This is a genomic window from Pelorhabdus rhamnosifermentans (assembly GCF_018835585.1).
GTDB lineage: Bacteria > Bacillota > Negativicutes > UMGS1260 > UMGS1260 > Pelorhabdus > Pelorhabdus rhamnosifermentans.
This window is the reverse complement of the sequence record NZ_JAHGVE010000024.1, coordinates 1-57,671: the sequence shown is the minus strand read 5'-3', so window position 1 is coordinate 57,671 and position 57,671 is coordinate 1. Positions and strand designations below refer to the sequence as shown.

Genomic DNA, 57,671 nt, shown 5'->3' with positions numbered 1-57,671 from the left:
TGAACGTATATCTATTGAGGGACTATCTTGTGTATTTATTTTAAATATTCTTATATCCGTAATATTACTATTTGTAATCGTAGTAGTCCCAGCAGCAACGGCAATATTAGCTAACGAAAAGCCTCCACTCGGTAATGTAGGTGCAACGGGCGTAACTGCTGCTGTACCTTGCAAATAAGATACAACGCCAGTAGTTGATACATAAATTAAGTCTATACGTGGATTAGTAGCATCGGCAGTATTAACAGGTTGTGAACTAACAGCGGCAGGCGTAAAATGCGAGCCGGTAGGCATATGAATAGGAACAGAGGTTACTATTTGTACTGTCATATTAGGCGTAGATTGTGCTAACACCTGTAGGCCATCACCAATTAGCCCGTAACCTGTTGATTCTTCTAAAGCAATCCCGCCGCTGCTAGATATAAAACTAGTAATTTTAGATGTTAAATCATTAATATCAGTATCGTTTGCAACATATCCGGCGGCTACCATCGCATTAGCAAAAGCAGTAGCCATTGTGGAAGTTTGATAATAAAGTTTATTATGTATATCAGGAGGTGCTATTCCTGGCATTACGCCCCCTGCGCGATAAATACTATCTGCATATGTTGTATCATCTGCGATTAATTGCTTGCTTGGATCGAATTGTAAAAAATTTGTGCTACCTGACATGAAATTCCTCCTATAAAATAAAATATGATACCTGTTATAAGACAAGTATCATTTGAATATCTCCATATTTGTTTTGTTACTTTAATTGCTCTTAAATTTACTCACATAAAAATTTTAGGTTTTTAACTGGGATACCATTAAAATAGCTTTCTGTAAGCCGTTCTAAGCAGTAATGCTTGCCCTTGTGGATTGCCAATTCTCGGTTTCTTCTCATCATAGCCGCCTATTCGCTGTCTAGTGAGTTACTATCTGATTGGCAAACCTTCTTCCTGTGCCATTTTTAATGCGCTCCTATAAATAAGCGACATATCAATTTGATTTTCATTTATCCCCAAAGTCTTGTGCATTCCTATTAGGTGCAGGGTTATTTAACAATTCTACCAACGTATTAACTTGCTCATTATTTTTTACAATATCGCCTGACAAACAACTTTGCTTTTTGCCAAGCGTAATTCTTACGGGAATTGCCTTAAATTCAGATTCTTCCCACTGCAAAGTTAACATTGAGACAACGCCATTACTTAATTTATTAACTTTGTCTTGAAGCCGTTTTATTAATTGCTCTATCCTCACGTTTCACTTTCCTCCAATCGTTCATCTACAATTCGTTCTAATTCTTCAAATTTTGCCTGCAAATCTTCCAATTCAATTACTTTAAATGATAATTCTAAGACCGTTTTTGCGGCTGTCACTCTAGCAGAATCTTTGCTTTCATTGTCTTGCATAACATTCTTTAAAGTATCAACCGCTATAGTAGTTGCCTGTTGTAATTTTGATATTGCCTGCCCAACCGCCTGTCTCTTTGCTTCCTTGTAACGTTTTGCAAATTCAGGCATTTGTAGCCACCGCCAAAGCGTAGTTTCTCCTATACCCGCTTGTTTGGCTGCCTCTGCAATACTTGAAGTCGTTAATAGTGCAATTATAGCCAGTTCATGCTTTTGAGTGAATTTTTCGCCGTGTCCTTGCATCTGCCACCACCTGCCGTTTATATTAATACGGCTTTATCTCACACGCCGTCCTATTCGCTGTCTGTTGGACTTTATTAGTCCGTAAAATTACAATGCAATGGTTTGCCATTAATAACTGTGTTGTAGGCATCAACCAAACAAGCTATACGTTCATCATTCGCGAAATCCTGCGAGTATTTACCATCCTTGGGACACATATAACAAACACTATCCTTATCGGTGTAAAGTTCGAATTGGCTCAAGTCTTCTTCTAGTTCCTCGCCAATATCTTCTAAGATGGACTTAACTTCCGCAAGTAGTGCCGCTGCAAATGCTTTTTGCCGATTATCCAAGAAGTCATACTGCCTTTTTTCTTCAAAATTAGGGCACTGGGCAACGCCATCATAGACCGCAATAGTCACACAATCTAGATTTTTATTGCAAGATCCCTCATTATTAAATCTGCAAATATCGGCATGACATACATAATTTTTTTTGTTTTTCAAAATAACACACATCCTTTAGTTTCGTTTGACGGCTTATCTCATACCGCTTCTATTCACTGTCAAACCTTCAGCACTTAGCTGAACCCTATCCCTTTCGACACATTGATTTTTCAACTCTGCTCAAACCTTTACCACGCTTTAAGGCCTGCATCCATAAGCTAGAATTGTTTTTGAGCAAGCTCAGTATTTCGTTTTCATATAGGACAATCAGCATCCGAGACCGACGAATTATTATTTGCTCCATGCTATCATCCCTGCCAAAATTACAGCGGCAATAAGCTGTCCTGCATTACAAATATGAAATATTCTCATACTGCTATCTCTCCTTTCAAAAATTCTCGACAATGGTAAAACAATGTGTAATAGATGAAGTTTCCAGCACATGCAGCAGGAATGAAATTCATATCTAATCCATATCGTGCTTCATAGGTTTTTAATGTCGCAATAAATGACTTAGGCTCATATTGTGTTCGGTATCTATGACCGACAATATCAGAATAGCCATTTTCATTCTCAATCATTAGGTACAGCTTTGTTTTGCCAGCCCGTAGTAATTCACTCTCAAACCTTGTCCGGTCTTTTGTCAGATTGCCGGACAATTCTTCAATACTGGCCTTACGCTCAATCACAATAGAATCTGTAAAATAAATATCCCGCTGAATCCCTATTTGTGGGGACGCGGGAAGTAAACAAGAGTAATCACCATACTCAAGCTTTCGGCTTAAATATCGAATCTTTTTCTTATCAAAATAGGTAATAATATGGCCATTTTCCTGCTCGCGGGTATCAATTAGAATGACCATACTTTGCAGTAGGCTCTTTAATTCACTGTTTGTATAATGGTACTTCACGCATTCACCTCCTTTGTTTGTAGGCTACCTCTGAATAGCTTCATTGCCTTAATCAAAGGTACGGCAGTCTGTTGCCCATCAGCTACAATCAAGTGACATATATCGAAAAACTCTTTTGCCGACAGGGTAAAATCATCAGGGTACTTTTGCTGTACCTGTTGCTTGGCTTTATCATCAGGACACAACCATAACGGTCCATCCCAAATCTCTGCATATTCAGGCCTGCATTCAATTAAAACAGCTTGCCCTAATGTTTTATCATGTGCCTGTTGAATTGCTGTTTGCGCGTCCATTCTGTTGGCTTGTAAATAACTTATAACCTCATCCTTGCAGATTTTTAATTCATCCAACAAAAAAGCAGCCCCTTTATCTGGTGGCTGCCTACTGCGATATTTTAGTTTGCCCTTATCGGACAAATATACATCAATTCCGATTCGTTCTAAATCACGAAGTGGTTTCATTCTATCGTTCCTTCATAATATTTTGTTTCTCCAAATGTGGGGGAGTTGTTCCCAGTATTCCCAGTATTCCCGTAAGCCCTTATAGAATCTGGTTTCGTGCCACTGGGTACGTCACTGGGTACACTGGGTATTCTACTGGGAATGCAATTGTTAGTTTCTATACCCAGACTCGTTCCCAGACTAATAACCCCTTGATTTTCCTGTGTTTTCTGGGCACACTGGGTATTCTGGGTATAATTCACTACCTTTTGGAAGTAGATATGGTTAGAGTTTGATTTTGAGTTATACTCGGATTTATACATGATTCCAGCATCTGCAAAATTACTCTTATAATGCTTCAGTCGTTTCGCAAGGGCTACCGCCGACCTTGGCCATGTTTTACTATTGGTATCTATCCTTTCACGAAATGCAACGTTCCCTAGTTCTTTTAGCAAGTCAGCAGCAGAACCGTTCCAAACGGCTCGACTGTTCATAAAAATGATAACTGCATTGGCTACAGGACTATTACGAATCGCTTCATCATTAGCACGTCCGATATTGCGATAATAAGCCATTAAAAATTCATCACCTGACCACTCGCCCATTGATTCAGCAATTGCATATCCCCATTGACAAAAATCTGCCATTCTAGGCAACTTATCTAGCTTAACTGTCGGATAAATTGTCATCGCTCTAACAAGAATATCGAACATCCCACCTAATATAAGGGGTCTTACTTCCTCAAACGCTTTCCAGAATTGCCGTTCTGTTTGTCTGTGGTCCCCATCAATACGTTCCAATTCAAAAGGAATCGACCTGTCCAATAAGTCCGGTTTTGTTGCCACCGTGTTTATTCCATTCAGAGTTACACAACGCAGAAAAGATAATATAACTTCGTCATCATCCGTATAAAGCTTGCGTTTACTAATTCCTCCACCCGTTGCTGCACAACATAAAACATCTGACTGCCATTCATTAAGATTGCTCAAATTATCGAAAGCAGGCATATAGTTTTTATACAGTGTTAACGGCAATTCTTTTTGATCATGTGGCATGGTTAATAGTTCCTTCGCCGCAGGGTCAATTAGTCGCCGAAGTATCCTCAACATAGTTGACTTGCTTGCACCCTTTTCTCCCGACAACGGAACAATTATTTTAGGAACATCCGGAATCAAGCAAGAGACAAGATACACGGCTAATAAATTGAACTCGTTATCATTTTTTAGATTAACGAATTTTCTAAGTAAATGAATATCACCATTCCTTGACGGCTTAACCTGCTCTGCCGTATTGGCAAATCTCCTAAACAGAATAGGTGATTTCATAATCTCCCAACCATCAGGACTGATTTTAACGGCTTCCCATAAGTCGTTAGCTAGGTCATACCAGAAAATACCCTCGCATTCGGCACATCGTAAAGACAACTTAATCATGATACCGTCAAATAGCGACTTAGCTTCCGCAACATTCAAAGCCTGATTAATAGCATCCGAATTACACCCTCTGCCCGTCAAATAATAAAACTGACCGACTAGCCACCGTTTAAAAAGCGTTGAACGGACGGGCCAAACCTCCACATGATTATGAACCTTAAATTTAACGTATGGTTCTTTCAATTCATCATGAAACAGTTGACACTCATTAACGATCCCTAGTAATATGTCTGATTGGCTAGGTTTCTTTGAATCTTCTTCCCCTGCATCTGCTTGCTGTACTTTCCTACATCCGTATTCGTCATATTCTGGATCTGATTTTTTAGCCATCAAATAACCCTCGATCTTCCGCTAACCATAATCCGTGTTGCTCTTTCAATCGCTCCCCTGATTCCAGCAGAGCGAGAATATGTTCTGCGATCTCACGAACAAAGAAAGCATCCGACATTAAAGAAAGGTTTCTATCCGTTGGTACACCTTTGACTATTTTTTCAGCAGCATAAGTTTTGTGAAGTAACTGAACCATTCGAATCCAACAAGCTTTTAATTGTTGCTGAAATCGCTGCTCCTTTTTTCTATCTTGCTTACGCCGTCTTATGGTATCGGCATCAGGAGTAAAACCGTACTCTTTACGAAGTTCGGCATAACTTTTTCCAGTAGCCATTTGAAGTAAATCAAAACTGTCACCGTACTTGCCACTGGAAAAATCATAATATCTATCTTGATCAATATAAATAATCATTGACGGGGTTCTTTCTTGTTGAAATATTGATAAGCAACATCCACGTCGACCTCTTGTTTTAGGAATAATTCCATAATAATCGCTCAATACGTCTAAAATTGGCGGTTTTTCTCCGTTTGTGGTATAATTATTGTAACAAATCGTATATATCACCTCATTTATGCTGCTATCGCCGAATAGCGGCATTTTTATTTGTCTTAATTAATCTGCCGTAGCTTGCCATATTCAACTGGCTTTTCCTTCTGGTCGCCGCTTTCACGCTCATGTAACCATTTTTCGACTGACTCTGTTTGAAAAAATACCCTTCGGCCTATACGGATGCAAGGCATCCCTTCTTGCTTATACCAATGAAAGACTGTCCAATCAGTAACAATTTTTCCTGTAGAGTCAAGATATTTTGCAAGTTCCGCTTTATTGACAAGTGCCATTATTAGTAGCCCCCTTTGCCAATTTATCTATAGCTACTAAAATTCGCTGCTTTTTCTCTTCTGACAATTCTCTACGTAACCATCTACTGAAAGTTGCATCAGCAATTCCAACCATTTCGGCAATCTTCCATTTAGGAATAAGTGATAACGCTATTTTCACTCTAATATCTTTATTTGCCATTTTAAAACTCCTCCTATAAAAGTGAAACCACCCGTAGATGGCTATTGTGTAACGTATTTCCATTTTGTTGGCAACGGTGATTTTCCATTAAATAAATTAATATCCACTATTGATGGTTTTGTATTGACTTGCTCATTTTCTTTTTCTTCTTTGCGTTTACAAGCTGATATATTGTTCGCTGTGAAGTATATTAATTCACTGTCCCATGAACTTTTGATTTTATCAATGGGTTTATTAATAACATTATCTATTGTGATACAATTTTCTGTTCTGATCTTTACGATCTTCTCCCAAGAGTTACGCCGCCGTTGTTGCCCTTCTTTTTTTCGAGCAACCATCTTTTTTCTGGCGGCGCATGCCGGATTATCAGGCATAATATAATCTCTCCTTTTCATCATCCTCTGAGTGAACAAGAGGAACTTATTCGGTTTTCATCATCAATACCTTGTTGACATCTCTAATCATACAATGATATAATCGTAACAACAAGGAGGCGTATGAAGTTGTGACAAGAAATATTTTACCAGCCCAAGTTAAGCTTATGCCGAAATTCCCAATAACCAAAACTATGCCAAGTGTTAATGATTTTATTATTGACACTTATCAATTACTAAGAGATTTTTTCGGTACTATCAATGAAAACGAAAAGTATTTTGTGACCGTTAGACTTCCTAAGTTGACTGAATCCAGGCACGAATTTTTCATCAACCAGTTTCCAAATTATTGTAAAAAATATGGGAACATTTTTACTATGAAGAATGCTACTAATGAAGAGATTAGTGCATCACTGCTCAAACTTTACACTTTGTTAGTGATTAGACAGACTAAAGACATTCATACACTGTGTAAAAAACTCGCTGATGTATTAAACGATCAAAAAGGAAAAGACTCCATTTATATATCCTTAAGTATGCTTGTTCCCATAGGGAATGAAATAGCTGCTATTCAATTTGCAAATAATACGATCTACAGCACACTAGATATAAATATACACGTTGATATGCCAGATGATTATATAGGGATACGTGTTCATCAAACCGATAAAGATTTACTCTCCAAAGGTAAACTTCGAGCAAAACAAAACTGGTTATCAGAGCAACTATATAAAAATATATCAAAAAAAATAGAGTTAACATCTACCAATTTTATAACAGAAAATGGTTTAACAATCGTACAAAGTACAATAACCGATCCTCTAATGATTTTTGTTTTAGAAATGATATCAAACTCTCAAAAGTTCAATATTTGCAAGTTTTGTGGCGCACTAACCACAGATAGTAGACGCTATTGCAAAAATACAGATTGTAAGCAAAAATGGCACAGTAGCAACCCCATTGGGAAAATTAACAGTGTACTGCGCCAATGGCTGGTAAGAGGAAAGTTTGATGGTGCTGGAAAACAATATGCCCAAACAATAAAAGATAAGGTTTTAGAGTACGGTGAAAAATTAATAGATGAAGGTTATGAACATGAAGAAATTTTGCCATTGCTAAGAAAAGAAAAAGACCGTTTACTAAAAAAGGAAGTGTAAGCTAATGGCGAGTTATGGTAGCGTTCAAAAGACAGGTATACATAGCTGGAAATTAACTGTATCAGGCGGTTTTGACGGTGGCGGCAAAAGAATTCGCCACACAAAGACTGTTCATGTCACCAGTGACAGTCCTGATAAGCAAGAGCAAGAAGCCAGAAAGCAACTTGCGTTATTCCAGCAGGATATTGAAAAAGGTGAATCATCAAACAGCGGTAAAATGACTTTATCCCAGTTTTACGACTATTGGAAAGAAAATTATGCCTTAAAAAACCATGAAATAAAGACATTAGCCTACAATGAAAATCTATTTACCAGAATAAAGCAAGCATTAGGCAAAAAACGCATAGACCAAATTGAACCTAGGCATATACAAGCATTTTTAAAAAATATGGCAGAGCCGGGAATTAGCAAAACAAAAGACAGACTATCTTCCAATACTATAAGAAAACACTTTTCCTTACTACATAGCCTCTTTGCTAAGGCAGTACAGTGGAATATGCTGCCCTATAATCCAGTTGAAAGAGTTGACCCACCAAAAGTAGAGCACAAAGTCAAACAAGTGTATACGCAAGAAGAATTAGGAAATTTCTTGTTAGCTATTGAAAATGAAGACCTTAAATATCAGCTAATGGTACACCTTGCCTTTTCTGGTGGCTTGCGGCGTGAAGAAATATTCGGTCTTAAATGGGAATGCGTAAACTTTGAAGAAAATACCCTTAAAATAGAGTCTGCATCAGTTTACACGCCAAAAAGTGGTATAAAATTAAAAGGAACTAAAAACAAAGCCAGTAACGCCGACATTTCTATACCGCCATATGTCACTGATTTATTAAGGCACCAACAGGTAAAACAGAAAGAAAAGAAATTACTGATTGGTGATAAGTGGCATGAATCAGGCTTAGTCTTCACTACATGGAATGGTACTCCGGCACACCCGGATAGTTTTTATACTTGGATTAAGAGATTCACTATTCGGGAGGGATTGCCATCAATAAGCCCTCACATGTTTAGACACATGACGGCAACATATTTAATTGCAAGTGGCACCGATGTTCGAACTGTATCCGGCAAATTAAGACATGCCCAAACATCAACCACTATGAATATTTACGCTCACCTATTAAAATCAGCCGAAAAGGAAACAGCTAATACTTTAGGAGATTTCGTACAACAGGCAACAGAAAAGGCAAAACAGGCACAAAAAAAGCAGGCCAAATAAAATGGTCTGCTCTTTCTTTGTGTTGGCGAATGTTTGTCTAAATTAATAATGATTTTTAAGTGACTGTCACCAATACTGTCACTAGGTGACATAATAAAAGTCCTCGCATTCCTGCGAAGACTTGAATTTACTGGTGGAGACGAGGGGAATCGAACCCCTGACCTTTTGAATGCGAGCCAAACGCTCTCCCAACTGAGCTACGCCCCCACAACTTATAATTGATTCCAAAATGCATAATCATCTAATGTATCAATATCGACAAATTCATCTCCGTTATCCCAGTATACAGGTACCACACACTCTGGATGACGTTGAATTAAAGTTCGCCCACCCGCATCACCTGTTAAAGACAAGAGTTCTTCTCTCCAGTCAGCACCAAACAATACAGGATGATATCCTCGTCCTTCAAAGTAAGGACGAATAATTATTTGACTACTTTTATAAGTTTGCCAGATATTAATTAATTTGTCAACCAGTTTTCCCGTTAGAAATGGCTGATCCCCAACAACAAAAAGGAAAGCCTCAAGATCTTGAGGCAAATAAGACACCCCACAAGCAATCGAAGATGCTTGTCCTAAATGCCTGTTCTTATTATAAATACTCGAAATATGATACTGAGCGCAAAGGCTTTGCAATGGCTGTTTGGGTTCGCCAATTACAGCAATTTTTTCTTTAACAGGTAATTTTTCAATCAAATTCAGTGCATAACTGAGCAACGGCTTGCCACGAAAAGATAATAGCAATTTCTCTTTTCCCATTCGATTCGCGAATCCTGCAGCAAGAACAATGACACCGATCTTATGATTCACCCACACACTTATCCACCTTTTCAACAGGTTATCCACAAGATTATCCACTTGTGTTTTCCCTTGAATTTCAATACTCAGCAGCATTTATCAACAACCTGTTTCTTACTTTCTCACGCTGTTATCCACAAGGGGATAACTTGTTCGTTTCTACAGCAAGAACCGTAAAAGACGCTTCCTTTCGTCCTAAGATAACGAAGCGTTCAATGGCATAAGCTGACTGACAAACACTGTGACGAAAATAATGCACAAGAAGCTCTTGTTGCATGCCTGTCAAGGTCTCTCCCCCAGTAAAAACCAGAATACGTCTTCCATAAGTTTGGCGAAAGATCCCTTCAGCATGCGTTGCTAAATCCAGTAAATCCGGCATTTCAAGCCTTTCATCCGGCGCTTTGTTAAGCAATTTTGTGACTTGCTCTGCTCGATGTACAATAGCTGAATCCAAGCGATAACCAAGTGCTTTCACATTTAAAACTCCTAGTGTGATGTACGATGTTACAGGTACAACAGGCTCCCAATCAGCAGGTGCTTTGACCCAACACCCTCTTGCACCATCACTTTCTACGAACATTAACAGTTGGGGATAAGTTTGGTAAAGAGCATCAATTTCAGTAGGTAAAATCCCTCTCAACTTACCTATTTCACATGCCGAGGCCCACACACAAATACTCTTTCCATCCCAGTTTTCCACAGAATTATCAACAGATTTATCCACAAGCATTGGTACTTCTAACAGCACCTTCAAGGGACTTATTTGGTCCCTTGACATCTTTGTTGTTGTTGTAATCAAACAAGAACATCCCCGACATTGGGCTTCCTGTGATAAAGCTAAAATCAATGCTGTTTTCCCGCCTGCTCCTACAACTGCAACAATACCTGCGTCTGGTACCTGCAAGACTTCACTTAGCGATAAATTCATCACATTCTCCCTATTTCCCGGAAATAGAAGTTGTAAAGTCACTATGGTCTTTACCATAATTTAAAGCGGCATTTAAAATAACGGCTGTTAAACTTCCTGCCGTAATTCCGCTGTGCATAACGACTTGCGTCCACTCAGGAAATTTATTATAAAAATCCGGCATAGCTAAAGGGATTAAGCCAATGGCTAAACTAACTGCAACAATCATAAGATTTTGTGAATCATTAAAATCTACCTTCGCCAGCGTCCGAATGCCACTTGCAGCTACAACGCCAAACATGACCAAGCCTGCTCCACCTAAAACAGCAGCAGGTACGGAAGCCACGATGGCTGCCATCTTCGGAAATAAACCAAGTACCATAAGAATAACGCCTGACATTGCTACAACAAAACGGCTTTTAACACCTGTTAACCCAATAAGTCCGACATTTTGTGCAAAAGCAGTATAAGGAAAACAGTTTAAAATCCCCCCTAAAATGGTAGAAAGCCCATCAGCTCGCAGTCCTCTTGTTAAATCATCCTGTGAAATTGGTTTGTCAATAATTTCACCGATGGCAATAAAATCACCGGTTGTCTCAACCATTACAACGATCATGACAAGAACCATCGAAAAAATCGCAGTAATATCAAAGGTTGGTAATCCAAAAGCAAAGGGCGTTGTCATCCCCAGCCACTGGGCCTTCATGACACTAGAAAAATTCACAAAACCTAAGGGAATCGCCATGATTGTACCAATAATGAGTCCTAACAACACGGCAATATTTTTTAAGAACCCAGTAAAATAACGATTAAAACATAAAATCATAACAAGTACAATACCAGCAAGTGAAATCTGTGGTGCCGTTGCAAAATCAGGCGAAGATGGATTACCGCCACCAACCCAAAGTACCGCTACTGGCAACAGGGAAATACCAATAATGGATATAATCGACCCTGTAACAACAGGCGGAAAAAAACGAATGAGACGACTAAAATAGGGTGCTACAAGCAAAGTAGCCAACCCACCCACAATAACTGCTCCATAAATCCCTGTTAGACCGTGCACCTTGCCAATCATGATCATGGGAGTAACAGCAGCAAAAGTAACCCCTTGAATCACAGGGATGCGGACACCAAATTTCCAAAATCCCATGGTTTGAATCACGGTTGCCAGTCCACAAGTAAACAAATCGGCATTAATTAAAAAAATCAGTTGATCTACTGGTAAATGTAATGCGCCTGCTAAAATCAAAGGCACAGCAACAGCTCCCGCATACATTGCTAAGACATGTTGAAAGCCATACGTAAACATTTGCCCAAAAGGCAATATTTCATGAACTGGATGACGTTGATCAGACATAATACACTTCTCCTTTTAGATTTATTTTGATATAAAAGACGCCCAAAAGACAAGCAAACCTCATCTTCGAGCGCCATTGCTACAACCATTTCATTACTACAGACAAGACATCACTGCTTTGTTGAACTTTTATATCATACCACACCCGCATTAGTTAAACAATCTTTGAACAGAAACGCCTCATCCTTCAGCTTATAATAAAATTCAAACCCGTTTCTCAATTATTTTTCCATTATAGAGACCAATTTTATTATATTGTTCATCCCAAAAACTCATATCGCGCATAGAATCTAAATATCCTTTAGAATAACCAAATTTCAACCAATCAGATTCTTTCTGAGCAAACAACCGTTCTTTATGGCTGACATTGCGGCAATCAAAAATATCCTCATCTTGGGCATTTAAGAAAATGTCTACCGCCCAACGGTCCAGAACGATTTCAGGTGTTTCCAAATAACGCTGATTAAGATCCTCCAATACGGACTGATAGCGATCAAAACCATCTGTTGCTACTGTAACAACATTATCATTTGGCCCCAAACGTAGATGTTTAGCCAGCTTAATGGCGCCAATAACGTTACAAATACCGGATGGACCAAAAGAACGAGCTAATTCTTCAGCAAAAGCACGCTCAACCCCTAATTTTACTAACGTCTCTAAACCATCATGAAATATTTTCAATCCCTGAATGGTTTCTTCATCTTTAATTAGAATAACAAAATCCGTTGTCAGCACGTTATGAATAAGAGTGCACATTTTGTCGCCAATCCCCTCAATACGATGCTGACCGCACCCTCCATTGGCTAAAGTGGAACATTCATAAGGCTCCAGAGCAGCAATCTTGCATTCAGGAAAAGCAACTTTTATTTGATCGCCTGCTGCGAGTGTTCCCGCTGATCCTGGAGCCGATACAAATCCGGCAATACGACCATTGCCAACACTTTGAACGGCCTCAATAGCACTTATTCCTGTAACATGACGATGAAAGCGATAATTAGGAAAAAGCTCAAATTGAGCCAAAGCCTTATACTCAGGATTTTTCATCATTTCATGCGTTTTTTCCAATGTTAAGATAACATCTGATTCCGACCCCGGTGTCAATTCTAATTGACCGCCATATTTTTCAATGCGTTCATAACGTTCTTTACTCATATTATCCGGCATGATCACGATAGCTCGAAAACCAAGTAACTTCGATATGTAAGCCGTACCAATTCCAAAATTTCCTGTTGAAGGCCCTAAAATAGTATGTTTGCCAGGAATAATTTCGCCATCAACTAGTCCTTCAATTAGAGTACTATAAGCGGGCCCTACTTTATGGGAACCAGAAGGAAAACCACAGCCAAGCAATACAACTATATTGGCTTCAATGCCTGTTAGCGCAGCAGGAAGAACTACTTTACGCGTTTTATTTTTACTGCTTTTCCAAGTAATATTAAATAAATTAATGGGATTCAATTCATCGGTCTTAAGCGCTGACAAAGCAGTTTTTCTAACATCAGGTGCAATTTTTTCCGGATGAAGCATCTCTTCATAAGTAGGTGAAAAAGGAATTTGTGGCATTTTCAAAAACCTCCTCAACAATTTATATTCAATTCATTTAACAATTATTGCTTTAAAGCAGCTGTGACTGCTTCGAGTGTTGGTTCAATTTTCGTCGTTGAACCAGTGGCAATAATAGCACTGTGAATATCTTTTAAGCCATTACCCGTAACAATGAGAACAACAGAATCCGTAGACGAAATAAATCCTAATTTTTTTGCTTTCAAAATACCCGCTACACCGGCAACACCCGCTGGTTCACCAAACACTCCAGCAGTCCGGGCTAAAGTGGTCATGCTACGCAAAATATCTTCGTCTTGAACAGCTACATAAGCGCCGCAGGACTCAAGAACCGCTTGCATTCCTTTATAAAAATTCCGTGGATACCCCACAGCAATAGAGTCAGCAAGTGTATCACCTTCCAGACAGGGCTGTAGGTCCGTTTTATTTTTCCATGCTGTAACAAACGGCTGACAGCCTTCTGCTTGGACGCCTAAAATTTTTGGCACCTTCTGTAACAGCCCAAGTTGATGCATTTCTTTAAATCCTTTCCAAACGCCTGCTATTGTACAACCATCGCCAACAGCCACAACAACCCAATCAGGAATTTTTTCTGCTGGTTGATCAAAAAACTGCTCAGCTATTTCAAGAGATACTGTTTTTTTCCCCTCAATTAGATAAGGGTTAATCGCGCAATTCCTATTATACCAACCAAACTGGCGACTGGCCTCCATACATAGTTCCCATGCTTGATCATAAGTACCTTGCACAGAAAATACCTGAGCTCCGAAAATAAGTAATTGCGCTACTTTAGCTTCTGGTGCCCGCTGAGGTACAAAAATCGTAGCAGGCAAACCTTGTGAAGCAGCAAATCCTGCTAAAGAAGAAGCCGCATTTCCCGTGGAAGCACAAGTAATGCGTTCAGCTTTTTTCTCTTGTGCTTTAATAACACCAATTGAACTGGCCCGATCCTTAAAGGACCCTGTTGGGTTACGCCCTTCGTCTTTTACATAGCATGTCTGTACTCCAAGTGCTGAAGCCAAACGAGGAACCTCATAAAGAGGCGTCCAGCCCACATGTAAATGACTGAGTAATTCCGGCTGCTCAATCGGCAGTAGTGGTAAATAACGCCATAGAGAACGGTTGCTGTCGTTTTGTAACTTTTCTTTCGTAAGTACGCGAGAAATTTTTTCATAATCGTAAAGAACATCAAGAATTCCTTCATGATAACCGCAGTCTGGACAATAATAATCTACTGAGCTACTTAAAAACTCCTTGCTACATTTCACACAACGAAGCCCAATGACATAACTCAAACTTGTTAACCTCCTGCGCAAAAAAACTCGCCTTTAATTAAAATTGAATTGAAAGGTTAATTCAGACATTACACATAGGAAACCTATTCTCCTGCTTATAGTTTGTATTTTTTTCTATAAAATTCCAATTCACTTATACTATAAAAAAAGAGGAATGCCGGAGCATTCCTCTTGTCATAAGCTTTACGATATTATCGTATGGAGGCGTAAACTGTTACGCACCCTAAATCAAACTATTTAATTGTCAAAACCCTAGTTGAGTTTACAACAGAATGACCTCCAAGTGAAAAAATGTCATATAAAACAACATCCTGTCCCATTGGACTCACCCTTCTCACTGGATTTTTACTTCTTTCAGTAAACCTTACCTTAATTCGATTATAAACGACATTCAGACAAAAAACAAGCCCTTTTGGCAATATTTTTAAATTTAATATTCATGAATAATCATTATCCATTATTCATAAATTAACCGATTTTAATCTGTATAATAATTAATTAAGCAGCCTGATAAAAGGATATCACGATCATCCTGCGAAAGATTTTGCATAATTAATTCAATGGCTGTTTTCTTGTCGGAATGAATAATATAAGCTGTCACTGTTTCTTTGCCACTCACAATAGCCTGACGAATCGCTGGAATATACAGCAAATCATCTACATTAATTTTTTCCTTGTCGTCACTGGCAATTGTAAAAGGTATCATTCCCCAATTGATAAGATTGCTGCGATAACGTTTTGTCGCATATTCAACAGCAATATTGGCATCTCCACCAAGTACTCTCTGACAAGAAGCTGCTTGTTCGCGTGCTGAGCCATCGCCCGGTTTTATGGCAAAAATAACGCTGCCTAAACCAGTATGAGTCACAAGCTGCTTTATCTGCTCCTCTGACTGTCCTTCATCTATAATCGGCAAAAATATTTTTGCTAAGTCATCGATAGCCCCACCTTCAGCAATCAGCTGCCGTTTCACTTCTAATTGCTGAATAGCCTTGGCTTTTCCCACATAAGCAGGATCTTTACGGGACAAGGTAAATTCGGCCAGACGCAAAGGATTAGAACGATAAGATGAAGTCTCGCCTGATGGAATCAGTTCATCTGTCGTTGTAACAGGATCATGAATGACTGAAGCAAATTTCAAAAGCAAATTTTCCGGTAAAGCACGAACTTTAGGCCATGAAATAATATTGGGTCCAAAAATAAGCTTTTCATCTGAATTTGCTTTACCAAAACCCTGATAAACACGATTGTCATAAATTTGTTTATTAAATTGATAAGTCTGCTGCGAAGGAGTAAATTCCACATCCGTAGCTGCTGTCAGTTGGCCCCCATTTAGAGCGGTCGCCGCAATCGAACGAGCATCCATTAAAGCTACCGATGCCAATTGTCCATCAACAGGCTTGGAACCTTCACGATTAATAAAGTTACGTGTAGTATGACGAATACTTAAGCCATTATTCGCTGGAACATCACCTGCACCAAAGCAAGGACCGCAGAAAGCTGAACGAATGCTGGCACCTGCAATTGTGAGCTGTTCAATAGAGCCATTATTCATTAATTCCAGAAAAACAGGCTGACTAGAAGGATAAACACTTAAAGAAAAATCACCGACACTCTGCTTACCTAAAATAGCTGTCATCGCCACAATATTTTCAAACGTACCGCCAGCACAACCCGCAACAATACCCTGATCCACTTTCAGCCGCCCATTGACAAGCTTCTCTGTTAAATTTAATTTCAAATGAGGATTCTCTATTTTTTGCTGCCCTTCTAACTCTACTTGGCGCAAAATATCTGCTCCATAATCATTCAGTTCATGCACTGTCCATACATTACTTGGATGGAAGGGAAGTGCAATCATCGACTCGATCTTACTTAAATTCACCTTTACAAGGCCATCATAATAACTCACTTCGCCTGGCTCCAGTTTTTGATAAGCCTCCTTACGCCCATGAATCTTATAGTATTTTTCAACCTGCTCATCTGTACACCAAATGGAAGATAAACAGGTTGTTTCTGTCGTCATAACATCAATACCGTTACGAAAATCAACAGAAAGATTTGAAATACCCGGTCCTACGAACTCCATGACTTTATTTTTGACAATTCCCTCTTTAAATACAGCACGAATAATAGCAAGCGCTACATCTTGAGGTCCCACGCCCAATTTCGGCTTTCCATCTAAATATATGGCGATTACTTCGGGACGAGAGATTTCGTACGTACGCTTTAATAGCTGCTTCACAATTTCCGGACCGCCTTCGCCAATAGCCATTGTTCCCAGTGCTCCATAGCGCGTATGACTGTCAGATCCAAGAATCATCTTACCACAGCCTGCCATCATTTCACGCATATACTGATGGATGACAGCCTGATGAGGTGGAACGAAAATTCCACCGAATTTCTTCGCCGCTGAATAACCGAAAATGTGATCATCTTCATTAATCGTGCCACCGACAGCGCACAAACTATTATGACAATTTGTCAACACATAAGGAACAGGAAACTCCTTCAGTCCACTAGCAAGTGCCGTTTGAATAATTCCCACATAAGTAATATCGTGAGAAGTCAGTGCATCAAACCGTAACTGAAGGTTTTTCATGTCATTAGCTACATTATGAGACTTTAAAATTCCATAAGCCATCGTTGCTGTGCATGCTTTTTCTTGCTCTATTTTGTCCTGAATGAGCGGAGATAACCCCGCCTGAGCCAAATGATGATTCACCTCAGCAATTGAACATTGATCCGCATCTTCGACGAGTACCTTGCCCTTAAGTAAATAAACACCTTTCTTCTTAACTTCCACCATACAAATCACGCTTCCTTCCAATGTATAAAATGAATTTTATCGGTACAATAACAATAACATACAAATAATACACGCAATTACCATACCAGGTGCATTCCGCTTAGCCACTTCCATCGGCGATACACCTGCCAATGTAGCACAAATAATCAATCCACCAGCTATAGGAGACATCGTTCGCCCTAAAGCGCCACCAATAGCTGCCATACTCCCCATATTCATCGCTGACAACCCAAATTGAGCCGCATCGACTGTTACAGCCTTGTTAAAAGCAACAGCTGATGCATCACCTGATCCACACATAATTCCTAATATAAACGGACCAAAAGCCGAACTTATTTTAGCTATGGCTGGATTGAAAATCATGGCATTTGTCAACGCCTTAATTAACCCAATTTCATTCATGCCACCTACAAACACAAGGGAACAAATAATAATACCAAAAACATGCCCGAAAGAATTTCCTACCCCCTGCCAAAACTCCTTTGAAATCTTTGCCGGGCTGACACGCGTCACAACAAAGGCACAAAATACACCAATAATCATGGCATGAGAAATACCGAGTGGTTTAAAAGCCGGAACCATATTTGTACTACCCAAAATCAAAATGACCAACGGAATGATCGGCACAATAGCACGCATTAAATTAATCTTTAACTCTTCATTCACATTTTCGACATTTTTGTCAAATATGCTACAGCCCTTATCTTCCTTACGTAAATAAGCAAAAAATAATAAGCTAAAAGCGCCAATAAGCCCGCAAGCCAATAAAGGCATAAAGTGATTGGCAACAATGTCCATCGGCGATTGTTGCGACACATCGGAAATAATAGCTACCTGTGCATATCCCGGATTAAACATAGCTCCATAAGTTCCCGCATAAATAGCCGCACCAGCAATAGCCGGATGAATTCCTGCCGAAATCATGAGTGGAATTAAAATGGATCCTACTGCAGCGGAACAACCTGCCGAACTTGTAATCGATGTATTGATAAACAAAGTAACAATCGTTGCCCCTGGTATAAGCAAAGGTCCAACTCGCTTTAATCCTTTAGCCAATAAATGAATCAAATGTTTATCACATTCTGTCACTTTCATGACCATGGCAAAACCCATGACAGCAATAATAGATTCAAAAAGCTTGTTTTCTTTCATAGCATGAGAAAAAGCATCAAATCCAGCCATGGGATTCCCGGCGATAGTAGCCATGATTAAACCTGAGCAAAACAAAACCATCCGTGTTTCCACTTGCCTAATCAATAAATAAATTGTAACGACAACAATAATACCACCTAAAATCAATAACACAAGATTTCTCCCCCTTCTTATCAATTATTTTTGCCTGTTAAAACTACTATATCACCTTCATTCTAAATCAAAATTTATAGAATTAATTGATAAATCTTAAACGGTGTACGGTATACCATTTAAGATAAAAAAACTCTTATTAGTAATGACAAACCTTTATGTTAAACCAAAGGTTTGCCATTTTTCTTCGTAACCAATTTGAGCAACTGCTGACGCGCATGCTCGACATGCTGTGAAACTAACTGCTCCATCAAATGAATATCTTCATTCATCATAGCCTGTAATATAGCTCGATGCTCACTAATTGCCTCAGTACGACGGACTTCATTTGAAACATTAAGTTTGCGAAACCGCCGAATTGACTCTTGCAACGTCCGGATAAACTCTTTTAACTGTGGCATCTTACTAGCATTCAAGACAATTTCATCAAATTTTTCCAAACCTTTAATGACTACCTCAACATCGCCTTTTTTTTCTACAAGATCTAACTTATCCAGAATAGACGTCAATGCAGCATATTCCACTGTGGAGAGGTGCGACATAGCAGCTTTAAAAGCTAAAACTTCAAGAACTTGGCGGATAGAATAGATTTCTATAATTTCAGCTAAACCGAGTCCTTTGACTATGGCGCCTTTACGCGGAATATACTCCAATAATCCTTCCATCTCAAGCTTACGGATGGCTTCCCGAAGGGGTGTACGACTTGCCCCAAATTTTTCGGCAAAATCCCGTTCTACAATACGCTCACCCTCCGCAATCTCACCATTAAGGATGGCATGACGAAGATAATCGTAAATAATATCACGTATTGGTTTCATTTTTGCAATTTCAGCAGATACACCATACTCATTCAATGATTTCACCCTTATTTTTAAGATTCTGAACACAGTATACCATATTCAATAAAAAAAAGAAATTTCTATTGCAAAAAAAGAGCCCTCTTAAGAGCTCTTTAAAGGTACTTTTGGACAGCCCTATCCTTATACATGATGCGATAACTGGCGAAAACAATGTCCTTCTCTTCTCATAAACATAAAGAATAGAATAAAAGCAATGATACAATCAATGGTCAAAAATACTGTCTGACAAGTTCCGCCCATTAATTGAAGTAAATCTTTTTCAAATATTACCAGAACAACAAAAGCAGGAATAGCCCCTATGCAACTTAAAACAATAAATTCAAACAACAAACCGAAGAGATTTCCCATGACTAAAGCAAAATTGCTTCTCATTCCTATCCTCTCCCTCTGTTATCTACTTCTAGTATATACCGAATATTAAATTAATTCAACCTTTTAATATAATATTTAATATTTAGTTAATTTTTACCTTTAAAGATATTCTGTAAACTAATAAATGAAACAAAAGGATTTTATAGAAAAATAGCGAAAAAAGAATATAATGTTCATTAGTATAATTAAAATTGAACTATTAGGAGGAAAAATGACTATGTCAACTAATAAGCCAGAAACAAACGAGGCTATTTTAGCTGCCTTTGAAACAGTCCTTCCCTACATGAATAAAATCGTTCGTGATGATATGGCTGTGGGATTAACTGACTTAAAAGAATATTTAGGTTACCACCACGCCGAACAATTTGAACTTGATTTACCTAAAGGTAAACCGATTGCAAGCATCGAAACAATTGAAGATTGTATTCGAACCGGCAAATCAACACATGCCGAGATCCCCCCTGATGTCTATGGAAGAACAATTAAAACCATATTTACTCCCATTTACGGAATAAATAATGAAATTATCGGAACTTTAAGTTCAGGTCTTGATTTAGAGCATAGTATGAACCTCATCAAAAATATCGAAGATCTCTCTTCTTCAACAACTCAAGCTTCTGAAAGTGTTGGACAAGTAGCAAAAAGTGCAAGTGATCTCGCTGCTGCCGGTCAAGAGGCCATTAAACGGGTACAAGAGTTAGTCAAAAAAAATAACGATACAACACAAATTCTTGAATTCATTAAAAATATCGCCGCTCAAACCAATTTATTAGGACTGAATGCAGCCATTGAAGCAGCCCGTGCCGGTGAACATGGCAGGGGATTTGCAGTAGTTGCAGAAGAAGTTCGTAAATTAGCCGATCAATCGCAGGATGCCGTAAAAAAAATTCAATTCACTTTACAAGAAGTCGCTCAGTCTATCTCAGAGATTAATAAATCCATCGAATCGACTGGTGCTATTAGTGAAGAGCAAGCAGCAACAACTCAAGAAATATCTTCTACACTAGAACAAATCAATGCTCATACCAAAGAATTGAGCCAGTACGTTGAACGCTATAAATAAGCATCAAAAACATAGTGCGTAGCAAAAAAAAATCCAGCACACTTCCCTGCGGAAATGTGCTGGATTTTTATTTAATTAAAGGCCCAATAAATTTAAAAGTTTCTGATCGGCTACCCCGCTAACTTTAAGTCCCCTATCATGCTGGAACCGCTTAACAGCCTCTTCTGTATCTTTATTAAAAAAACCATCCGCTCTTCCTTCGAGATAACCCAATTTTTTAAGTCTTACTTGGAGCTGGACTACATCTGCACCAATCGCTTCATATTGAAGTATACGCGGACTGCGAAACCTTTCACCTTCAATTCGTACCGATGTGCCCACAGGTACCCATTCAAAAAGTTCTTCAATATCCTTATTACACAATCGAATACAGCCTTGACTAATAAAATGTCCAATACTCCATGGCCGATTCGTACCGTGAATTCCATATCCTCCCCATGGCACATCAAGCCCTAGAAAACGTGTTCCAAAAATATCACCTGATCGATAGGACTTCCAAATAACAATCCAGTCACCAATCGGCGTTGGCGTACTACTTTTACCAACTGCAATCCGATACTTTTTATACAGATTTCCATCATTGTACAATTTTAGAACGCGATCAGAAATGTTGATGACAATCGATATTTTACCAGTTGGAGCTGACAGGAACTGATCAGAAAGAGAAATCAATTCTTGCTCATCTAAATATTCAAATCCTGCAATACTTAAAATTATACTAATAAGAAAAAGCGACGTAATCGCAAAATATGCTTTACGCCAATTGATTTTTACAGAAAAAAGTTTGATCACATCTGTTCCCCCTGCACAATAACTCGCTACATTATATGTGAGGGAACAAAAAAACATGTTTCATTATTTAGCTGCTGTATTCGCTGCGCTTTTCCTGGCTACTTCGTTAGCAGTTTCGGCTGAAGCTGGAATTGAAGCTGAACTTGAACTTGGAGCTCGGTTAGAAGCAGTATCACTCTGAATATTCATCTTAGCCGTAGTTGACTTGGACTTACTACTCGTTGTTGGAATTGTTGAATTCGTTGACGTTTTAGCAGTCGTGGATATACTCGTTGTATCGCTAGCAGAAGAATGCGACGCTTCCGCTACCTTTGTATCTTTCGGCAAAGCCGCCTCATATTCATTAGCCAACATTTGCGCTGATACCAAATAATCCTCATTGATGGTTATTCCTTGAATCTCAGCAATTTTCTTCCTCATTGCAACAATATCAGGCAACCAATAACTAATCTCATCAATATAAACAGGTCGACCAGAAACCATATCGGTTTGAATGCCTTGCTTATAAGCATCAGTGATGACTTTACTTAAACTCAGCATTTGACTAACTGGCATATCTGTCTGAAAAACAGAATTTGCTTCCTGAATCACACCAGGTAATTTAGTAATGATCGACGGACTCATAATATCGTCTAGCAAAGCTTTAGCAAATTTTTGCTGGCGCTCAATTCGACCAATATCTCCCATTTCATCATGACGAAACCGAACATATTGCAACGCTGTATTGCCATCCATATGCTGTAAACCAGGCTGCAAATCAATAAGACCATCATTATCGACTTCGCCCTCATCATAAGGATCATAATAATACATCCTTTTATCTACATTGATATCCACGCCACCTAAGGCATCAATCACTTTTTTAAACCCATCCATATTAATAGCTACATAATAATCAATAGGAATGCCTAACAACTCTGAGACCGTCTGCTCCGAAAGTTTAGGCCCACCATAAGCATAAGCATGACCAATTTTATTCGGCTCATAACCAGGAATTTTCACCCGACTATCGCGCGGTACCCACAACATAGACACATTTTTGGTATCTGTATCCACAGTAACTACACAAGTAACGTTAGAACGCCCAGGGTCATCTTTCCTTTTATTAATGCCTAACAATAAAATATTAATTTTTTTATGCGTTATGATTTGACTCACAATTGGACTATCCTGACTATGCAATCCTAAAAAAAATGCTCCTGCAATAACAGTTATAAAAGTAACTAACAGAGCTACGATAATAGCTATGCGTTTTATCTTATTTTTTCTCTGTGGAACGATAGGATTTTCTATTTGCGCCGCCAAAAAATACACCCTCTTTTTTCTGATAAAAGCCCCAATTCAGAAACCTATTATTTAATACTACAATAACAGAATATCAACAAAATGGTCAAGGTTTTTACAAATTAACTAAAATTTTGTCATTTTATTTTAACACGTAAAATAAATAAAAAGGGCCGCATTGCTGCGAACCCTTGATTTTTTTGGTGACACACCGGGGAATCGAACCCCGAACCTACTGATTAAGAGTCAGTTGCTCTGCCAGTTGAGCTAGTGAGTCATATATATTGGCTGGGGCACTAGGATTCGAACCTAGGGATGCGGGAGTCAGAGTCCCGTGCCTTACCGCTTGGCGATGCCCCAAAAGTGATTTACTAGAACATTATATTACTTTACAGCTGTTATGTCAATCATATTCTATAATATTTTAACGATAATTTATATATATTGATATGATTATTTAACTGGATACTTAGCCTTCTAGTGACCCGTAAGAATACATAATAAGTATCTCTTTGGTATATTTTATAGACTTAGACAACCTTGTATAGTACTATAGAAAGAAAGGAAAATCATCCTAAATTTCAAATTTATTCAGGAAGGTGTTTAGCATGAATAAAGAATATAAAATGAAATATGGAAAAGATGAATTGTCTTTTTCACTTGATTCTTCTCTAATTGTGGATGAATTAGTCATTAAGAAATTTCCTGAATTGCCTGACCCAGCTGCAGCAATTCGAGAAGCTATCCGCAATCCAATTGATTCTAAACCACTCAACAAAATCGTTAAACCTGGTCAAACAGTCGCTTTTATTGTCAATGACCCCACTCGTGTCGCAAATAGCTACGTCTTTATGCCCATTCTATTAGATGAGCTAAATGCCGTAGGCATACCTGATGAAGATATGCGAATTGTCTTTGCTCTAGGCACGCATCGCCTAATGACGGAGCAGGAAATGATTGAAGCAGTTAGTCCAGCTGTTGCAAAACGAGTAAAAATGTATAACAGCAACTGTAGAAATAAAGAAGACTTTCAATTTTTTGGTACTACATCGCGTGGAACGCCTGTCTATTTTAATAAACTCGTTACTGAAGTCGATCATATCATTTGCACAGGCAATATTGTTCATCACTTTTTCTCTGGGTTTGGCGGTGGCCGTAAAGCCATGCTTCCCGGTGTAGCTTATTATGAAACAGTTCGGAAAAATCATTCTATGATGTTAGACCCAAATGCAGTGATTGGTAAATTAGAAGGTAATCCCATTTATCATGATCAGGTCGAGGGAGCAGAAATGTGCCGCCCCTCATTTCTCCTCAATGTTGTGCTTAATGAAAAAAAGAAATTTTTAAAAGTTTTTGCTGGTGATTATATAAAAGCCCATCAAGTCGCCTGCGAGTTTGTCAATGAGGTATATGGAGCAAGAATTAAGCAGGAAGCCGACCTTGTTATTGCTACCTGTGGCGGCTATCCAAAAGATATTAACGTCTACCAGTTACAAAAGACGATGGATAATGCGTGGTGCGCTGTCAAGCCGGGTGGCATGGTTATCCTCTTAGGTGAATGTATCGAAGGTACAGGATCAGAATTATATGAAAAAACCATGCAAAAATATAAAACTCCCGCTGAAGTAGAAACAGCTATTCGAACTGATTTTCAAATTGGTGCACATAAAGCCTATGCTGTAACACGTTTAATGAATAAGGCGGAATTCGTCCTTGTTTCTTCCCTAGATCCTCAGCTTGCTAAGACACTCCTTTTCACACCCGCCAAAGATATGAATGAAGCATTGCAACTGGCGTTTAAAAAATTAGGCTCTCATCCAAGCATTACACTCATGCCAATGGGAAGCTTCACTGTTCCCCATATGTAATGATTCAAAAAACGCGTATCACCGAAAAGTGATCCGCGTTTTTATTATGTTTATTCTTAATTAAATATCAAGATTTTTTACAGTATGAGCATAATCTTCGATAAATTTCCGACGTGGTTCTACCTTATCTCCCATTAATATCGAAAAAATTTCATCAGCCATCATACCGTCTTCTAATGTTACTTGAAGATTCGTGCGGCCTTCTGGATTCATCGTCGTATCCCATAATTGCTCGGGATTCATTTCGCCAAGACCTTTGTAGCGTTGCACACTAATATTGTCTCGTCCGATTTTACCCAGTAAACGACCCATTTCATCATCACTGTACACATACCAGCTTTCCCGACCCTTTTTGATTAAATATAAAGGAGGCTGAGCAATATATACTCGTCCATTTTCGAGCAGCGGCTTCATATAGCGATAAAAGAAGGTTAAGAGTAATGTTCGAATATGCGCTCCATCCACATCGGCATCTGTCATAATGATAATTTTTCCATAACGACTCTTTTCTAAATCAAATTCTTCACCAATACCATTACCAAAAGCTGTAATCATGGAGCGAATTTCTTCATTATTTAATATCTTATCCAATCGCGCTTTTTCTACATTTAATATTTTACCACGCAATGGCAAAATTGCCTGAAATCTCCTATCACGACCTTGTTTTGCGCTACCACCAGCAGAATCACCCTCAACAAGATAAATTTCTGTTTGCATAGGATCTTTGATGGAACAATCAGCTAATTTTCCTGGTAAAGAACTGATTTCCAATGCGCTTTTGCGACGCGTTAATTCACGCGCTTTCCGTGCTGCTTCACGTGCACGAGACGCCATAATCGTTTTTTCAATGATTTTCTTCGTAATCGCCGGATTTTCCTCAAAAAACTCTGATAAGCCCTCACTAACAATGGAATCCACAATACCGCGAACTTCACTATTCCCTAATTTTGTTTTTGTTTGACCTTCAAATTGCGGATCTTGGACTTTTAAGCTAATGACACCTGTCAAGCCCTCACGAATATCATCACCACTTAAATTTTCATCATTTTCTTTCAACTGATTAAGCTTACGAGCATAATCATTAATCGTACGGGTCAGGGCAATTTTAAATCCACTTAAATGGGTTCCGCCTTCCTGAGTATGAATGTTATTAACAAAGGAAAATAAATTTTCCGTATAACTATCATTATATTGTAGAGCAATTTCAACAATCGTTTTATCTTTACTGCCATTGAGGTAAATCGGCTGCGGCTGCAAAACATCTTTATTCTGATTTAAATGCTCGACAAAAGAAACAATACCACCTTCAAAACAATAACTTTGTCTTACATCCGTTCTTTCGTCAATAATATCAATCGATAAGCCTCGATTAAGATAAGCCAGTTCTCTAAGCCTCTGTCTCAATATGTCAAAATGATATTCTAATTCCTCAAATATTTCACTATCCGGCTTAAATGTAACTTCTGTTCCTGTCTCATCTGTTGTACCAATTTTTCTTAGCTTGCGAGCCGTAGCCCCCCGTTCAAAACGCATATCATAGACAAAACCACCGCGCTTCACCTTCACTTCCAGCCATTCACTCAAAGCATTAACAACAGAAACACCAACACCATGTAAACCGCCTGATACCTTATATCCCTCACCACCAAATTTACCACCGGCATGAAGAACCGTCATAACTACCTCTACTGCAGGTAGTCCAATGGCATGCATATCAACAGGAATACCGCGGCCATTATCTGTCACAGTAATGCTATTATCCGGATGAATAAATACATGTACCGTATCACAATAGCCTGCTAATGATTCATCAATAGCATTATCAACTACTTCATATACTAAATGATGTAATCCCCTTGACGAAGTACTGCCAATATACATACCAGGCCGTTTACGAACAGCTTCCAAGCCTTCTAAAACCTGAATTTGCTTAGCACCATAATGGCCTGATGTGGATGTGACGGCCTCAATTTCATTTTCTGTCAAATGACCGTTAATTGGCGTGTCTTCTAATTTTTTTTCATTTATCATATCTGTATCGTTTGTACTCATAGTTCCCTCCAAATAAATCTTTTACTCTTCTTCCCTATCTTCCTGAGGTTCTGCTTTAATATATCCAGCTCGCTTTTTCAACGTAATTGATGAAATAGCTGATAAATAAACTTTATTATCTGTAACAATAAAGCTTTTTGCATTGCCATCAGAAATATCTTCTACTTTTTTTTCATTGCGTTTCGCTGTAATAAACTTTTGATTAATACCGGATTTTACAGCTGTCATATCCGTAATTGTTACAATATTTTTTAAAGGAATAACATAGTCACTGCCGATATGCAAAAACATTTTTTTTCCTCCTGACTTTACTCATGGTTTTCTCAATTAAATCGTTATTAAGAAATTCAGGTTTCGTCGATGTGAGTAGCATCACTAATGTAGATTCAACAAGAGGCGGGGGTACTGTTTTTTCCATTTCTCTGATCATCTGCAAAATAAGCTGCTGTCGTGCTTTGCGAAATTCAAAAGCTGAGCATTCAATAAAATTTTTACATTCTCGATATTGAAGCCAAGGCGCTTCCTTGAGCACTTTATAAATTTCTCCAATCCGCATCTGACGAGCTTCAATGGAACAAACAGTACAATACGTATCCTGAGGAGGACAAAGAGTACGACATTTTGCACAAGGATGATAATGTTGATCCTTTTTATATTTGGTTAATTTACAATCTTTTACAAGTAGCGAAAATACATGCTGCCTTAATTCTTGCGTCTCAATGGAATCAGTTAATTGACGAATCTGCGCTACTTCTTCTTTTGTAAGCAAAATAGAACGGATTTTCGCTGAAAGTGAAAGCTCAATTTCTCCTTTATCAGAATTTTCTTGTCGTTGAATGGATCCAGTTTGATACTTAATATCTGTAACAACTTTGCTTTGAGCAAAATGGTTCAACTTTTTTATGAGCGATTCTTTCATCATCATCAGGTGATGACACCATACAGAACTATTTACAGCCACAAAAAGTAGTCCATGATTCATTGATATAGGGCGAGTATGACAAGCAATTTCTGCTCCAACAATCTCATGCCAACGATAAAAAATCATTTCCATACGAAATTTATGATGAAGACCTAATTTTTGAAAAGCTTTCGGAATAACAACGGCGATCTTTTCCAAGACAATCACCCAATTTTATCTTATTTTACCCGACCTTGTTCAATAGTATAAACTTTTCCAAAATGATTTTTAGGAAAATCACTTTCATCTGTAGCCGTAATAAATGTTTGAATACGATTTTTGATAAACTCCAGCAAATAACTTCGTCGATTCATATCCAATTCACTCATCACATCATCAAGCAACAAAAAAGGGTATTCGCCTGTTTCGACTTTGATATATTCTAATTCAGCTAGTTTAAGCGACAAAATAGCTGTCCGTTGCTGTCCTTGCGAACCATACGTTTTCGTATCAATAGAATTAATCGTAAAACCAAGGTCATCACGATGAGGGCCCACACTTGTACTACCACGCCAAATATCTTTTTCGTGTGATTCGATGAGTTTGTTTTTCAGCCACTGAGCAATAACCACGCGATCATCGCTTAGTATTGCATCCTCATGACCGTGTTGAATATATGTAACAACTAGTTTTTCAGCACAACCAGTTAATTGCTCATGCATCTCACGAGCAAGTAGAGCTAATTTTTGAATAGTATAAAGACGCTTGTACACAAGATAAGAACCAATTTCAGCCAAGTTCTCATCCCAGGGAATTAGCAAGCTTTCCGATGCTTTTTTTTCCCTGATATTTTTCAGCAGTGTATTACGCTGTAAAACAATGCGATTATAGTGTAATAGCTGTTTATAATAAACAGGACTGATCTGTGATATTTCAATATCTAAAAAACGCCGCCGTTCTGCTGGTGCGCCTTTTAATAAATAGAGATCATCAGGTGAAAAAAGTACAGCATGAAATAATCCTATTAGCTGATTTTGCCTTATAGTATCTTGATCTAATGAAATTTCTTTTTTTTGGCCCCTTCGAAACTGAAGGGTTATTTCATGTTGTGCATCATAAAGGCTTATATCAAGTCTCACCATACATTGCTCTTGGACAAATTGAATGAGCTCTTCATCATGAGCAGAACGATAAGATTTACCTAATATCGCCAGATAAAGAGCTTCAAGTAAATTTGTTTTTCCTTGTGCATTTTTACCAATGAATACATTGATATTGTCTGGAAAGGCTAAGGTGCATTCATCATAATTCCGATAATGCCTTAGTTTAACTTGATCAATTCGCATTTTTTACAACAACCACTTGATAAGAGCCGAGCCCTTTTATTGTAATCTTATCTTTATCTTTTAATTTTTTGCGTTTTTCCGTTACTAGCTGACCATTTAAGGTAATCATCTGATCAGCTAACCAATTTTTTACTTGACCGCCTGTTTCGACGATACCTGCCCATTTCAAAAATTGATCTAATTGAATAGACTCTGTATTTATTTCAATAAGTTCCATAAAATCTCCTGCTTTTTAGTTTGATCGTACAGGTGTAATGATATAAATATATTGATCATCATGAAGCGGTTGAATCGCTGCCGGGCTAAGAGGAGTATTTAACGAAAAAGTAAGTTCATCAGTTGTAACATTTTTCAAAATATCGCTCACATATTTGGCATTAAAAGCAATATCCAATTCATTGCCTTTGATATCAGCTTCAATTGTTTCAGAAGCCTTACCAAGTTCTGGATTATTTGAATGAATAGTAATTTGGTTTCCTTTAAAGGAAAATTTAATGACATTATAATCGCCATCGCGAGCAATTAAAGATACGCGTTCAACAGCATCTAAGAATTGATCACAATTTACGGTGACAATTGTAACAAAATCGTTGGGGATAACTTTTTGATATTCAGGGAAAGTTCCTTCGATGAGCCTTGAAACAATATAAACATTATCAAATGAAAAAGCTACCTGATTTTTTTGCCAAGAAATATTAACGTCAAATGGAATATCTGATGTTAATAACCGGGCAAGTTCATTTAGAATTTTAGATGGGATGATCATTTTAATTAGTCCTTCAAAACTATCAATGGCATCTCTTTTGAGTGCTAAGCGATGAGTATTTGTTGCAACCATAGTAACATTTTGATTGTTTGCTTCAAGTAATGCACCTGTAAAGATCGGGCGTGAATCTTCTATTGCACAGGCAAAAATGGTCTTTTTTATCATATCACGTAATACATTGTCTTTTATTGATAATACATTTTCATGTGTTAATGGTTTCAGTACAGGAAATTCTTCAGCAGGTAAGCATAATAAATTAAACTGAGCAAAATTTGAAGTGATTTTTACTGTTCGATCTTCTGTAGAGGATTCGATGTGCACGTTGTCACCTGATAAATGGCGTACCATTTCTTGGAACATCTTTCCTGACAAAACACTGATTCCTTCTTCTTCAATATTTGCTTCAATTGTACAAGTAATACCTATTTCATAATCTGTTGCCTGTAATTCTAATTGATTGTTTTTAGCTGATAAATAAATGCCTGTGAGAATTTGCATAGGCGTTTTAGTTGCAATAGCTTTTTGAACTGTTTGAACAGCGTGATTTAGTTGTTCTCTTGTACATGTTAATTTCATTTATTTTTCCTCCAGATAAATTGATTATGCATAAGTTATAAACAGAAAATGTTGAGTATATTATTAATAGTAAGTACATATAATAATAAAATATATAGTCATAATAGTAGTAGGGCCTGTTAATATGTTGGTAAGTCTTGTTTTTCCCTGTCGAATATAGGGATTTCATGTGTGTAATTTGTTGATAACTAGCAGGGGGCTTATCCACATTTCCACAGTAAAATTCATCAAAAAACTTATACACAATTCATTGACAGGATATGTGCAGACTTACAAACAAGGTTATGCACTAAAACAGGTGATAAGTGTTTAATTATTTTCGATACGCTTAATTAGCTCTAAAATGGTGGTGTTAAGTTTTGAGTCTTCATTACGTTCACGACTAATTTTGTCATGTGCATGAATAACTGTTGTATGGTCACGACCACCAAATATTTCACCAATACGTGGTAGTGAAGTATCTGTGAGTTCTCGGCACAGGTACATGGCAATTTGTCGCGGAAAAGTGATATTACGCGTTCTTTTTTTTGCGGACAAGTCGTCTAATTTAATCTTAAAAAAATTCGCTACTTCGTCTTGTATAAGTTCATTCGTAATTTGTTTTGGACGATCATTTGGTAGAATATCTTTGAGTGATTCTGCGCATAAATCAAGATTAATGGCCTTGTTTGTCAGTGAAGCATAGGCCATGACACGGATTAAAGCACCTTCAAGCTCACGAATGTTGTTATCAATACGACTGGCTATGTAAACCATGACGTCATTGGGAACATTGAGTTTTTCGAGGAGCGCTTTTTTACGTAATATAGCAATCCTCGTCTCAAGGTCAGGTGGTTGAATATCTGTAATAAGACCCCATTCAAATCTGGATCTCAGTCTGTCTTCGAGGGTGGGAATTTCTTTTGGGGCACGATCACTCGATATGATAATTTGTTTATTTGCGTCATGAAGCGTATTAAATGTGTGGAAAAATTCTTCTTGTGTATGTTCTTTTTTCGATAAAAACTGGATATCATCAACAAGTAGTACATCGATATTGCGATATTTGTTTCTAAAACTGTCGGGATTACCATCGCGAATAGAATTAATGAGCTCGTTTGTAAATTTTTCACTCGAAATATATAGAACTTTACTATCTGGATGATGTTCTAATATGCGATGACCAATAGCATGCATGAGATGAGTTTTTCCAAGACCAACTCCGCCATAAATGAAAAAAGGATTATATACCTTGGCTGGTACTTCAGCTACAGCTAGTGAAGCTGCATGAGCAAAACGATTGGAATTTCCAATCACAAAGGTTTCAAATACATATTTGGGATTGAGTGTAGATGCAGAATCTTCCTGTGGCGTTTTGGATGGCTTTTCTTCAACAGGAGTCATGATGTTGTTTGAGTTGTTATGTTCAATGACTTGGATTTTGTCGGCAGTTGAAGTTGTTTCAACGGGGATTTCGGAAGTTTCTTCTGTTTCCACTTCTTCTTCCTCATCTTCTAAATTAAGATTAGTAAAAATGATCTCTAATGGTTTTTTTGTGACAAATTGAACAGTTTGCTCAATCATAGGGCGGTAACGACGTTCTAACCAGTCTTTAATAAATTGTTTTGGTGTGCCAATTTCAAAGGTTGTCTCTGTCATCGACAAAGGGATAGTTGATTTTATCCATGTGTCAAAGATGGGCTTAATGACTTCTTTTTTCATAATACTGAGTACTTGTTCCCAGACAGCCGCCATAAGTGTAGTGTTGTCCAATTTGTTTCAATCCTTTCTTTTGTTGCAAAATAACAGCTAACCATAATAGAGCAACATAAGTTATCCACAGTGTTATCAACAGGTGTGAATAACTTATGTTAAATAATGGGGTTTAAGGCGAAAAAAAAATACATCAGCGAAAAATTTTTTTCACGCGCTCTTGTATTTTCTAGGATTATAAAATTATCCGTAAATGTGGATAAACCTGTGTATAAGTGTATATAATTGTGTATAAGTTGTGTATTTTGTTGAATAACTCGGGAGAATAATTCGTTTAGGTCTTTTATTCATACTCATATTAACAAAATATGCAGGAGTTATCAACATTTATTTAGTATTTATCGACAGAGAATATGAAAATATCCACAATAATTGTCAATAAGTCTATTGATGCCTTTTTCTGAGTGACTTTTTTAATAACCAAATTTCTTGACACTAGCCTACTTGCTGGTCTATAATCTTTAGTAGTTAAAATGTATGATTTTAACATGGGATAATCGTGTTCTGTTAAGGGAGGTGTAGGCTATATGAAACGCACATTTCAACCGAATACTTTGTGGAAGAAAAGAACGCATGGTTTTCGTGAACGGATGAAAACTCAAGGTGGACGTCTTGTTTTGAAAAAAAGACGTGCTAGAGGCAGAAAAAAACTGTCTGCATAAATAGGCCGCCTGAGAGTGGCCTTTTTTTCCTATTATTTAGGGTGTGAATGACGATGATTAAAAAGTATGGTTTAGTGAAGGCACAGTTGCTTAGAAAAAATAAGAACTATCAATTTGTTTACCGTGTGGGTAAATCTTATGCTAATAAAATGGCTGTGCTTTATGTTTTGAAGAATTCTTTACAGCAACATCGGATCGGTTTTGTAACAGGCAAACGTTTAGGCGGGGCTGTTATACGAAATCGGGTTAAGCGTTTATTTAAAGAAGCGTTTCGTTTAAATCAGGCTAAATTAGCGCCTGGTTGTGATCTAGTAGTTATTGGCCGGGCTCCTGTAGTTGGGCAGAGCCAAGCGGCGGTCACACAATCTTTAATGGATTTATGTAGGAAAGCAAAAGTATTATTGTAGGCTGGAAGAGGGCTGGATGGATGAAATGGGTTATATTACTATGCATTCGCTTTTATCAGATTGCAATTTCTCCTTTTAAACCGGCGACATGCCGGTTTATTCCGACATGCAGTGAATATGCGCGTTTGGCTGTTGAAAAGCACGGGGCTGTCAGAGGTGGTTGGATGGCGATAAAACGGATATGCCGTTGTCATCCTTTTCATCCCGGTGGGTATGATCCTGTTTAGTATAAAATGATGTAATATTTTTAAGGCATAAGTATTAGAGGAGTGGATTTTTTTGGATTTTATTAGTCATATTCTGCAGCAGATTTTGTTGTTTTTTTACGGTATAACAGAAATGCTTGGGTTTGCTAACTATGGTGTGGCCATTATTTTGCTTACAATTGTTATTAAAATGGCACTGTATCCATTGACGGTGAAGCAGGTCAAATCAATGAAATCGATGCAGGAATTGCAGCCAAAGATTAAAGAAATGCAGGCGAAATATAAAGGAAATCCAGAAAAATTAAATAAAGAAATGGCTGCTTTCTATAAAACAGCTGGTGTCAATCCTTTAGCAGGATGTTTGCCTCTAATTATTCAAATGCCTTTCTTGATTGGTATTTTTTATGCCATTCGGGACTTCCAGTATGCTGGTCAAACGGGTTTTTTATGGCTCAGTGATTTGTCTCATCCTGATCCTTATTATATTTTACCTGTTCTTTCTGCTTTGACGACGTATATTCAACAGAAGCAGACAACAACTGAAATGACTCAGCAGAATAAAATGATGATGATTTTTATGCCATTATTTGTTGGTTATATTAGTTTCACTTTCCCATCGGGTCTTGTACTGTATTGGAGTGTAGGTAATCTGATTCAGATTGCTCAACAATGGTTTATGTACCGGAAAAAAGCTACCGGCGCCCAAGAGGAGGCTAATTAAAACATGATCTGTGTTGAGAAAACAGGAAAAACCATTGAAGAAGCCATCGAAAGTGCCTTGAGTGAGCTCGATGTCTTGCGTGAGAGAACAACATATGAAGTTCTTGAGTCGCCAAGTAGAGGTTTTCTCGGTTTTGGTAGTAAACAAGCACGGGTGAAGGTTTCGGTTATTCCTATTGATCCAGTTGAACAAGCGAAACTTTTCTTAAATGATATTTTTAAGAAAATGAATTTAAAAACAACCATGGAACAAACTAAGACAGACGATGCCGTAATGTTTGTTATCCATGGAGCGGACCTTGGAGTGCTCATTGGCAAACATGGGCAAACGCTTGATGCACTTCAGTATTTGACAAATTTGGCGGCCAATCGTGATGCTGAAGTAAGGACACGCATTTTACTTGATGTGGAAAATTATCGTAAACGTCGTACGGATACGCTGACAGCACTTGCCTTTAGGCTGGCGGAAAAAGTGAAGCGGCGTGGTGAGCGCGTGGCTTTGGAACCCATGAGTCCGCAAGAACGGCGTACTATTCATATGGCTTTGCAAGGTGATCCGAAAATTTCCACTTATAGTGAGGGTGATGAGCCCTATCGGAAAGTAGTTATTACGTTAAAAAAATAACAGATATGCACATGCAACCGTCCGCTTTCTGCCCAGCGTCTTTTTTGTGGGATGAATGCGGGCGGTTATGTATTCATGGCGAAAGATTTGAGGAGTGATGAGATGGATGTTGAGGATACAATCAGTGCAGTAGCCACTGCTGTAGGTGAAGGTGGCATCGGTATTGTTCGAGTCAGCGGTCCAAAGGCTATGACAATAGCTGAGAGGCTATTTTGTAGTGCTACAAGTAAGAATATTGCTGATGCGCCAGGACATTCAGCTTTATATGGCCATGTCGTGGAATCTGATACGCGTAAATGTATTGATGAAACTTTATTATTAATTATGCGCGCTCCTCATTCTTATACGTGTGAAGATGTCGTAGAATTTCAGTGCCATGGTGGAGCTGTTCCGCTGAGAAAAGTTCTTGAAGCTACGTTAAAAGTAGGAGCACGCTTAGCTGAGCCAGGTGAATTTACTAAGCGGGCCTTCTTAAATGGTCGGATTGATTTGACGCAGGCGGAAGCTGTTATGGATATTATCCGTTCGAAAACAGCTGCTTCACTTCAAGTAGCTGTCCAGCATTTATCAGGCAATTTATCTCAGCAAATCAAAGAAATTCGCCAAGCACTTCTTTATATGATTGCTCATTTGGAAGCAGCCATTGATTTTCCTGAAGAGGATATTGAAGAACTATCGGCAAGGAAAGTAAAAGAAGGCATTGAACCTATTTTAGCCAAGTTAGGTAAGCTGGTTTCTTCCGCTCATAGTGGCAGAATCTTACGAGAAGGTCTCAAGACAGTGATTATTGGTAAACCGAATGTAGGAAAATCAAGTTTACTTAATGCCTTGCTAAAAGAGAATAGGGCTATTGTCACGTCTATAGCTGGAACTACTCGTGATAGTATTGAAGAGTATGTTAATGTTCAGGGAATTCCTCTTAATATTATTGATACGGCAGGAATTCGAGAAACAGAAGATATTGTTGAAAAACTTGGCGTAGCAAAATCACGTGAACTTGTCAGTGGCGCAGATCTTATTTTGGTTATATTAGATAGTTCCATGCCTTTGTCGCCAGAGGATCGTCAGGTCATTGACTTGACAAGGTCACAGCACGGTTTTGTGTTATTAAATAAATCTGATTTACCAGCTCAGTTAGCTGTGGAAGAAGTGCGGGATTTAGTAGGTCAGTGGCCTATCATTTCGCTTTCACTTGAGACAGGTGAAGGAATGGCTGAATTGGAACAAAGCATTGTTGATGAAGTTTATGAGGGGCAAGTTTCGTCTGAGGCGGTCTATGTGAATAATGTACGTCATGTACATTGCTTAAATCAGGCTCAGCACCATTTACAAGAGGCCTTGCATACCATTGAGCAGTCCATGCCTATTGATTGTATTGTCATTGATTTGCGCGGGGCTTGGGAGAGTCTTGGCGAGATTACGGGGGACACAGTTGGTGAAGATTTATTAAATCAGATTTTTAGCCAATTTTGTATTGGAAAGTAGGAGATGATCGCTTTGTATAATGCAGGTGACTATGATGTCGTTATTATTGGAGCGGGACATGCTGGGTGTGAGGCGGCTTTGGCGAGCGCACGCCTGGGCTGTAAGACCTTGCTTGCTACGTTAAATATGGATAATATTGCTCTTATGCCATGTAATCCGGCTGTTGGAGGACCTGCTAAGGGGCATTTGGTAAGGGAAATTGATGCACTTGGCGGTGAGATGGGCATCAATACAGATAAAACGTGTCTTCAAATGCGGATGTTGAATACAGGCAAGGGACCTGCTGTTCATGCACTTAGAGCGCAGTCTGATAAAAAACAATATCAGCTTTTAATGGCTCAGACCGTAGAAAATCAGCCTAATCTAACAGTAAGCCAGCTACTTGTGGAAGAGATTCTTGTTCATGATGGACAAGTGACAGGTATTGTCACTGAGACAGGCGAGAAATTTTCGGCAAAAGCCGTAGTTATTGCAACAGGGACATATTTACGTGGTCGTATAATTTTAGGGGAACTTGTATACGATGGGGGACCGAATGGTCAACGGGCGGCAGTCAATTTATCGACATGTTTAAAAAAATTGGGTATTGAGCTTATGCGATTTAAGACTGGAACTCCGGCAAGAGTGGATAAGAGGACGGTCAATTTCCAGGCCATGACCATTCAACCAGGTGATAAGGAACCCCATTATTTTTCATTTATGCACGAAAATTCGCAGCGAGAACAGCTGCCTTGCTATCTTACTTATACGAACAACCTGACACATGAGATTATTCGTTCCAATCTTCATCGTGCTCCGATGTATACGGGATTGATAGAAGGGACGGGACCGAGATATTGTCCTTCCATTGAAACGAAAATTGAACGATTTTCCGATAAGCCGGCTCATCAGGTGTTTATCGAACCGGAAGGCGTTCAAACTAATGAAATGTACGTGCAAGGCATGTCTACAAGTTTGCCTATGGATGTACAAAGCGATTTTTTACATACGATTGCTGGTTTGGAAGAGGCGGCAATTATGCGGCCTGGTTATGCCATTGAATATGACTGTCTCGACCCGCAGCAATTAACATTGTCATTGGAGGTAAAAGCGATCTCGGGTCTTTTTTCAGCGGGTCAATCGAATGGTACATCTGGTTATGAAGAAGCAGCGGCACAGGGGCTTATGGCGGGTATTAATGCAGTGCTCAAGGTACAGGGTAAAGATCCTTTTGTACTTGGACGATCAGATGCCTATATTGGCGTTCTTATCGATGATTTAGTTACAAAGGGAACGGAAGAACCTTATCGGATTATGACATCGCGGGCTGAATATCGTTTGATCTTACGTCAAGATAATGCTGATTTGCGCTTAACGGAAAAAGGACGGGAAATTGGTCTTGTATCAGACGAAAGGTATGTACGATTTATTGAAAAAAAGGCGGCTATTGCGCAAATTACAGCAGAGCTTAAGGCCGCTGTTGTTACGCCTAATGATGAGATGCAGGAAAAACTCAAAGCGCTTGGTACAGCAGAACTCCGTAACCCCATTAGTCTGTATGATTTACTGAAGCGTACGGAGCTTACTTATGAAAAAATGCAAGGCTTTTTTGATCTGCCTGTAATTGATGCCGAAGTACAGCAGCAAATCGAAATTACAACGAAGTATGAGGGTTATATTAAAAAGCAGTTCGAGCAAGTAGAACGTTCAGCCAAATTAGAAGCAAAAAGGCTACCACAGCATTTTGATTATGAACAAATTCAAGGATTGGCTCTGGAAGCTCGCCAGAAGCTCAATAAGATTCAACCTTTTTCTGTTGGACAGGCGTCTCGAGTTTCGGGTGTTTCGCCAGCCGATATTTCCATTTTAATGATTTATTTAGAACAATTAAGACGGCGTGGGGAGGCTTAATATGAATTTTACTGAAGCTCTTCAGCGAGCTGCGGCAGATTATGGCTTAACTCTTAGTGAGGAACAGCAGCAGCAATTTATCCGTTATTATGAACTTCTTATTGAATGGAATAAAAAAATTAACCTTACAGCTATTACGGGACCTTGTGATGTGGCTGTAAAGCATATCATTGATTCTTTGTCTTGTTATGACAAAACGTTGTTTCTGCCTCACGCGAAGGTTATCGATGTAGGGACAGGTGCTGGTTTCCCGGGGATTCCACTAAAAATATGGCGTCCTGACTTGAAATTGACACTGCTTGATTCTTTGAATAAGCGTTTAATTTACTTAAAGGAAGTAGTGGATCAATTAGGACTTAAGCAGGTTACAATTGTTCACAGTCGTGCTGAAGATGGTGCTCATGACAGAGAATTACGCGAAAAATTTTCTGTTGTTACATCGCGGGCTGTAGCACGTATGACTGTTTTAACAGAACTTTGCTTACCACTTGTTTGTACAGGTGGGCATTTCTTGGCACTTAAGGGTAAGGATACGTTTAATGAAGTGGAAGCAGCCAAAAAGGCCATTCGGATTTTAGGGGGAGAAGTAATTTCTATTCGCCCTGTCCATTTACCAGGCTTAAATGATGAGAGAAATATAGTTATTATAAAAAAACTCAGGCCGTCACCTTCACATTATCCTCGTCGACCAGCGATGATTGAAAAAAAGCCTTTATAAAAGAGGAACTTGTCTTTTTTTTGACGAATATTAATTGTAAGATATTTGCAGGCGAGGATGTGATTCTTATTAAAGGGTTTGCCAAATTTTTAGGGATTGGCAATGATAAGGAAGTTGAAGCTGTAGTAGAAGCATTTATTCCGAATGAATCTGTCTCAGACGGTGCTAATAATAAAGTAAATCAAGCTGTTCTAGAAATTTCACCGGATCAAATCATTCCCAATCCTTTTCAGCCGCGTAAGACTTTTCATGATGAATCTCTGCAAGAATTGGCAGAGTCGATTAAAGAATTTGGTGTTATTCAACCGTTGCTAGTTCGCCAAGTAGGCAATAACTATGAATTAATTGCTGGCGAACGGCGGTTACGGGCTTCAAAATTAGCTTGTCTTACAGTCATTCCTGTTATTGTCAAGTCGCTGAATGATAAGGAAATGGCTGAGCTGGCCATGATTGAAAATTTACAGCGTGAAGATTTGCACTTTTTAGAAGAGGCCGAGGGATTTCAGCAACTGATTTCGCACTTTGGTTTGACTCAGGAAAATATGGCACAACGTGTTGGTAAAAATCAGTCCACCATTGCCAATAAGCTTCGGCTATTGAAATTATCACCTGAAGTGCGCCAGTTACTTCGTGAGCATAATCTCACAGAACGTCATGCCCGGGCGTTACTTAAAGTAGAAAATGAGGCACAGCAGCTCGATGTACTCAATACAGTAATTGAAAATAAAATGAACGTGCGAGAAACCGAGGATTATATTGATAACTTTTCCCGGGAAATAGAGAAAGAAAAAACACCTAAACAGAATGTAGTTAAGGTGATTCGTGACGTGCGCATTTTTTTAAATTCTATTAATAAAGTTGTTGGGGAAATGAAAAAATCAGGTCTCAAAATTAAAATGAATCAAAAGCAAGATGATGATTTTATTACTATTCAGTTAAAAATACCCAAAAAAATACAAGCAACGCAACTACAAAAGAAGAAAAAGAATTAATGTGATCGAAAGTTAGTTTGCTCTTTAGTTAACTAAGGGGCTTTTTTATTTTAAACTTGTCATAAATATCCACTTTTTGTCATATAATGTAAATAGACTTGTAAATAGGAATCTTAAATTTCGAGAATCCTATGGATATGCGAGGATATTTCGATTGATTATCAATGACGCTCTCTGTTGCTTTTCTTTATGATCTTGCTTATCTGTGGTACAATAATTTCAGTATCTATTACCTTACCGGAGGTTCACTATGAGCGAACGGCCTAAAATTTTGATTGTATCCGCATCAGTCGGTAATGGGCATAATCAGGCAGCGGCTGCCGTTAAGGAATTACTCACAGCGAAATATCTGGCTGAAGTTGCAGTGATAGATTGTTTGGGTGAAGGCAATCAATATTTAAGTAAAATTATTAAAGGCGCTTATTATAAGACGATACAAATATTTCCTGAAGTCTATGATTATTTCTATCGCTATACAGATGTATCCCGTTATGCCGCACTGCCAATTAAAAGTCTGTTATATCACACAATGGAACAAAACATCCTTGATCTTGTGGAACGTTTTCAGCCGCAAGGGTTAGTATTTACCCATCCTTTTCCTTGTGCTGCAGCAGCACAGCTAAAAAGGCTGAATAAATTATCGTTGCCTATTATAGGCATTGTTACTGATTTTGCTGTTCATCGCTTATGGCAGTATAGTGAAGTCGATCATTATTGTGTTGCTTCGATACCACTCGCTGTTCAGATGACGATGCGGGGGTTTTTAGCTGAAAAAATTCATTGTACAGGGATTCCTGTTCATCAGGTTTTTAGTCAGGAACATAGTAATCCAAGGAAAGGCGAGGTCCTTGTTATGAGCGGGGGGCTTGGTATGGGGCCGACAAGTGATATTGTTTCTGTGTTAAATTCGCTTCCAAATATTGAGTATATTACTGTTGTTTGTGGTCAAAATAGTGACTTAAAAGCGGAATTATCAAAAACGTATGCTGGGCAAGCTGTACGTGTGTTGGGTTTTACACCTGATGTGGATAAATTAATGGCTGAAGCATCGCTTCTTGTAACTAAGCCTGGAGCTCTTACGGCAAGTGAAGCCCTGTGTTCGGGACTTCCCATGCTGCTTGTAGATGCAATGGGAGGACAAGAGGAAGACAATGCTTCTTTTTTAGAAAAATTGGGTGTTGCCTTATTGGCTAAGGATATGGAAGATGTGGCTCATCTAGCCCGTTTATTTCTTTCCCAGCCAGCGTTGCAACTAGCGATGCGTAATCAGTGTCGATTGATAGCAAAACCAGAAGCGGCTTCTGTTGTTGCTCAGTTGATTATGGAAGTGACCCAGCGGGGAGGAGAGCGTTCTGCTTCTTTAAAGACAAGCTCTTCAGCCGAGATATAGAAGTTTGAATAAAGTTAGAGACCCATTCTTTTCAAGAATAGGTCTCTTTTTTTGAACTATAAAGAAGATGTGGTATCGTCTTTTTTTGTTAGGGCTAATACTGTATCAATATTATTCAGCGGCATAATGTGGATGCCATGGGATATATGTTTTAATTTTTCAATTGTGCGGCGCGCAATGGCTATGCCTGCTTCTTTGCCACCTTGTTTCATTTCTTCCATAATGGCTGCTGGAATATTGATTCCAGGAACCTTTTCATGAAGATACTGTGCCATTTTATAGCTTTTTAACGGCAAAATGCCCATGAGCACATAAATAGGTAAGTCACTAACTTCACTCATAAAGCGTTCAGCAACAGCAATGTCATAAATAGGTTGTGTCTGAGTAAACCGAGCTCCCGCAGCAATTTTAGCTTTGAGTTTTTCTAATTCCAATTTAGGATTTTTAGCATCAGGATTTACAGCTGTACCAATAAAAAAATGAGTTGGTGAATCGAGGGAATGCCCGGTTTTATCAAGACCCTGATTGAGGGTGTTGGCTAGCTGAATTAGGCCTGTTGAATCTGTTTCAAATACGCCTGTGGCGTCAGGGTGATCACCACGTTTTGGGTCGTCGCCTGTAAGGGTTAAAATATTTGTTACACCCAGTGCAGCGGCGCCAAGTAATTCTGATTGCAAGCCAATAATATTTCGGTCGCGGCAGGTTAGATGAAAGATCGTTTCAATACCTACTTTAATCTGAATAATATGAGATAAGGCAATGGGGCTCATGCGCATGTTAGCCATGGGGCTGTCGGCAATATTGATGGCATCTACTGAGCCGTGTAAGCGCGTGGCTTCCTGTAAGGTTTTACTCGCTTCACTGCTTTTTGGTGGGTCCAACTCTACTGTGATGGTGAAGACACCGCGTTGTAGTTTTTCTCGTAAGGTCATGACCATTCTCCTTGTATACTTACTGTTTTAGCATATCGGACAGCAGCAACTCCGTCACCTGCATAATTATCAGCTCCCACTTCTTGGGCGTATTCGGGTGTGACAACAGCGCCGCCGATAATAATTTTGACAGGAAGCTGAGCTTTTCTTAGTGCGTCAATAGTCACTGCAATTTGGGGCATTGTTGTCGTCATTAGGGCGCACAGGCCAACAATGTTCGCTTTAAACTTTTTCGTTGCATCGACAATTTTTTCTGCGGGCACATCTTTACCGAGATCAATAATAGTGAAGCCGTTATTTTCGAGCAGGGCGGCTACAATATTTTTGCCTAAATCATGAATGTCTCCCTTGACCGTAGCCAAAATGACTGTGCCAAGACTAAGCTGTGTCTGATTGGGCATTAACTTTTTCATCGTCTGAAAGGCAGCTCGCATGGTTTCCGCCGATAGCAGGACTTGTGGCAAGAAGCAACGGCCTGCTCCGAAAGCATCACCCACGTCATTCATGGCGGCTGTCAAGGCCTCATCTGTAATGGTAAGTGGGGTGTTTTTTTGCTCTAAGGCTTCTCTAACGAGGCTTGTCACGCCTTCGACTTCACCATTTATGACAGCATTTTTAATTTGTAAGAGAATGGGCTGATCAGCTGTGCTCATCGTATCGTTTTTCGGTAAGGACTGGGTATAGTTTTTACTATAATTCTGTCCGCCGATGTCATGACCCAGGAGAACAGATGAGGCAGCGATGGTTTCAGCCATGCGTACATTATAGGGGTTAATGATAGGGGCATTGAGTCCTGCTGATAGGGCCATAGCACAGAAGGCGCTGTTGACTAGATCGCGCTCAGGCAGACCGTAGGAAATGTTGCTTAAGCCGCCTGTAATGGAGGTGCGATAGTGTTCACGGTATAAGCGAATGGTATTTAAGGCTTCTTGACCGGCTGTTGGTTCGGCAGCTGCCGTTAAGATGAGGGCATCAAGAAGCAAATCTTTTTCTTTAAGACCGCAGGCATAAGCTGCATGAATAACTTGTTTGATAATGTTTAACCGTTCTGCCGCTGTCTTTGGTACACCAGAAGGAGAAAGGGGGAGACAGAGGATGGCTGCACCATATTTCTTTGCGAGCGGGAGAAAATCACGAATCCTTTCGGGTTCGGCTGTTACGGAGTTAATTAAGGCGCGTCCCGGATAGGCTCTAAGGCCTGCTTCAAGTGCTTTGGCATCTGTTGTATCAATGGAAAAGGGAACATCAACAAGCATGGATAATTGTTCTACAGCCTCTTTCATGACAGCGGCTTGATTGATGCCTGGTACGCCCATATTAATGTCCAGAATATCAGCTCCTGCGCGTACTTGCAGGAGTGCTTCTTTTTTTACGGCAATATATGAACCGGTTTTAATATCTTGTTGTAACAATTTTCGGCCTGTGGGATTAATTCTTTCGCCAATAAGTGCGGGCGGGAGTTTAGGACTTAGCCGGACAACTTTACTGCGACTCGTTAAGATTAAAGAAATGTCTGCTGATTTTCTTTGTCTCTTAGGCTCAGGACAAGCTAGAGCAGCTGTTTTCATTGTGGAAATATGCTTAGGTGTTGTTCCGCAACAGCCGCCGAGATAGGTAGCCCCAGCGGCTATGAGGGCTGGAACGTATGTTGCCATGGCATCTGGATTTAGCGGAAAGACCGTTTCGCCATTGTGGAGCTCCGGCATGCCTGCATTAGGCTGGGCGCTAATAGGAAGAGTTGTGTTGTCTGCTAGCTCCTGAATGATCGGAATGAGCTGCTGTGGTCCTAATGAGCAGTTGGCTCCAATGACACTTGCTCCCATGGCTTCTAATAAATTGGCAGCAGCGGCAGGGGTTGTTCCTGTCACCGTGCGACCATCCGGTCCAAATGTGAGCTGACAAATAACAGGCTTTGTTGATGCTGCTTTGGCTGCAAGGAGTGCCGCTCGCATTTCCTGAATGTCAATAATTGTTTCAATTAATATATAATCGACGCCACCTTCATCAAGGGCGCGGATTTGTTCAACAAAAGCTTGATAGGCTTCTTCGAAATCTAGATCACCTAATGGGGCAATCAGTTTTCCTGTCGGTCCGACGGAGCCAGCCACTTTGGCTTGTGTTCCCACAGCTTGCCGGGCTAGGTAGGCAGCTGTTTTATTTATTTTTTCTACATCATTTTGTAGATTGTAGTGACTGAGTTTGAGTCGATTGGCACCAAAGGTATTTGTTTCAATAATGGTAGAACCCGCAGCTAAATAGGCTTGATGAATAGCTGTAATGGCTGTTGGATTTTCTAGATTGTATGCTTCCGGGCAATAACCTGATGGCATTCCTGCTTGTTGCAGCATAGTTCCCATGGCTCCATCAAATATATGGATCATATTAAATCTCCTTTCGGGCAAGACAGTTTTTTTGTGCACATGTAGCGCAAGGGGGTTGAGGCATAACGTTTTGACAGCGCTCTTTAGAGCGAAGGCCAATGGCGGCAGTAATGGACTTACGTGGTTGTAACATGAACGATTCTGTGGCAGTAAGACCAATGGCTTCTGCATGTAGGGCCGTTAGTAGGTCTCGTTGAATCGTAATATTCCAGTTGCCATAGCCAGGACTAAATCGCCAAGTTGTTGCGTAGCCTTCTTTAGCAGCGAGAGAGTCAATAAGATGGTTCACTTGATCGGCGATACTTTCGACAGTTGCTGTGGCTGCTGCATCAAGGAGTAACCCCGCCGTATAATTTCCTGTTGAAAAATGATTTGTAATGGTGGTTTCGACTTGTTCACCAATGGTGACAGCTATTATGGCTGCATAGCTGCAATTTGCCAGGTGTTTCGTGATGCTGCTTCCAAGTAAGTGTAGGGGCGGCGTAGATTGAATGAGTTGGTTGAGCTCATTATAGGAATAAATTTCATAGACCCCTTGTGGTTTGGCAAGTAATTGTGCTTCAAGCAGAGCATTTTGGATGGACGATTCTGGGAAATGATCCTTAGATTTAATTCCAGCATAACGTTTTGTTTCATCATAAGAGACATTGAGTAACTGTCCATTGTATAAAGGCATGTTTATTCACCCGGTTTTTGCTAAAAAGTAACATGAACTTGTCATCTTGTCAAGAAAAACAGTATTTTACTTATTCATTCTACGCCGTTTGTGTTTATCCCTATATATGATGCAATCTTTATCTTATTCTCAAATTTATTGTTCTCTAGCGATGTTCTGTGGGATAAGTTTACTAATATTATAAAGTTATTAATAATTACATTTTATATTATGTAAACCAAATAACGTACTTTTCGACTTTTATTTCTATTAATGGCAGTTTTATTATTTCATCTGGCCAATGTTTAACACCATTTTGTTATTGGCATAGTCAAATCGGGTCGAAGCCTATCACTTATTGCACTTCCCTTTTAGCTCTGGGGGGCAGGAAATTGATCTTTCTTTGTGGAATGAGTGATTAGATTATTGTTTAAAAAATATGAGGTGAACATTTTGGTTAAGGTAATTGCCATTGCAAATCAAAAGGGCGGCGTTGGCAAGACAACAACGGCTGTTAATTTAAGTGCATGTTTAGCTGATTTAGGTAAAAAAATATTGCTTGTTGATTTAGACCCCCAAGGAAATTCTACAAGTGGTTTGGGTCATAATAAAGCCACCATGAAATATTCTATTTATGATGCCCTTGTGAATGACGTAGAACCGGATCAGCTTGTGATTTCTACGGAACTTGAAAATTTAAAACTCATCCCTGCTACGATTCAACTAGCTGGTGCTGAAATTGAGCTTGTCACAGTTATGTCACGCGAAACAAAATTAAAACGGATTTTAGATAAAGTGAAGTTTCAGTTTGATTACGTAATTATTGATTGTCCGCCTTCATTAGGATTGCTTACCATTAATTCATTAACTGCGGCAAATTCTGTGTTAGTTCCTATTCAATGTGAATTTTATGCCCTTGAGGGTGTGACGCAGCTCATGAATACAGTTTCACTTGTTCAGAAAAACTTGAATCCGGCGTTAACGTTGGAAGGTGTATTATTGACCATGTTTGATGCGCGCACAAATTTATCGATTCAAGTTGTTGATGAAGTGAAAAAACATTTTCGTCATAAAGTTTATCAAACCATTATACCCCGTAATATTCGATTAAGTGAAGCACCGAGTCATGGTAAACCCGTTATTTTATATGATAGTCATTCTAGGGGAGCGGAAGTATATTGTGATTTAGCGAAAGAGGTGGTTGATGATGAATAAACACGGTTTGGGACGAGGAATTGAGGCATTAATACCTATATCGACAGATGAACATCGAGAGGCTGTTCCTGAAATTGATATTGTAAAAATTGTGGCCAATCCTTTTCAACCTCGCCGAGTATTTGATGAGGAAGCGTTAAGTGAACTTGCTTTATCCATTAAACAATATGGTGTATTACAGCCTGTTGTTGTACGGCAAACCCTGTCTGGCTATGAACTTGTTGCTGGAGAAAGAAGATGGCGAGCAGCGCAGCTAGCGGGCCTTCATGTTATACCTGCGATAGTTAAAGATTATACAGACGGTGAAATGACGGAGATTGCCTTGATTGAGAATCTGCAACGGGAAAATTTAAATCCTATTGAAGAAGGCCAGGCCTACCGCCGTCTAATGCATGAGTTTGGTTTGACACAAGAAGAAGTTTCTCAAAAAATTGGCCGCAGCCGTTCACTTATTGCCAATATGGTGCGTCTTCTCAATTTACCTGAGGAAATTCGTGATCATGTTTCACGTGGAACAATTTCCATGGGACAGGCTCGTCCGCTATTAACACTGGAGAGTACAGAATTGCAGTTAAAAGCTCTTGAAATGATTATTGAGAATGATTTATCGGCTCGTGATGTAGAGGAACTTGTAAGAAAACTAGCTCTTAATCATAAACTTCCTGAACAGATTGCTAAGCAAAGAGAGGATCAGGAGCAAAAAGAATACTTTTTCATCGAAGTGGAAGATAAGCTAAAATTATTGTTAGGTACGCAAGTCAAAATTAAGCCAGGAAAATTAAAAAGTAAAATTGAAATTGAATATTATTCACCTGATGATTTGGAACGATTATTAGAATTATTTCAGCAAAAAGAAGCAGCAGCAACAGTTGCACCACAAACAACCTTTGTTGTGTAATTTGTTTCACGTGAAACACAGAGGGGGATAGAATGAGACAAGAACAGGATGTGCTTGGTAAGAAAAGCATTGCTGATGATTGTTATTATGGAATTCATACTGCGCGGGCTCATGAAAACTTTGATTTAAGCAGAGTGCCCGTTCATCCTGATTTAATTAAAGCCTTAGCCATGATTAAATATTGCTGTGCCCAAGCGAATAGTGAATTGAATTTGCTTGACAGTAAAAAAGCTCAAGCTATTTGCCAAGCGGCGCAAGAAGTCATCCAGGGTCAGTGGCGCGATCAATTTTCCCTTGATGCTCTGCAAGGGGGAGCAGGGACGTCAACAAATATGAATATGAATGAAGTATTGGCCAATCGGGCCTTGGAAATATTAGGTTATGACAGAGGCTGTTATGATGTAATTCATCCGATTAATGATGTAAATAAGCATCAATCAACGAATGATGTTTATCCTACAGCACTTAAGGTAGCGGCTATTTGGCTGCTAAAAGATTTAAGTGAAGCCTGTGCCTTCTTACAGGAAGCATTGCAAAAAAAAGAAGCAGAGTTTGCACAAATTATTAAAATTGGTCGTACAGAATTACAAGATGCGGTACCTATTATGCTTGGTCAGGAATTTGGTGCTTATGCTCAAGCAATTGCACGAGATCGTTGGCGAATTTATAAGGTAGAGGAGAGGTTGCGCCAAGTAAATTTAGGTGGAACAGCTATTGGGACAGGTCTCAATGCTGAACGCAAATATATTTATCTTGTGAATGAGAAACTAGCTTTAGCAGCTAAAATCGGACTTGCTAGAGCTGAAGATATGATTGATGCCACACAAAATGCTGATGTCTTTGTTGAAGTATCAGGCCTTATTAAAACGCTGGCTGTTAATTTAGGGAAAATTGCTCATGACTTGCGGTTAATGTCCTCAGGTCCGCGCTGCGGCTTGGGGGAAATCAATTTACCCGAACTTCAGGCTGGTTCATCTATTATGCCTGGCAAAGTAAATCCCGTACTTCCTGAAGCAGTTAATCAGGTGGCCTTTCAGGTCATTTCAAGTGATGTGGCCATTAGTTTGGCGGCTCAGTCAGGACAACTCGAATTAAATGCATTTTTGCCGCTCATTGCGCATCATTTATTGGGAAATATCTCGTTGCTTAAGCGTACAGTGACGTTGTTTACAGAGAAATGTATTCAAGGTATCACAGCGAATGCTCAAGCTTGTCATGATCAGTTACAACAAAGTCTGGCAGTTGCTACGGCCCTAGTTCCTGCAATTGGCTATGATGCAGCAAGTGCCATTGCCCATCAAGCATTTGCTGAACACAAATCAGTGCTTCAAATAGCTCAGCAAAGCGGATACCTATCGCCAAGCGAACTAGCTGAAATATTACAGCCCGAAAGAATGACTCGTCCCATGTCACATGCAAATAGAAAGAGGAAATAAGAATGAATGAAGCACCGAAAGGTTCACGTTTGCATATTGCTCTATTTGGACGCCGGAATGCTGGAAAATCAAGTTTAATTAATGCTCTGACGAATCAAGATATTGCTCTTGTATCACCTGTACCAGGGACAACAACTGATCCTGTATATAAGGCTATGGAAATATTACCTATTGGACCTGTCATGATGATTGATACGGCAGGTATTGATGACGAAGGTGAATTGGGTGTCAAACGGGTGGAAAAAAGTCTGCATGTTTTGGCTAAGGCCGATTTGGTGTTGCTTGTTATCGATGTTGTGCAAGGAATTACGAATGAAGAAAAGAGCTTACTCCAGACATTTCGCTCAAAAAAAATTCCTGCTATTGTTGTGGCCAATAAAAGTGATCTTCATAACCTGACAGAAAAAGAACGGCAGGCTTGGGAACAGGACCTCGGTGGAACCTTTGTTACTGTTAGTGCCATAAATAAGCAAGGAATTGAACAATTAAAGCAAGTCATTATTAAAGAGGCACCTACCGACTGGGAAGGATTGCCTGTTATTGGCGATCTTGTAACAGGTGGGGATACAGTTGTACTTGTCGTGCCCATTGATTTGGCCGCACCCAAGGGGCGGCTAATTTTACCGCAAGTGCAGACCATTCGTGATTTACTTGATCATGATGCTTTTTGTATTGTTGTGAAAGAACGGGAATTACGGGCCGCTCTCGATAATTTGAAAGTTCCGCCTAAATTGATTGTGACGGATTCGCAGGAATTTTTAAAAGTTGCTGCTGATACGCCACAAGGAGTTGAGTTGACGTCTTTCTCGATTCTTTTTGCGCGACACAAAGGCGATTTAAATTCTCTTGTTGCAGGAGCGCGGCGCATTGACGAACTGAAAATTGGTGATAGAATTTTAATTGCCGAAGGGTGTACGCATCATCGTCAGGCTGACGATATTGGGCATGTGAAAATTCCACGGTGGCTGCGGCAGATTGTGGGCGGTGAACTTGAATTTGACTGGGTCGCAGGCGGCGATTTTCCTAGTGATTTATCATCTTATCAATTAATTGTTCATTGTGGCGCATGTATGCTCAACAGGCGTGAAATGCTGTCCCGTCTGGCACTCGCACATGAACAAAATATTCCCATAGTAAATTATGGTGTTCTTATTGCTCATGTGAATGGTATTTTATCTAAAGCCTTAAGTCCTTTCCCTTTGGCACAGTTAATTTATGAAGAAGGCATGGAGTAATGGTGCCTTCTATTTATCTTGATAATGGTGCAACGAGTTGGCCTAAACCGGAAAGTGTTTATTTGGCTGCTGATCAGGCTCTTCGTATGGGTGGCAGCGCGGGTCGAGGCAGTCATAATTTAGCCTTAGAAGCGAATAAAGTGTTACTTGAAGCAAGAAAAAATCTAGGTGAATTATTTCACTTAAATTTCATTGACCACATTTCATTTACGTTGAATGCCACAGATGCCATCAATACTGCCTTGTTTGGCTTGCTTGGCTCCGGTGACGTTGTCGTTACGACAGCTATGGAACATAATTCTGTTGTACGCCCCTTGTGTGTACTGAGGGAAAAAGGGGTCATCCTTCGTGTTGTTCGCTGCACAAGTACAGGAATTATTGATAAGACAGATTTACAAGAAAAAATACGGGGTGCCAAATTGCTTGTATTGAGTCATGCTTCAAATGTGACTGGACAGATTGTATCGCTTGAAGAAATTATTGAGGTAGCTCATTCAGCGCATTGTTTGGTTCTTGTTGACGCGGCACAAACAGCGGGAAGTTATCCTATTGACGCTAGCAAGCTAGACATTGATTTATTGGCTTTTAGTGGGCATAAGGGTTTATTGGGGCCTCAGGGTACGGGGGGATTATATGTTGCTCCTGAAATAGAACTACAGCCTCTGCGCTTTGGCGGAACAGGAAGTCAGTCCGAATCGGAAGAACAGCCTGGATTTTATCCTGATCGCTTGGAAAGTGGCACGCAAAATATGCCCGGTATTGCCGGACTTGCTGCAGGAGTCCAGAGTGTTTTAGCGCAAGGCGTTGCTGCTATTTACCATAAGGAACAGCTTTTAAGCCGAAAATTAAGGGAAGGCTTGGCATCGATTTCAGGTGTTCAATTATTAGGCGAAAGCAAAGGTCCCCATACATCTGTCGTATCTTTTGTTATAGGAGGAAAGGATAGTTCACTTGTTGGCTATTTGTTGGAAAAAGAGTATCATATTATTTGTCGCTCAGGACTGCATTGCTCTCCATGGGCGCATCAGGTACTTGGTACCTTGCAGTCTGGTGCCGTCAGGTTCAGTCCGGGTTATTTTACGACTGACAGCGAGATTAGAGCGACGATTGGGGCTGTTGATGCAATTAGCAGGGAGGATTTTTACGTATGAGGGGTACACTAGTCAATGTTGCAGCAGTACTGGGTGGTACATTTGTTGGTCTTGTGTTAAAACAAGGAATATCTGTAAAATATCGTACAAGTGTGATGCAAGTACTTGCTTTAGCTGTTTTTCTTATCGGTGCGCAGATGGCACTGAAAACACAGAATGTGCTGATTGTCATTCTGAGTCTCATTAGTGGTACCATGATTGGTGAGGCACTTAATATTGATGAAAGATTAAATAATTTTGGTAAATGGCTCACGAATCGTGTAGGAACAGAAAATTCATCGAATATTGGGCAGGCTTTTGTTACGACAAGTTTAGTATTTTGTGTTGGCGCGATGGCTGTTGTGGGGGCGCTGCAAGATGGTTTAACAGGGGATGCATCGACATTATACGCAAAAAGTATACTTGATGGCATAGCCTCTATTGTTTTTACGGCAACAATGGGTATCGGAGTGGCTTTATCAACGTTACCCATCTTGATTTATCAAGGGGGCATTACATTACTTGCCAGTTTCGTTAGCCCCTATTTATCAGAGGCTGTCATTCGGGAGATGACGGCTGTTGGAGGACTTATGATTATTGGAATCAGTCTGGTCATGTTTGATTTTAAGAAAATTAAAGTGGCTAATTGGTTACCTGCTCTCCCGATGGCCATTTTTATTACGCTATTCTGGCCAGTTTAAAATAGAAAGGTGCGAAAATAAGATGGATATACAGATGATTGCCTCCTTTATTACTAGTAATTTGGAGTGGATGATTTTAGGTTTAACAGGGGGTATCTTTTTAGCTCTTATTGTTTTTATTCAGATTAATATCAAGTTATCCAAGCTGACTAAAAGGTATCGAAAGTTAATGGCTGGCTCGGAGGGGCTAAACCTGGAGAGATTGCTTATGACTCATATTGATGAAGTTCATGGAGTTGTAAAAAAAGTGGATCATCTTGAACAGGTATGTCAGACGATTAAAGAAGAGAGTTTGACAAATATAAAAAAAGTGGGAATTGTTCGTTTTAATGCTTTTGAAGATACAGGCAGTGATTTAAGTTTTGCCATAGCTTTTCTTGACGAACAGAGCAATGGATTGGTGTTATCCAGTATTTTTGGCAGGAGTGAATCGCGTGTTTATGCCAAGCCCATTGCTAATGGACAATCAAGCTATTTTTTATCGGACGAAGAAAAAGCCGCTCTTGCTCAGGCCAAAAATAAATGAATGCGAATTATCTTAAAGGCCCACTCAGTTAAGTGGGCCTTTAGTCATATAAAATAAAAAAATCAAGCAGGATTTTATTTAAATACTGCGAAATATAATAAAGTTAAATTGTATTTTTTTAATACAGGTGGTGAAGGAATGAAAATTAAACTTTCTCAATTGAAACAACAGGAATGTTGTTTTACTGTGTCGTCTAATCGTGGGCAGCCAATAAGACAGATCAAAGTTTCTGCTCAGCACCTCATGGTTGGGGTTATTGGTTTCGTAGGTGTATTTTTGTATTCCCTTGGTGCCTTAGTATATTTTCATTATACTGCACCTCATGACAATCAGGAGCAAGCGGAATATGCACGGTTGCAACAAGTCAATGCGGCTCAAACGCAAGAATTAACGAAGTTAGAGCAGAAAACGGCACAAATGCAAGATAATATGAACCGGTTAAATGCTCTTGATGCTGATCTTAGGCGGCTACTCAATACAGATGAAACACAACAAACGTCGCGGTCGGGTAGTGGCCTTCATAATACTTTGTTTAAAGGGCAAGGGGGCCCTTCAGCACCCGAGAAAATACAAAATGTTGAACAACAGCTAAGTGAATTACAGGCGGCTATACAAACGCGTGAACAAAGCTTATTAGAAATTAAAACGCGCATTAATGAAAAAAATGCGCGTCTCGCTTGTACTCCTTCCATATGGCCTGTTGAAGGCGAAGTGACTTCGCCTTTTGGTTATCGTAGTTCGCCTTTTGGCGGTGGAAGTGACTTTCATCCAGGCATTGATATTGCCAATAATTATGGTACACCTGTTCATGCTACAGCAGATGGTGTTGTTGTTTTTGCTGGTTGGTATAATGGTTACGGAAACTTAATTCAAGTAGATCACGGTTATGGAATTGTTAGTTTTTATGGACACAATCAAGCCCTTCTGGTACAAGTGGGGCAAACAGTAAAAAAAGGCGATATTATTTCGGAAATGGGCAGCACAGGTCTGAGTACAGGTCCACATACTCATTATGAAATTCGCGTAAATGGTACGGCTGTCGACCCCATGACCTTTTTATGAGTAATAATCACCAGGAATAAAAGAGCATCTCTTGTAGACACTAATATTGCAGTGAACTACAGGAGGTGCTTTTTATGTTCAAGGTAACTGTTGAAACAGGTCTTGATGATATTAAAGCCCACTTGAGCACATGTGGTTACGAAGTCATTGACATGGAAAAATGTGTTCGTCCTGTGCAAGCTGTTGTTTTTTCTGGTCTTCCTCTCTCAAAACCGCTGACGCAAAGGGTTAATAGTGATGTTACTTTCCTGGTAAATGCGACAAATCTTACGAAGGAACAAGTGGTGGAACGTCTCCAGGAGCCATTTTGTTAAGTCGTTATCTGGCTCGAGAGACAGACTCGCGGAGGTGATGATTTTGCAGGGCATCATAGCAGTCGAAAGTACTTTGTCGAATATCTGCACCGCCTTGGAAACGGAAGGCTATGAAGTTGTCACACTGGAAGCTGAAGAAGTAGACGATGTAGATGCTATCGTTGTCAGCGGGTTGGACAGCAATTTTCTGAACATGCAAGAAACGGTAACAGAAGTTCCTGTTATTAATGCAGCAGGAAAGACAACTCAGGAAGTGCTGGAGGAACTAGAAAAACTGTAACAGACAGAAAGGCAGGCGAGTCATCTTGCCTGTCTTTCTGCTAGGTAGGGGCCCACATATAAAGGAGGTGGTGTTATTTTTCGTAATCCCAAGGCAATGCCGTTCGCAATGATATCAGCCATTTTCATGACGATGCTGAGACGGGTACTTTGTAATACGAGGTGTTCCATAAAGCCTCCCACATTGACAATGCCTGTAATATGAGCATCCCCCACAGAAGGCAATTCTTTGCTAACGGCAGCACCGGGTTTTAAAGCACCTTGTCCAATTGTTACTGAGCCCACACTGGCTAATTTACCAAGACAAGCATCAACAGCAATAATAAAGGAATGGGGAATTTTCTCATGAATCAGCTCAAGCGTAGTGACTAAGTTTGTGGCATGTACAGGATCATCTAATGTGCCAAACACGGGATGTTTCTGGGCCAGTAATTGCAGTTTGGCACCTGTTAAGGGGCCTAAGGCATCTCCTGTTGAGCGGTCGGTACCAATACAAACAATGACAATATCTAAGCTTGATTCATGGGCCTGTAAGGCGAAACATTCAATTTGACGGCTGATTTGAAAAATTGTTTGAGGATGATTCATATTTAGCTTTAGCTCTAGGGAAGAATCGCTCGAAAAAAACGGATTTAACATGAAATATGCTCCTGTCGTAAGATTTTAACAGTATTATGAATCAAATCGATCCATTCTATACTGAAAAATCACAAATCAGGGGTTTCCATGGTGACTCGGTATACAACAATACACTATTGACATCTGATTCATGCAAAATTATAATTGAAAGGAAGTACAAAAATTTATATAGAAAATACAAAGAATATCTATATTGTAATGTTGTAATGATTAGAGGGAGGGTAATTATGGGAAAGGGTAAAAGTAGATTTACCTGTTTGGCAGTTGGTTTAGCCATGTTTGCAAGCATGGTTGCTGGCTGTAGTACAGCAGCAGATTCCAAGGATATTAAAATTGGTGGCAATTTTGATTTAACAGGCGGAGCTGCTTCTTACGGACAGTCTGTGTCGAATGGTGCAAAGTTGGCTTTTAAACAAGTCAATGCAAATGGCGGCGTCTTAGGAAAGCAAATCAATTTTATTGTTGCTGATAATAAATCAGAACCTTCTGAATCAGCAAATGAGGCTACAAAGCTAATTACGCAAGATAAGGTTGTGGCCTTAATGGGGGCTGTAGCCAGTTCTAGTACTTTGGCTGCCGTGCCTATTGCTACAGACAATAAAATTCCTATGTTGACGCCTACATCAACAAATCCGCAAGTGACTGTTGGTAGTAATGGAAAAGTAAACGATTATATTTTCCGTTCTTGTTTTATTGATCCCTTCCAGGGCATCGTGATGGCGAATTTTGTAACAAAAACGTTAAAATCTAAAACAGCTGTAGTTTATGTAGATAGTAGTTCGGACTATTCCAAGGGGCTAGATCAGTTTTTCGAAGAGACTTTTATAAATAGTGGTGGACAAATTTTATCTAAAGAGGCTTTTTTGCAAAAAGATCAGGACTTTAAAGCCACATTAACAAAAATAAAAGCTTTAAATCCAGAAGTTATTTATGTACCTGGCTATTATGAAGAAGTAGGTAAAATCGTAAAACAAGCGCGTGAACTGGGGATTACTGTGCCTATCGTAGGTGGAGATGGTTGGGATTCGCCAAAACTAGTAGATATTGCTGGTAAAGACGCACTAAATAATACTTATTTTAGCAATCATTACTCAGTAGAAGATAAAGATCCAAAAGTAGTTCAATTTATTGCTGATTATCAGCAAGAATATCATCAAACGCCTGATGCCTTTGCTGCGCTGGCCTATGATGGTGCCATGATGCTTGTCGATGCTATCAAGCGCGCTGGCAGTGCTGAACCAGCGAAGATCAAAGATGCTTTAGCGCAAATTAAAGAGTTACCTCTCGTAACAGGCATTATCAGTTTGGATGCAAGTCATAATCCTATTAAAAGCGCTGTTATTATTGAGATGAAGGATGGTAAGCAAACATTTAAAGAAAAAATTAATCCCTGATTAGTAATAACCTATGATAAAATAAAAAAGGGATAAGGCTTGAGCCTTATCCTTTATTTTCCGTATATAATATGATTGGAGGGAAGGGCGTATGGATTCACTACTGCAACAATTTGTACAACAGTTAATCAACGGAATTTCATTAGGTAGCATCTATGCACTCATCGCACTCGGTTACACGATGGTGTACGGCATTATGAGACTGATTAATTTTGCTCATGGTGATATTTATATGGTTGGTGCCTATGTTGGTTTTTTTTCAACAACGCTGCTTCATGTCGGCTTTTTTCCAGCCCTCATCATCGCCATGGTGATGACAGGACTGGTTGGGATGCTTATTGAACGCGTTGCCTATCGACCGCTCCGAAGTGCACCGAAAATAGCCATCTTAATTACGGCTATTGGTGTCTCCTTGCTCCTCGAATATGGCGGTATTTTGCTCCTTACACCGCAGCCCCGGACTTTTCCCGCTATTTTTACTGCTACTGTCTATAATATAGGACCCCTTGTCATTAATAGTCAGCAAGTCTTAATCTTGGCAGTTTCCGTTGTTCTCATGGTTCTTTTAACTTATTTAGTTCAAAAAACGAAACTAGGCAAGGCCATGCGAGCCGTTTCTTTTGATACAGATGCAGCCATGTTGATGGGGATTAATGTAAACACCGTGATCTCCTTTACCTTCGGTGTGGGCAGTGCCTTAGCCGGAGCTGCCGGCGTCCTTGTCGGGGTTTACTACAACTCTATTGATCCTCTGATGGGCATTATGCCTGGCTTAAAAGCCTTTATTGCGGCTGTACTCGGCGGAATTGGCGTGATTCCCGGCGCCATGGCCGGCGGTGTCATTCTCGGGGTCATTGAGGCCCTTGTGAGTGGCTTTATTTCCTCTACCTTCCGCGATGCGGCTGCTTTCGGTATTTTGATTATTATCTTATTATTTAAACCATCGGGTCTGCTTGGTAAAAATGTAAGAGAGAAAGTGTAGGTGATAGTGATGAGTAGTATAAGTGAGAAAAATTCGAAAAACAAAAACGATCTTATTTTACTTGCTTGTTGCGCTGCCCTATACGTTTTTGTCCAAGGACTCATTGAATTCGATGTTATTGGACCCTTTTGGCAGCTCAATATTGTATTAATCTGTATTAATATTATTCTTGTAACAAG

General features: G+C 39.4%; 59 protein-coding genes and 3 tRNA genes (1 of these 62 running past the window's edge). 26 read left to right on the top strand and 36 right to left on the bottom strand.

The features are described from left to right. The 11 genes from Ga0466249_RS20935 to Ga0466249_RS20885 all read right to left on the bottom strand — a co-directional run. A protein-coding gene (locus tag Ga0466249_RS20935) for a hypothetical protein (protein ID WP_215831438.1) crosses the window boundary here: on the bottom strand, positions 1–672 show its start. The gene continues 1,242 nt to the left of window position 1, outside the view; only the first 672 of its 1,914 coding nucleotides appear in the window; its start codon is at positions 670–672; the stop codon falls past the left edge of the window. A gap of 321 nt (positions 673–993) precedes the next feature. Further along, positions 994–1,245 (bottom strand): hypothetical protein, encoded by a 252-nt coding sequence (locus Ga0466249_RS20930; RefSeq protein ID WP_215831437.1) that lies wholly within the window; start codon positions 1,243–1,245, stop codon positions 994–996. Beyond that, positions 1,242–1,640, bottom strand: coding sequence for a transposase family protein (locus tag Ga0466249_RS20925; RefSeq protein WP_215831436.1), 399 nt, complete (start codon positions 1,638–1,640; stop codon positions 1,242–1,244). Before Ga0466249_RS20925 ends, Ga0466249_RS20930 begins: the two co-directional genes overlap by 4 nt. A 74-nt stretch (positions 1,641–1,714) precedes the next feature. After that, entirely contained in the window at positions 1,715–2,125 is a 411-nt protein-coding gene (locus Ga0466249_RS20920; RefSeq protein ID WP_215831435.1) for a hypothetical protein, read from the bottom strand. A 308-nt stretch (positions 2,126–2,433) separates the two neighbouring features. Then, positions 2,434–2,976 carry an ERCC4 domain-containing protein gene (locus Ga0466249_RS20915; protein WP_215831434.1) on the bottom strand — a complete coding sequence of 181 codons (543 nt, stop codon included), beginning with the start codon at positions 2,974–2,976 and terminating at the stop codon, positions 2,434–2,436. Next, positions 2,973–3,437 (bottom strand): hypothetical protein, encoded by a 465-nt coding sequence (locus Ga0466249_RS20910; protein ID WP_215831433.1) that lies wholly within the window; start codon positions 3,435–3,437, stop codon positions 2,973–2,975. Before Ga0466249_RS20910 ends, Ga0466249_RS20915 begins: the two co-directional genes overlap by 4 nt. Then, positions 3,434–5,179 (bottom strand): AICE element replication initiation protein, encoded by a 1,746-nt coding sequence (locus Ga0466249_RS20905; protein ID WP_215831432.1) that lies wholly within the window; start codon positions 5,177–5,179, stop codon positions 3,434–3,436. Before Ga0466249_RS20905 ends, Ga0466249_RS20910 begins: the two co-directional genes overlap by 4 nt. Further along, positions 5,172–5,744: a CHC2 zinc finger domain-containing protein gene (locus Ga0466249_RS20900; RefSeq protein WP_215831431.1), complete on the bottom strand. Its 573-nt coding sequence runs from the start codon at positions 5,742–5,744 to the stop codon at positions 5,172–5,174. Before Ga0466249_RS20900 ends, Ga0466249_RS20905 begins: the two co-directional genes overlap by 8 nt. A 44-nt stretch (positions 5,745–5,788) precedes the next feature. After that, a complete protein-coding gene (locus Ga0466249_RS20895) occupies positions 5,789–6,019 on the bottom strand; it encodes a hypothetical protein (RefSeq protein ID WP_215831430.1) in 231 nt (76 codons plus the stop codon). Then, a complete protein-coding gene (locus Ga0466249_RS20890) occupies positions 6,003–6,200 on the bottom strand; it encodes a hypothetical protein (RefSeq protein ID WP_215831429.1) in 198 nt (65 codons plus the stop codon). Before Ga0466249_RS20890 ends, Ga0466249_RS20895 begins: the two co-directional genes overlap by 17 nt. 41 nt (positions 6,201–6,241) lie before the next feature. Then, entirely contained in the window at positions 6,242–6,574 is a 333-nt protein-coding gene (locus Ga0466249_RS20885) for a hypothetical protein (RefSeq protein WP_215831428.1), read from the bottom strand. Between the two features lie 131 nt (positions 6,575–6,705). On the opposite strand from Ga0466249_RS20885, the gene Ga0466249_RS20880 reads away from it, so the two are divergent. Both Ga0466249_RS20880 and Ga0466249_RS20875 read left to right on the top strand, forming a co-directional pair. Then, positions 6,706–7,731: a hypothetical protein gene (locus tag Ga0466249_RS20880; protein WP_215831427.1), complete on the top strand. Its 1,026-nt coding sequence runs from the start codon at positions 6,706–6,708 to the stop codon at positions 7,729–7,731. Between the two features lie 4 nt (positions 7,732–7,735). Beyond that, positions 7,736–8,950, top strand: coding sequence for a tyrosine-type recombinase/integrase (locus Ga0466249_RS20875; RefSeq protein WP_215831426.1), 1,215 nt, complete (start codon positions 7,736–7,738; stop codon positions 8,948–8,950). A 131-nt stretch (positions 8,951–9,081) separates the two neighbouring features. On the opposite strand, the gene Ga0466249_RS20870 is transcribed toward Ga0466249_RS20875, so the two are convergent. From Ga0466249_RS20870 to Ga0466249_RS20825, 10 genes are all read right to left on the bottom strand, one after another. Beyond that, positions 9,082–9,157 (bottom strand) — tRNA-Ala (locus Ga0466249_RS20870). A gap of 5 nt (positions 9,158–9,162) precedes the next feature. After that, positions 9,163–9,843 carry a nucleotidyltransferase family protein gene (locus tag Ga0466249_RS20865; RefSeq protein ID WP_215831425.1) on the bottom strand — a complete coding sequence of 227 codons (681 nt, stop codon included), beginning with the start codon at positions 9,841–9,843 and terminating at the stop codon, positions 9,163–9,165. Positions 9,844–9,877: 34 nt separating this feature from the next. Further along, positions 9,878–10,675 (bottom strand): selenium cofactor biosynthesis protein YqeC, encoded by a 798-nt coding sequence (gene yqeC / locus Ga0466249_RS20860; RefSeq protein WP_215831424.1) that lies wholly within the window; start codon positions 10,673–10,675, stop codon positions 9,878–9,880. A 10-nt stretch (positions 10,676–10,685) separates the two neighbouring features. Further along, complete coding sequence (locus Ga0466249_RS20855) at positions 10,686–12,014, bottom strand: nucleobase:cation symporter-2 family protein (RefSeq protein WP_215831423.1); 1,329 nt, start codon at positions 12,012–12,014, stop codon at positions 10,686–10,688. 204 nt (positions 12,015–12,218) lie between these two features. Beyond that, complete coding sequence (locus Ga0466249_RS20850; RefSeq protein ID WP_215831422.1) at positions 12,219–13,577, bottom strand: PLP-dependent cysteine synthase family protein; 1,359 nt, start codon at positions 13,575–13,577, stop codon at positions 12,219–12,221. 44 nt (positions 13,578–13,621) lie between these two features. Further along, a complete protein-coding gene (locus tag Ga0466249_RS20845) occupies positions 13,622–14,872 on the bottom strand; it encodes a threonine synthase (protein ID WP_215831421.1) in 1,251 nt (416 codons plus the stop codon). Positions 14,873–15,350: 478 nt separating this feature from the next. Beyond that, positions 15,351–17,681: a hydratase gene (locus tag Ga0466249_RS20840; protein WP_215831420.1), complete on the bottom strand. Its 2,331-nt coding sequence runs from the start codon at positions 17,679–17,681 to the stop codon at positions 15,351–15,353. A gap of 36 nt (positions 17,682–17,717) precedes the next feature. Beyond that, entirely contained in the window at positions 17,718–18,986 is a 1,269-nt protein-coding gene (gene dcuC, locus Ga0466249_RS20835) for a C4-dicarboxylate transporter DcuC (protein WP_215831419.1), read from the bottom strand. 161 nt (positions 18,987–19,147) lie between these two features. After that, positions 19,148–19,840 carry a GntR family transcriptional regulator gene (locus Ga0466249_RS20830; protein WP_215831418.1) on the bottom strand — a complete coding sequence of 231 codons (693 nt, stop codon included), beginning with the start codon at positions 19,838–19,840 and terminating at the stop codon, positions 19,148–19,150. Between the two features lie 126 nt (positions 19,841–19,966). Further along, the gene (locus Ga0466249_RS20825; RefSeq protein ID WP_215831417.1) at positions 19,967–20,218 is read right to left on the bottom strand and encodes a hypothetical protein; all 252 of its coding nucleotides are present in this window, start codon (positions 20,216–20,218) and stop codon (positions 19,967–19,969) included. Between the two features lie 217 nt (positions 20,219–20,435). Between Ga0466249_RS20825 and Ga0466249_RS28100 the strand changes: the two genes are divergently transcribed. Beyond that, positions 20,436–21,281, top strand: a complete 846-nt coding sequence (locus Ga0466249_RS28100; protein WP_281422689.1) for a methyl-accepting chemotaxis protein — start codon at positions 20,436–20,438, stop codon at positions 21,279–21,281. 75 nt (positions 21,282–21,356) lie between these two features. Here Ga0466249_RS28100 and Ga0466249_RS20815 read toward each other — a convergent pair whose 3' ends face one another. The 4 genes from Ga0466249_RS20815 to Ga0466249_RS20800 form a co-directional block, all read right to left on the bottom strand. Then, complete coding sequence (locus Ga0466249_RS20815) at positions 21,357–22,073, bottom strand: L,D-transpeptidase family protein (protein ID WP_215831415.1); 717 nt, start codon at positions 22,071–22,073, stop codon at positions 21,357–21,359. 63 nt (positions 22,074–22,136) lie between these two features. Next, entirely contained in the window at positions 22,137–23,378 is a 1,242-nt protein-coding gene (locus Ga0466249_RS20810; RefSeq protein ID WP_215831414.1) for an LCP family protein, read from the bottom strand. Between the two features lie 180 nt (positions 23,379–23,558). Beyond that, positions 23,559–23,634 (bottom strand) — tRNA-Lys (locus Ga0466249_RS20805). 8 nt (positions 23,635–23,642) lie between these two features. Beyond that, positions 23,643–23,717 (bottom strand) — tRNA-Gln (locus tag Ga0466249_RS20800). Positions 23,718–23,965: 248 nt separating this feature from the next. Here Ga0466249_RS20800 and Ga0466249_RS20795 point away from each other — a divergent pair. Next, a complete protein-coding gene (locus tag Ga0466249_RS20795; RefSeq protein ID WP_215831413.1) occupies positions 23,966–25,225 on the top strand; it encodes a nickel-dependent lactate racemase family protein in 1,260 nt (419 codons plus the stop codon). A 60-nt stretch (positions 25,226–25,285) separates the two neighbouring features. Here the strand turns inward: Ga0466249_RS20795 and gyrB are convergent, their stop codons facing one another. The 7 genes from gyrB to dnaA form a co-directional block, all read right to left on the bottom strand. After that, positions 25,286–27,277, bottom strand: coding sequence for a DNA topoisomerase (ATP-hydrolyzing) subunit B (gene gyrB / locus Ga0466249_RS20790; protein ID WP_215831412.1), 1,992 nt, complete (start codon positions 27,275–27,277; stop codon positions 25,286–25,288). A 21-nt stretch (positions 27,278–27,298) separates the two neighbouring features. Continuing rightward, positions 27,299–27,568: an extracellular matrix regulator RemB gene (remB, locus tag Ga0466249_RS20785; RefSeq protein ID WP_215831411.1), complete on the bottom strand. Its 270-nt coding sequence runs from the start codon at positions 27,566–27,568 to the stop codon at positions 27,299–27,301. Then, a complete protein-coding gene (locus Ga0466249_RS20780; protein ID WP_215831410.1) occupies positions 27,546–28,397 on the bottom strand; it encodes a DciA family protein in 852 nt (283 codons plus the stop codon). Before Ga0466249_RS20780 ends, remB begins: the two co-directional genes overlap by 23 nt. Positions 28,398–28,417: 20 nt before the next feature. Next, positions 28,418–29,524, bottom strand: coding sequence for a DNA replication/repair protein RecF (recF, locus tag Ga0466249_RS20775; RefSeq protein WP_215831409.1), 1,107 nt, complete (start codon positions 29,522–29,524; stop codon positions 28,418–28,420). Then, on the bottom strand, positions 29,514–29,741 hold the full coding sequence (locus Ga0466249_RS20770; RefSeq protein ID WP_215831408.1) for an RNA-binding S4 domain-containing protein: 228 nt from the start codon (positions 29,739–29,741) through the stop codon (positions 29,514–29,516). Before Ga0466249_RS20770 ends, recF begins: the two co-directional genes overlap by 11 nt. Before the next feature lie 15 nt (positions 29,742–29,756). Continuing rightward, positions 29,757–30,866, bottom strand: coding sequence for a DNA polymerase III subunit beta (dnaN, locus tag Ga0466249_RS20765; RefSeq protein ID WP_215831407.1), 1,110 nt, complete (start codon positions 30,864–30,866; stop codon positions 29,757–29,759). Positions 30,867–31,175: 309 nt separating this feature from the next. Next, positions 31,176–32,600 (bottom strand): chromosomal replication initiator protein DnaA, encoded by a 1,425-nt coding sequence (gene dnaA, locus Ga0466249_RS20760; protein WP_215831458.1) that lies wholly within the window; start codon positions 32,598–32,600, stop codon positions 31,176–31,178. 545 nt (positions 32,601–33,145) lie between these two features. Here dnaA and rpmH point away from each other — a divergent pair. The 10 genes from rpmH to Ga0466249_RS20710 all read left to right on the top strand — a co-directional run bounded on the left by rpmH (position 33,146) and on the right by Ga0466249_RS20710 (position 41,713). Continuing rightward, positions 33,146–33,280: a 50S ribosomal protein L34 gene (gene rpmH, locus Ga0466249_RS20755; RefSeq protein ID WP_215831406.1), complete on the top strand. Its 135-nt coding sequence runs from the start codon at positions 33,146–33,148 to the stop codon at positions 33,278–33,280. A 53-nt stretch (positions 33,281–33,333) separates the two neighbouring features. After that, entirely contained in the window at positions 33,334–33,687 is a 354-nt protein-coding gene (rnpA, locus tag Ga0466249_RS20750; RefSeq protein ID WP_215831405.1) for a ribonuclease P protein component, read from the top strand. A 20-nt stretch (positions 33,688–33,707) separates the two neighbouring features. Further along, complete coding sequence (yidD, locus tag Ga0466249_RS20745) at positions 33,708–33,914, top strand: membrane protein insertion efficiency factor YidD (RefSeq protein ID WP_215831404.1); 207 nt, start codon at positions 33,708–33,710, stop codon at positions 33,912–33,914. Positions 33,915–34,026: 112 nt separating this feature from the next. After that, a complete protein-coding gene (locus Ga0466249_RS20740; protein ID WP_215831457.1) occupies positions 34,027–34,614 on the top strand; it encodes a YidC/Oxa1 family membrane protein insertase in 588 nt (195 codons plus the stop codon). A gap of 3 nt (positions 34,615–34,617) precedes the next feature. Next, positions 34,618–35,238 carry an RNA-binding cell elongation regulator Jag/EloR gene (gene jag / locus Ga0466249_RS20735; protein ID WP_215831403.1) on the top strand — a complete coding sequence of 207 codons (621 nt, stop codon included), beginning with the start codon at positions 34,618–34,620 and terminating at the stop codon, positions 35,236–35,238. 102 nt (positions 35,239–35,340) lie between these two features. After that, positions 35,341–36,723 (top strand): tRNA uridine-5-carboxymethylaminomethyl(34) synthesis GTPase MnmE, encoded by a 1,383-nt coding sequence (mnmE, locus tag Ga0466249_RS20730; protein ID WP_215831456.1) that lies wholly within the window; start codon positions 35,341–35,343, stop codon positions 36,721–36,723. 12 nt (positions 36,724–36,735) lie between these two features. Continuing rightward, positions 36,736–38,613 (top strand): tRNA uridine-5-carboxymethylaminomethyl(34) synthesis enzyme MnmG, encoded by a 1,878-nt coding sequence (gene mnmG, locus Ga0466249_RS20725; RefSeq protein WP_281422688.1) that lies wholly within the window; start codon positions 36,736–36,738, stop codon positions 38,611–38,613. Position 38,614: 1 nt separating this feature from the next. Continuing rightward, the gene (rsmG, locus tag Ga0466249_RS20720) at positions 38,615–39,331 is read left to right on the top strand and encodes a 16S rRNA (guanine(527)-N(7))-methyltransferase RsmG (RefSeq protein ID WP_215831401.1); all 717 of its coding nucleotides are present in this window, start codon (positions 38,615–38,617) and stop codon (positions 39,329–39,331) included. A 20-nt stretch (positions 39,332–39,351) separates the two neighbouring features. Continuing rightward, positions 39,352–40,323 (top strand): nucleoid occlusion protein, encoded by a 972-nt coding sequence (gene noc / locus Ga0466249_RS20715; RefSeq protein WP_246588933.1) that lies wholly within the window; start codon positions 39,352–39,354, stop codon positions 40,321–40,323. Positions 40,324–40,573: 250 nt separating this feature from the next. Further along, positions 40,574–41,713, top strand: a complete 1,140-nt coding sequence (locus tag Ga0466249_RS20710) for an MGDG synthase family glycosyltransferase (RefSeq protein ID WP_215831400.1) — start codon at positions 40,574–40,576, stop codon at positions 41,711–41,713. Between the two features lie 56 nt (positions 41,714–41,769). Here Ga0466249_RS20710 and Ga0466249_RS20705 read toward each other — a convergent pair whose 3' ends face one another. Genes Ga0466249_RS20705 through Ga0466249_RS20695 form a run of 3 tightly spaced genes read right to left on the bottom strand, consistent with a single transcriptional unit; the run spans position 41,770 to position 45,702 of the window. Beyond that, positions 41,770–42,645, bottom strand: a complete 876-nt coding sequence (locus Ga0466249_RS20705; RefSeq protein WP_215831399.1) for a methylenetetrahydrofolate reductase — start codon at positions 42,643–42,645, stop codon at positions 41,770–41,772. Further along, positions 42,642–45,026 carry a homocysteine S-methyltransferase family protein gene (locus Ga0466249_RS20700; RefSeq protein WP_215831398.1) on the bottom strand — a complete coding sequence of 795 codons (2,385 nt, stop codon included), beginning with the start codon at positions 45,024–45,026 and terminating at the stop codon, positions 42,642–42,644. The genes Ga0466249_RS20705 and Ga0466249_RS20700 overlap by 4 nt, the downstream gene beginning before the upstream one ends. Position 45,027: 1 nt before the next feature. After that, positions 45,028–45,702: a vitamin B12 dependent-methionine synthase activation domain-containing protein gene (locus Ga0466249_RS20695; RefSeq protein ID WP_215831397.1), complete on the bottom strand. Its 675-nt coding sequence runs from the start codon at positions 45,700–45,702 to the stop codon at positions 45,028–45,030. A gap of 423 nt (positions 45,703–46,125) precedes the next feature. On the opposite strand from Ga0466249_RS20695, the gene Ga0466249_RS20690 reads away from it, so the two are divergent. The 10 genes from Ga0466249_RS20690 to Ga0466249_RS20645 all read left to right on the top strand — a co-directional run bounded on the left by Ga0466249_RS20690 (position 46,126) and on the right by Ga0466249_RS20645 (position 54,478). Beyond that, a complete protein-coding gene (locus Ga0466249_RS20690; RefSeq protein ID WP_312889812.1) occupies positions 46,126–46,896 on the top strand; it encodes a ParA family protein in 771 nt (256 codons plus the stop codon). Further along, complete coding sequence (locus Ga0466249_RS20685) at positions 46,886–47,794, top strand: ParB/RepB/Spo0J family partition protein (protein WP_215831395.1); 909 nt, start codon at positions 46,886–46,888, stop codon at positions 47,792–47,794. The genes Ga0466249_RS20690 and Ga0466249_RS20685 overlap by 11 nt, the downstream gene beginning before the upstream one ends. Before the next feature lie 32 nt (positions 47,795–47,826). Continuing rightward, positions 47,827–49,230, top strand: a complete 1,404-nt coding sequence (locus Ga0466249_RS20680) for an aspartate ammonia-lyase (protein ID WP_215831394.1) — start codon at positions 47,827–47,829, stop codon at positions 49,228–49,230. 2 nt (positions 49,231–49,232) lie between these two features. Further along, a complete protein-coding gene (hydF, locus tag Ga0466249_RS20675) occupies positions 49,233–50,465 on the top strand; it encodes a [FeFe] hydrogenase H-cluster maturation GTPase HydF (protein WP_215831393.1) in 1,233 nt (410 codons plus the stop codon). After that, on the top strand, positions 50,465–51,616 hold the full coding sequence (locus Ga0466249_RS20670) for an aminotransferase class V-fold PLP-dependent enzyme (RefSeq protein WP_215831392.1): 1,152 nt from the start codon (positions 50,465–50,467) through the stop codon (positions 51,614–51,616). The genes hydF and Ga0466249_RS20670 overlap by 1 nt, the downstream gene beginning before the upstream one ends. Next, positions 51,613–52,296 (top strand): DUF554 domain-containing protein, encoded by a 684-nt coding sequence (locus tag Ga0466249_RS20665; RefSeq protein WP_215831391.1) that lies wholly within the window; start codon positions 51,613–51,615, stop codon positions 52,294–52,296. Before Ga0466249_RS20670 ends, Ga0466249_RS20665 begins: the two co-directional genes overlap by 4 nt. A 22-nt stretch (positions 52,297–52,318) precedes the next feature. After that, positions 52,319–52,822: a DUF4446 family protein gene (locus Ga0466249_RS20660; RefSeq protein WP_215831390.1), complete on the top strand. Its 504-nt coding sequence runs from the start codon at positions 52,319–52,321 to the stop codon at positions 52,820–52,822. A 138-nt stretch (positions 52,823–52,960) separates the two neighbouring features. Next, complete coding sequence (locus Ga0466249_RS20655) at positions 52,961–53,884, top strand: M23 family metallopeptidase (protein ID WP_215831389.1); 924 nt, start codon at positions 52,961–52,963, stop codon at positions 53,882–53,884. Between the two features lie 74 nt (positions 53,885–53,958). Next, positions 53,959–54,198, top strand: a complete 240-nt coding sequence (locus Ga0466249_RS20650; RefSeq protein ID WP_215831388.1) for a YkuS family protein — start codon at positions 53,959–53,961, stop codon at positions 54,196–54,198. Between the two features lie 43 nt (positions 54,199–54,241). Continuing rightward, entirely contained in the window at positions 54,242–54,478 is a 237-nt protein-coding gene (locus tag Ga0466249_RS20645) for a YkuS family protein (protein WP_215831387.1), read from the top strand. 20 nt (positions 54,479–54,498) lie between these two features. Here Ga0466249_RS20645 and yyaC read toward each other — a convergent pair whose 3' ends face one another. Beyond that, the gene (yyaC, locus tag Ga0466249_RS20640) at positions 54,499–55,116 is read right to left on the bottom strand and encodes a spore protease YyaC (RefSeq protein ID WP_215831386.1); all 618 of its coding nucleotides are present in this window, start codon (positions 55,114–55,116) and stop codon (positions 54,499–54,501) included. Between the two features lie 227 nt (positions 55,117–55,343). On the opposite strand from yyaC, the gene Ga0466249_RS20635 reads away from it, so the two are divergent. Next, entirely contained in the window at positions 55,344–56,510 is a 1,167-nt protein-coding gene (locus tag Ga0466249_RS20635) for an ABC transporter substrate-binding protein (RefSeq protein ID WP_215831385.1), read from the top strand. 91 nt (positions 56,511–56,601) lie between these two features. After that, on the top strand, positions 56,602–57,492 hold the full coding sequence (locus Ga0466249_RS20630) for a branched-chain amino acid ABC transporter permease (protein WP_215831384.1): 891 nt from the start codon (positions 56,602–56,604) through the stop codon (positions 57,490–57,492). Positions 57,493–57,671: the final 179 nt, after the last annotated feature.

What these genes read in the sequence shown, in the direction of transcription:
- Ga0466249_RS20925 (WP_215831436.1), bottom strand. Translation starts at nt 1,640, where the DNA reads ATGCAAGGACACGGCGAAAAATTCACTCAAAAGCATGAACTGGCTATA.
- Ga0466249_RS20910 (WP_215831433.1), bottom strand. Translation starts at nt 3,437, where the DNA reads ATGAAACCACTTCGTGATTTAGAACGAATCGGAATTGATGTATATTTG.
- Ga0466249_RS20905 (WP_215831432.1), bottom strand. Translation starts at nt 5,179, where the DNA reads ATGGCTAAAAAATCAGATCCAGAATATGACGAATACGGATGTAGGAAA.
- Ga0466249_RS20895 (WP_215831430.1), bottom strand. Translation starts at nt 6,019, where the DNA reads ATGGCACTTGTCAATAAAGCGGAACTTGCAAAATATCTTGACTCTACA.
- Ga0466249_RS20890 (WP_215831429.1), bottom strand. Translation starts at nt 6,200, where the DNA reads ATGGCAAATAAAGATATTAGAGTGAAAATAGCGTTATCACTTATTCCT.
- Ga0466249_RS20885 (WP_215831428.1), bottom strand. Translation starts at nt 6,574, where the DNA reads ATGCCTGATAATCCGGCATGCGCCGCCAGAAAAAAGATGGTTGCTCGA.
- Ga0466249_RS20875 (WP_215831426.1), top strand. Translation starts at nt 7,736, where the DNA reads ATGGCGAGTTATGGTAGCGTTCAAAAGACAGGTATACATAGCTGGAAA.
- Ga0466249_RS20865 (WP_215831425.1), bottom strand. Translation starts at nt 9,843, where the DNA reads ATGCTGCTGAGTATTGAAATTCAAGGGAAAACACAAGTGGATAATCTT.
- yqeC (WP_215831424.1), bottom strand. Translation starts at nt 10,675, where the DNA reads ATGAATTTATCGCTAAGTGAAGTCTTGCAGGTACCAGACGCAGGTATT.
- Ga0466249_RS20855 (WP_215831423.1), bottom strand. Translation starts at nt 12,014, where the DNA reads ATGTCTGATCAACGTCATCCAGTTCATGAAATATTGCCTTTTGGGCAA.
- Ga0466249_RS20850 (WP_215831422.1), bottom strand. Translation starts at nt 13,577, where the DNA reads ATGCCACAAATTCCTTTTTCACCTACTTATGAAGAGATGCTTCATCCG.
- Ga0466249_RS20840 (WP_215831420.1), bottom strand. Translation starts at nt 17,681, where the DNA reads ATGGTGGAAGTTAAGAAGAAAGGTGTTTATTTACTTAAGGGCAAGGTA.
- Ga0466249_RS20825 (WP_215831417.1), bottom strand. Translation starts at nt 20,218, where the DNA reads ATGAGAAGCAATTTTGCTTTAGTCATGGGAAATCTCTTCGGTTTGTTG.
- Ga0466249_RS28100 (WP_281422689.1), top strand. Translation starts at nt 20,436, where the DNA reads ATGTCAACTAATAAGCCAGAAACAAACGAGGCTATTTTAGCTGCCTTT.
- Ga0466249_RS20795 (WP_215831413.1), top strand. Translation starts at nt 23,966, where the DNA reads ATGAATAAAGAATATAAAATGAAATATGGAAAAGATGAATTGTCTTTT.
- gyrB (WP_215831412.1), bottom strand. Translation starts at nt 27,277, where the DNA reads ATGAGTACAAACGATACAGATATGATAAATGAAAAAAAATTAGAAGAC.
- remB (WP_215831411.1), bottom strand. Translation starts at nt 27,568, where the DNA reads ATGTTTTTGCATATCGGCAGTGACTATGTTATTCCTTTAAAAAATATT.
- recF (WP_215831409.1), bottom strand. Translation starts at nt 29,524, where the DNA reads ATGCGAATTGATCAAGTTAAACTAAGGCATTATCGGAATTATGATGAA.
- Ga0466249_RS20770 (WP_215831408.1), bottom strand. Translation starts at nt 29,741, where the DNA reads ATGGAACTTATTGAAATAAATACAGAGTCTATTCAATTAGATCAATTT.
- dnaN (WP_215831407.1), bottom strand. Translation starts at nt 30,866, where the DNA reads ATGAAATTAACATGTACAAGAGAACAACTAAATCACGCTGTTCAAACA.
- dnaA (WP_215831458.1), bottom strand. Translation starts at nt 32,600, where the DNA reads ATGGCGGCTGTCTGGGAACAAGTACTCAGTATTATGAAAAAAGAAGTC.
- rpmH (WP_215831406.1), top strand. Translation starts at nt 33,146, where the DNA reads ATGAAACGCACATTTCAACCGAATACTTTGTGGAAGAAAAGAACGCAT.
- rnpA (WP_215831405.1), top strand. Translation starts at nt 33,334, where the DNA reads ATGATTAAAAAGTATGGTTTAGTGAAGGCACAGTTGCTTAGAAAAAAT.
- yidD (WP_215831404.1), top strand. Translation starts at nt 33,708, where the DNA reads ATGAAATGGGTTATATTACTATGCATTCGCTTTTATCAGATTGCAATT.
- Ga0466249_RS20740 (WP_215831457.1), top strand. Translation starts at nt 34,027, where the DNA reads ATGCTTGGGTTTGCTAACTATGGTGTGGCCATTATTTTGCTTACAATT.
- jag (WP_215831403.1), top strand. Translation starts at nt 34,618, where the DNA reads ATGATCTGTGTTGAGAAAACAGGAAAAACCATTGAAGAAGCCATCGAA.
- mnmE (WP_215831456.1), top strand. Translation starts at nt 35,341, where the DNA reads ATGGATGTTGAGGATACAATCAGTGCAGTAGCCACTGCTGTAGGTGAA.
- rsmG (WP_215831401.1), top strand. Translation starts at nt 38,615, where the DNA reads ATGAATTTTACTGAAGCTCTTCAGCGAGCTGCGGCAGATTATGGCTTA.
- Ga0466249_RS20710 (WP_215831400.1), top strand. Translation starts at nt 40,574, where the DNA reads ATGAGCGAACGGCCTAAAATTTTGATTGTATCCGCATCAGTCGGTAAT.
- Ga0466249_RS20705 (WP_215831399.1), bottom strand. Translation starts at nt 42,645, where the DNA reads ATGACCTTACGAGAAAAACTACAACGCGGTGTCTTCACCATCACAGTA.
- Ga0466249_RS20700 (WP_215831398.1), bottom strand. Translation starts at nt 45,026, where the DNA reads ATGATCCATATATTTGATGGAGCCATGGGAACTATGCTGCAACAAGCA.
- Ga0466249_RS20695 (WP_215831397.1), bottom strand. Translation starts at nt 45,702, where the DNA reads ATGCCTTTATACAATGGACAGTTACTCAATGTCTCTTATGATGAAACA.
- Ga0466249_RS20685 (WP_215831395.1), top strand. Translation starts at nt 46,886, where the DNA reads ATGATGAATAAACACGGTTTGGGACGAGGAATTGAGGCATTAATACCT.
- Ga0466249_RS20680 (WP_215831394.1), top strand. Translation starts at nt 47,827, where the DNA reads ATGAGACAAGAACAGGATGTGCTTGGTAAGAAAAGCATTGCTGATGAT.
- hydF (WP_215831393.1), top strand. Translation starts at nt 49,233, where the DNA reads ATGAATGAAGCACCGAAAGGTTCACGTTTGCATATTGCTCTATTTGGA.
- Ga0466249_RS20670 (WP_215831392.1), top strand. Translation starts at nt 50,465, where the DNA reads ATGGTGCCTTCTATTTATCTTGATAATGGTGCAACGAGTTGGCCTAAA.
- Ga0466249_RS20665 (WP_215831391.1), top strand. Translation starts at nt 51,613, where the DNA reads ATGAGGGGTACACTAGTCAATGTTGCAGCAGTACTGGGTGGTACATTT.
- Ga0466249_RS20660 (WP_215831390.1), top strand. Translation starts at nt 52,319, where the DNA reads ATGGATATACAGATGATTGCCTCCTTTATTACTAGTAATTTGGAGTGG.
- Ga0466249_RS20655 (WP_215831389.1), top strand. Translation starts at nt 52,961, where the DNA reads ATGAAAATTAAACTTTCTCAATTGAAACAACAGGAATGTTGTTTTACT.
- Ga0466249_RS20650 (WP_215831388.1), top strand. Translation starts at nt 53,959, where the DNA reads ATGTTCAAGGTAACTGTTGAAACAGGTCTTGATGATATTAAAGCCCAC.
- yyaC (WP_215831386.1), bottom strand. Translation starts at nt 55,116, where the DNA reads ATGTTAAATCCGTTTTTTTCGAGCGATTCTTCCCTAGAGCTAAAGCTA.
- Ga0466249_RS20635 (WP_215831385.1), top strand. Translation starts at nt 55,344, where the DNA reads ATGGGAAAGGGTAAAAGTAGATTTACCTGTTTGGCAGTTGGTTTAGCC.
- Ga0466249_RS20630 (WP_215831384.1), top strand. Translation starts at nt 56,602, where the DNA reads ATGGATTCACTACTGCAACAATTTGTACAACAGTTAATCAACGGAATT.